This is a genomic window from Pantoea cypripedii, assembly GCF_011395035.1.
Taxonomy (GTDB): Bacteria; Pseudomonadota; Gammaproteobacteria; order Enterobacterales; family Enterobacteriaceae; genus Pantoea; species Pantoea cypripedii_A.
Map to the genome: position 1 here is coordinate 748,047 of NZ_CP024770.1, position 55,523 is coordinate 803,569.

The 55,523-nt window shown below is 51.1% G+C and carries 53 protein-coding genes and 2 pseudogenes (1 of these 55 only partly in view); 19 read left to right on the forward strand and 36 right to left on the reverse strand.

Annotation, left to right across the window (positions count from 1 at the left end; all coding sequences use genetic code 11):
- The 13 genes from CUN67_RS26860 to CUN67_RS26920 all read right to left on the reverse strand — a co-directional run.
- On the reverse strand, positions 1-298 hold the start of the coding sequence (locus tag CUN67_RS26860; protein WP_208718509.1) for an ABC transporter permease. Its footprint begins 548 nt before the window's first position; the window shows 298 of its 846 coding nt (coding positions 1-298); its start codon is at positions 296-298; its stop codon lies off the left edge, out of view.
- Entirely contained in the window at positions 295-1,290 is a 996-nt protein-coding gene (locus CUN67_RS26865; RefSeq protein ID WP_254711497.1) for an ABC transporter permease, read from the reverse strand. The genes CUN67_RS26860 and CUN67_RS26865 overlap by 4 nt, the downstream gene beginning before the upstream one ends.
- Complete coding sequence (locus CUN67_RS26870; RefSeq protein ID WP_208718510.1) at positions 1,287-2,450, reverse strand: LLM class flavin-dependent oxidoreductase; 1,164 nt, start codon at positions 2,448-2,450, stop codon at positions 1,287-1,289. Before CUN67_RS26870 ends, CUN67_RS26865 begins: the two co-directional genes overlap by 4 nt.
- Positions 2,451-2,681: 231 nt before the next feature.
- Positions 2,682-3,545: a LysR substrate-binding domain-containing protein gene (locus tag CUN67_RS26875; protein WP_208718511.1), complete on the reverse strand. Its 864-nt coding sequence runs from the start codon at positions 3,543-3,545 to the stop codon at positions 2,682-2,684.
- 582 nt (positions 3,546-4,127) lie between these two features.
- Complete coding sequence (locus tag CUN67_RS26880) at positions 4,128-4,472, reverse strand: helix-turn-helix domain-containing protein (RefSeq protein ID WP_208718512.1); 345 nt, start codon at positions 4,470-4,472, stop codon at positions 4,128-4,130.
- Positions 4,462-4,854, reverse strand: a complete 393-nt coding sequence (locus CUN67_RS26885) for a type II toxin-antitoxin system RelE/ParE family toxin (RefSeq protein ID WP_208718513.1) — start codon at positions 4,852-4,854, stop codon at positions 4,462-4,464. Before CUN67_RS26885 ends, CUN67_RS26880 begins: the two co-directional genes overlap by 11 nt.
- A gap of 165 nt (positions 4,855-5,019) precedes the next feature.
- Positions 5,020-6,312 (reverse strand): NtaA/DmoA family FMN-dependent monooxygenase, encoded by a 1,293-nt coding sequence (locus CUN67_RS26890; RefSeq protein ID WP_208718514.1) that lies wholly within the window; start codon positions 6,310-6,312, stop codon positions 5,020-5,022.
- A gap of 139 nt (positions 6,313-6,451) precedes the next feature.
- On the reverse strand, positions 6,452-7,789 hold the full coding sequence (locus tag CUN67_RS26895) for an LLM class flavin-dependent oxidoreductase (RefSeq protein ID WP_208718515.1): 1,338 nt from the start codon (positions 7,787-7,789) through the stop codon (positions 6,452-6,454).
- A 50-nt stretch (positions 7,790-7,839) separates the two neighbouring features.
- Positions 7,840-9,456: a dipeptide ABC transporter ATP-binding protein gene (locus tag CUN67_RS26900; RefSeq protein ID WP_208718516.1), complete on the reverse strand. Its 1,617-nt coding sequence runs from the start codon at positions 9,454-9,456 to the stop codon at positions 7,840-7,842.
- Complete coding sequence (locus tag CUN67_RS26905) at positions 9,453-10,286, reverse strand: ABC transporter permease (RefSeq protein WP_208718517.1); 834 nt, start codon at positions 10,284-10,286, stop codon at positions 9,453-9,455. Before CUN67_RS26905 ends, CUN67_RS26900 begins: the two co-directional genes overlap by 4 nt.
- The gene (locus CUN67_RS26910; RefSeq protein ID WP_208718518.1) at positions 10,286-11,275 is read right to left on the reverse strand and encodes an ABC transporter permease; all 990 of its coding nucleotides are present in this window, start codon (positions 11,273-11,275) and stop codon (positions 10,286-10,288) included. Before CUN67_RS26910 ends, CUN67_RS26905 begins: the two co-directional genes overlap by 1 nt.
- A gap of 14 nt (positions 11,276-11,289) precedes the next feature.
- Positions 11,290-12,906 carry an ABC transporter substrate-binding protein gene (locus CUN67_RS26915; protein WP_208718519.1) on the reverse strand — a complete coding sequence of 539 codons (1,617 nt, stop codon included), beginning with the start codon at positions 12,904-12,906 and terminating at the stop codon, positions 11,290-11,292.
- A 30-nt stretch (positions 12,907-12,936) separates the two neighbouring features.
- Complete coding sequence (locus tag CUN67_RS26920; protein ID WP_208718520.1) at positions 12,937-13,482, reverse strand: GNAT family N-acetyltransferase; 546 nt, start codon at positions 13,480-13,482, stop codon at positions 12,937-12,939.
- Between the two features lie 245 nt (positions 13,483-13,727).
- Here CUN67_RS26920 and CUN67_RS26925 point away from each other — a divergent pair, with 245 nt between their 5' ends.
- Both CUN67_RS26925 and CUN67_RS26930 read left to right on the forward strand, forming a co-directional pair.
- Positions 13,728-14,132 carry a nuclear transport factor 2 family protein gene (locus tag CUN67_RS26925; protein WP_208718521.1) on the forward strand — a complete coding sequence of 135 codons (405 nt, stop codon included), beginning with the start codon at positions 13,728-13,730 and terminating at the stop codon, positions 14,130-14,132.
- 37 nt (positions 14,133-14,169) lie between these two features.
- Positions 14,170-14,898 (forward strand): metallophosphoesterase, encoded by a 729-nt coding sequence (locus CUN67_RS26930; RefSeq protein ID WP_208718522.1) that lies wholly within the window; start codon positions 14,170-14,172, stop codon positions 14,896-14,898.
- A gap of 72 nt (positions 14,899-14,970) precedes the next feature.
- Here CUN67_RS26930 and CUN67_RS26935 read toward each other — a convergent pair whose 3' ends face one another.
- The 5 genes and pseudogenes from CUN67_RS26935 to CUN67_RS26955 form a co-directional block, all read right to left on the reverse strand.
- Positions 14,971-15,258 carry a hypothetical protein gene (locus tag CUN67_RS26935; RefSeq protein WP_208718523.1) on the reverse strand — a complete coding sequence of 96 codons (288 nt, stop codon included), beginning with the start codon at positions 15,256-15,258 and terminating at the stop codon, positions 14,971-14,973.
- Complete coding sequence (locus CUN67_RS26940) at positions 15,224-15,493, reverse strand: tlde1 domain-containing protein (protein ID WP_208718524.1); 270 nt, start codon at positions 15,491-15,493, stop codon at positions 15,224-15,226. The genes CUN67_RS26935 and CUN67_RS26940 overlap by 35 nt, the downstream gene beginning before the upstream one ends.
- A 95-nt stretch (positions 15,494-15,588) precedes the next feature.
- Positions 15,589-15,891: a DUF1493 family protein gene (locus CUN67_RS26945; RefSeq protein ID WP_208718525.1), complete on the reverse strand. Its 303-nt coding sequence runs from the start codon at positions 15,889-15,891 to the stop codon at positions 15,589-15,591.
- Positions 15,885-16,342 (reverse strand): annotated as a pseudogene (locus tag CUN67_RS26950) (STM2901 family protein). The gene CUN67_RS26945 and the pseudogene CUN67_RS26950 overlap by 7 nt, the downstream one beginning before the upstream one ends.
- 157 nt (positions 16,343-16,499) lie before the next feature.
- Complete coding sequence (locus tag CUN67_RS26955) at positions 16,500-16,895, reverse strand: VOC family protein (protein WP_208718526.1); 396 nt, start codon at positions 16,893-16,895, stop codon at positions 16,500-16,502.
- A 181-nt stretch (positions 16,896-17,076) separates the two neighbouring features.
- Between CUN67_RS26955 and CUN67_RS26960 the strand changes: the two genes are divergently transcribed.
- Entirely contained in the window at positions 17,077-17,862 is a 786-nt protein-coding gene (locus tag CUN67_RS26960; protein WP_439332302.1) for a transporter substrate-binding domain-containing protein, read from the forward strand.
- A gap of 5 nt (positions 17,863-17,867) precedes the next feature.
- Here CUN67_RS26960 and CUN67_RS26965 read toward each other — a convergent pair whose 3' ends face one another.
- Positions 17,868-19,262, reverse strand: a complete 1,395-nt coding sequence (locus tag CUN67_RS26965) for an MmgE/PrpD family protein (protein ID WP_208718528.1) — start codon at positions 19,260-19,262, stop codon at positions 17,868-17,870.
- A gap of 140 nt (positions 19,263-19,402) precedes the next feature.
- Between CUN67_RS26965 and CUN67_RS26970 the strand changes: the two genes are divergently transcribed.
- The 7 genes from CUN67_RS26970 (at position 19,403) to CUN67_RS27000 (ending at position 29,019) form a co-directional block, all read left to right on the forward strand.
- Complete coding sequence (locus tag CUN67_RS26970) at positions 19,403-20,074, forward strand: amino acid ABC transporter permease (protein ID WP_208718529.1); 672 nt, start codon at positions 19,403-19,405, stop codon at positions 20,072-20,074.
- Positions 20,075-20,086: 12 nt separating this feature from the next.
- Positions 20,087-20,752: an amino acid ABC transporter permease gene (locus CUN67_RS26975; RefSeq protein WP_208718530.1), complete on the forward strand. Its 666-nt coding sequence runs from the start codon at positions 20,087-20,089 to the stop codon at positions 20,750-20,752.
- A 13-nt stretch (positions 20,753-20,765) separates the two neighbouring features.
- Positions 20,766-21,545, forward strand: a complete 780-nt coding sequence (locus tag CUN67_RS26980; protein WP_302882498.1) for an amino acid ABC transporter ATP-binding protein — start codon at positions 20,766-20,768, stop codon at positions 21,543-21,545.
- Between the two features lie 15 nt (positions 21,546-21,560).
- Positions 21,561-22,469, forward strand: a complete 909-nt coding sequence (locus tag CUN67_RS26985) for an aminotransferase class IV (protein WP_208718531.1) — start codon at positions 21,561-21,563, stop codon at positions 22,467-22,469.
- Between the two features lie 1,960 nt (positions 22,470-24,429).
- The gene (locus CUN67_RS26990; RefSeq protein WP_208718532.1) at positions 24,430-25,449 is read left to right on the forward strand and encodes a RepB family plasmid replication initiator protein; all 1,020 of its coding nucleotides are present in this window, start codon (positions 24,430-24,432) and stop codon (positions 25,447-25,449) included.
- 1,387 nt (positions 25,450-26,836) lie between these two features.
- Positions 26,837-28,045, forward strand: coding sequence for an AAA family ATPase (locus CUN67_RS26995; RefSeq protein WP_208718533.1), 1,209 nt, complete (start codon positions 26,837-26,839; stop codon positions 28,043-28,045).
- Positions 28,042-29,019, forward strand: a complete 978-nt coding sequence (locus CUN67_RS27000; RefSeq protein WP_208718534.1) for a ParB/RepB/Spo0J family partition protein — start codon at positions 28,042-28,044, stop codon at positions 29,017-29,019. The genes CUN67_RS26995 and CUN67_RS27000 overlap by 4 nt, the downstream gene beginning before the upstream one ends.
- Before the next feature lie 190 nt (positions 29,020-29,209).
- Here CUN67_RS27000 and CUN67_RS27005 read toward each other — a convergent pair whose 3' ends face one another.
- Together CUN67_RS27005 and CUN67_RS27010 are read right to left on the reverse strand one after the other, a co-directional pair.
- Complete coding sequence (locus CUN67_RS27005) at positions 29,210-29,980, reverse strand: transporter substrate-binding domain-containing protein (RefSeq protein WP_208718535.1); 771 nt, start codon at positions 29,978-29,980, stop codon at positions 29,210-29,212.
- 33 nt (positions 29,981-30,013) lie between these two features.
- Positions 30,014-30,817 carry a phytanoyl-CoA dioxygenase family protein gene (locus CUN67_RS27010; protein ID WP_208718536.1) on the reverse strand — a complete coding sequence of 268 codons (804 nt, stop codon included), beginning with the start codon at positions 30,815-30,817 and terminating at the stop codon, positions 30,014-30,016.
- A gap of 270 nt (positions 30,818-31,087) precedes the next feature.
- Here CUN67_RS27010 and CUN67_RS27015 point away from each other — a divergent pair, with 270 nt between their 5' ends.
- Complete coding sequence (locus tag CUN67_RS27015; RefSeq protein ID WP_208718537.1) at positions 31,088-32,230, forward strand: amidohydrolase; 1,143 nt, start codon at positions 31,088-31,090, stop codon at positions 32,228-32,230.
- Between the two features lie 158 nt (positions 32,231-32,388).
- Here the strand turns inward: CUN67_RS27015 and CUN67_RS27020 are convergent, their stop codons facing one another.
- Positions 32,389-33,129 (reverse strand): carbonic anhydrase, encoded by a 741-nt coding sequence (locus tag CUN67_RS27020; RefSeq protein ID WP_208719541.1) that lies wholly within the window; start codon positions 33,127-33,129, stop codon positions 32,389-32,391.
- A 409-nt stretch (positions 33,130-33,538) separates the two neighbouring features.
- Here CUN67_RS27020 and CUN67_RS27025 point away from each other — a divergent pair, with 409 nt between their 5' ends.
- Positions 33,539-34,873, forward strand: coding sequence for a Fic family protein (locus tag CUN67_RS27025; protein WP_208718538.1), 1,335 nt, complete (start codon positions 33,539-33,541; stop codon positions 34,871-34,873).
- Between the two features lie 81 nt (positions 34,874-34,954).
- On the opposite strand, the gene CUN67_RS27030 is transcribed toward CUN67_RS27025, so the two are convergent.
- The 6 genes from CUN67_RS27030 to CUN67_RS27055 all read right to left on the reverse strand — a co-directional run bounded on the left by CUN67_RS27030 (position 34,955) and on the right by CUN67_RS27055 (position 39,780).
- Positions 34,955-35,392 (reverse strand): 6,7-dimethyl-8-ribityllumazine synthase, encoded by a 438-nt coding sequence (locus CUN67_RS27030; protein WP_208718539.1) that lies wholly within the window; start codon positions 35,390-35,392, stop codon positions 34,955-34,957.
- A 161-nt stretch (positions 35,393-35,553) separates the two neighbouring features.
- Complete coding sequence (locus CUN67_RS27035) at positions 35,554-36,144, reverse strand: TetR/AcrR family transcriptional regulator (RefSeq protein WP_208718540.1); 591 nt, start codon at positions 36,142-36,144, stop codon at positions 35,554-35,556.
- Between the two features lie 233 nt (positions 36,145-36,377).
- A complete protein-coding gene (locus CUN67_RS27040; protein WP_208718541.1) occupies positions 36,378-36,566 on the reverse strand; it encodes a YegP family protein in 189 nt (62 codons plus the stop codon).
- 404 nt (positions 36,567-36,970) lie between these two features.
- On the reverse strand, positions 36,971-37,960 hold the full coding sequence (locus CUN67_RS27045; RefSeq protein ID WP_208718542.1) for a sugar phosphate isomerase/epimerase family protein: 990 nt from the start codon (positions 37,958-37,960) through the stop codon (positions 36,971-36,973).
- 55 nt (positions 37,961-38,015) lie between these two features.
- Positions 38,016-38,957, reverse strand: coding sequence for a transketolase family protein (locus tag CUN67_RS27050; protein WP_208718543.1), 942 nt, complete (start codon positions 38,955-38,957; stop codon positions 38,016-38,018).
- The gene (locus tag CUN67_RS27055; RefSeq protein WP_208718544.1) at positions 38,950-39,780 is read right to left on the reverse strand and encodes a transketolase; all 831 of its coding nucleotides are present in this window, start codon (positions 39,778-39,780) and stop codon (positions 38,950-38,952) included. Before CUN67_RS27055 ends, CUN67_RS27050 begins: the two co-directional genes overlap by 8 nt.
- Before the next feature lie 342 nt (positions 39,781-40,122).
- On the opposite strand from CUN67_RS27055, the gene CUN67_RS27060 reads away from it, so the two are divergent.
- Positions 40,123-41,010 carry a sugar-binding transcriptional regulator gene (locus tag CUN67_RS27060; RefSeq protein ID WP_439332303.1) on the forward strand — a complete coding sequence of 296 codons (888 nt, stop codon included), beginning with the start codon at positions 40,123-40,125 and terminating at the stop codon, positions 41,008-41,010.
- On the opposite strand, the gene CUN67_RS27065 is transcribed toward CUN67_RS27060, so the two are convergent.
- Together CUN67_RS27065 and CUN67_RS27070 are read right to left on the reverse strand one after the other, a co-directional pair.
- Complete coding sequence (locus CUN67_RS27065) at positions 41,007-42,500, reverse strand: DUF5605 domain-containing protein (protein WP_208718545.1); 1,494 nt, start codon at positions 42,498-42,500, stop codon at positions 41,007-41,009. The genes CUN67_RS27060 and CUN67_RS27065 overlap by 4 nt on opposite strands.
- 1 nt (position 42,501) lies before the next feature.
- Complete coding sequence (locus CUN67_RS27070) at positions 42,502-43,878, reverse strand: glycoside-pentoside-hexuronide (GPH):cation symporter (RefSeq protein ID WP_208718546.1); 1,377 nt, start codon at positions 43,876-43,878, stop codon at positions 42,502-42,504.
- Positions 43,879-44,465: 587 nt separating this feature from the next.
- Here CUN67_RS27070 and CUN67_RS27075 point away from each other — a divergent pair.
- Together CUN67_RS27075 and CUN67_RS27080 are read left to right on the forward strand one after the other, a co-directional pair.
- The gene (locus CUN67_RS27075; protein WP_208718547.1) at positions 44,466-45,719 is read left to right on the forward strand and encodes an MFS transporter; all 1,254 of its coding nucleotides are present in this window, start codon (positions 44,466-44,468) and stop codon (positions 45,717-45,719) included.
- A 2-nt stretch (positions 45,720-45,721) separates the two neighbouring features.
- Positions 45,722-47,608, forward strand: coding sequence for a hypothetical protein (locus CUN67_RS27080; protein WP_208718548.1), 1,887 nt, complete (start codon positions 45,722-45,724; stop codon positions 47,606-47,608).
- Here CUN67_RS27080 and CUN67_RS27085 read toward each other — a convergent pair.
- The 4 genes and pseudogenes from CUN67_RS27085 to CUN67_RS27100 form a co-directional block, all read right to left on the reverse strand.
- Positions 47,605-48,651 (reverse strand): bifunctional transcriptional activator/DNA repair enzyme AdaA, encoded by a 1,047-nt coding sequence (locus tag CUN67_RS27085; protein ID WP_208719545.1) that lies wholly within the window; start codon positions 48,649-48,651, stop codon positions 47,605-47,607. The two genes, CUN67_RS27080 and CUN67_RS27085, sit on opposite strands and share 4 nt — an antisense overlap.
- Positions 48,635-49,411: an isocitrate lyase/PEP mutase family protein gene (locus CUN67_RS27090; RefSeq protein WP_208718549.1), complete on the reverse strand. Its 777-nt coding sequence runs from the start codon at positions 49,409-49,411 to the stop codon at positions 48,635-48,637. The genes CUN67_RS27085 and CUN67_RS27090 overlap by 17 nt, the downstream gene beginning before the upstream one ends.
- Positions 49,412-49,661: 250 nt before the next feature.
- A complete protein-coding gene (locus CUN67_RS27095) occupies positions 49,662-50,096 on the reverse strand; it encodes a bifunctional diaminohydroxyphosphoribosylaminopyrimidine deaminase/5-amino-6-(5-phosphoribosylamino)uracil reductase RibD (protein ID WP_208718550.1) in 435 nt (144 codons plus the stop codon).
- A gap of 82 nt (positions 50,097-50,178) precedes the next feature.
- Positions 50,179-50,401: pseudogene (locus CUN67_RS27100) on the reverse strand (YggS family pyridoxal phosphate-dependent enzyme); the annotation flags it as partial.
- 71 nt (positions 50,402-50,472) lie between these two features.
- On the opposite strand from CUN67_RS27100, the gene ptsJ reads away from it, so the two are divergent.
- Together ptsJ and CUN67_RS27110 are read left to right on the forward strand one after the other, a co-directional pair.
- Positions 50,473-51,801: a transcriptional regulator PtsJ gene (gene ptsJ, locus CUN67_RS27105; RefSeq protein WP_208718551.1), complete on the forward strand. Its 1,329-nt coding sequence runs from the start codon at positions 50,473-50,475 to the stop codon at positions 51,799-51,801.
- Positions 51,802-51,827: 26 nt separating this feature from the next.
- A complete protein-coding gene (locus CUN67_RS27110) occupies positions 51,828-52,547 on the forward strand; it encodes a type 1 glutamine amidotransferase (RefSeq protein ID WP_208718552.1) in 720 nt (239 codons plus the stop codon).
- Between the two features lie 280 nt (positions 52,548-52,827).
- Here the strand turns inward: CUN67_RS27110 and CUN67_RS27115 are convergent, their stop codons facing one another.
- Positions 52,828-53,295 carry a helix-turn-helix domain-containing protein gene (locus CUN67_RS27115; protein WP_208718553.1) on the reverse strand — a complete coding sequence of 156 codons (468 nt, stop codon included), beginning with the start codon at positions 53,293-53,295 and terminating at the stop codon, positions 52,828-52,830.
- 308 nt (positions 53,296-53,603) lie between these two features.
- A complete protein-coding gene (locus CUN67_RS27120) occupies positions 53,604-54,095 on the reverse strand; it encodes a DUF2938 domain-containing protein (RefSeq protein WP_302882499.1) in 492 nt (163 codons plus the stop codon).
- A 66-nt stretch (positions 54,096-54,161) separates the two neighbouring features.
- Here CUN67_RS27120 and CUN67_RS27125 point away from each other — a divergent pair, with 66 nt between their 5' ends.
- Positions 54,162-54,560 carry a helix-turn-helix domain-containing protein gene (locus CUN67_RS27125; protein ID WP_208718554.1) on the forward strand — a complete coding sequence of 133 codons (399 nt, stop codon included), beginning with the start codon at positions 54,162-54,164 and terminating at the stop codon, positions 54,558-54,560.
- A gap of 170 nt (positions 54,561-54,730) precedes the next feature.
- Positions 54,731-55,351: a LysE family translocator gene (locus CUN67_RS27130; protein WP_208718555.1), complete on the forward strand. Its 621-nt coding sequence runs from the start codon at positions 54,731-54,733 to the stop codon at positions 55,349-55,351.
- The last annotated feature ends 172 nt before the right edge of the window (positions 55,352-55,523 follow it).

The window sequence follows — 55,523 nt, forward strand, 5'->3', positions numbered from 1 at the left end:
CAATCACTAATCCCAGCACGGCTGTCAGTAATCCGGCAGCCAGTCCAATCGAGAGAGAGAGGCGTGCGCCCCAGGCAATGCCGCTCCAGATATCACGACCAAGGGTATCGGTGCCAAGCAAATGAGCCACATTCTGACCCGGTGCCAGATAGGGTCGGGCAATCATCGCCGTGGGATCGCTGCCGGTTATCCAGGGCGCAAGCAAAGCGATGGCAATCACCAGCAGCAGACCAAACGCACCACACCAGCCCGCCAGATGCGCGATAGCTTTGGGTTTTAGCAGACTGAGCGTGCTCATAAATGGCCCCCACTGCGGCTGCGTGGATCGATCGCGGCATGCACCAGCTCGGTCAGCAGATTCACCACCACCACAAACAGCGAGGTGACAAATAAGATCCCCAGCAACAGATTCACATCGCGCGTTGACACCGCCGAGAGCGCCAGCTGGCCCAGCCCCGGCCAGGCGAACACCGTTTCAATGGTGACGGATCCGCTTAACATCGCGCCAAATTGCAGGCCGGTCAGCGTCACCACCGGTAACAATGCGTTGGGGATGATATGCCGCCAGATCAGACGGAAGCGGCTGCAGCCCTTGGCGCGCGCGGTGCGGATGAAGTCCTGCAACGCCACACCACGGACGGACTCCTGCATCAGGCGGATATACAGCGCGAGATAACTGAAGGCGAGACAACCTGCGGGCATCAGCAGATGGCGTGTCACATCCCAGACACTTGCCAACCCGGTAAAATCGGCCCCCATGGTGCTGTCACCACTGGAAGGCAGCCAACCCAGCTTGACGGTAAACACCACCACTACCATCAGACCAAGCCAGAACACTGGCATGGCAAATCCCAGGGTGGCGATCAGACCAATCAGGCGCTCAATGGCTGGCTTCCTGGTCACGGCAGCAATCACCCCCAGTAGCGTACCGAGCGTCACCGCGATCAGTAATGCGACCCCCATCAACAGCAGTGTGGAGGAAAGCCGCTCGGCGATAAGCTGGGTAACAGATTCGCTGTAGCGGAATGACCAGCCGAGATCGCCGCTGAGAATGTTTTTCAGATAGGAGAAGAACTGCACCATCAACGGCTGATCGCTGCCAAACTGCGCGCGCAGCTGCGCCATAAATTCGGGTGTCGCCGCTCCGGCTTCTCCGGCAATCACATCAGCCAGATCGCCCGGTACACTTTTCAGCAGGAAAAAGTTGAGGATCACCACCATAAGTGCCACCGGCAGCGCCTGTATGACGCGCGCCAGCAGCGGATGCAACCTGAAGCGAGAGATTTTCACAGGCGCAGCCCCGCTTGTTTCATCAGGGGCAGTACGGCTTCACCGAAGTAAGCAAGGTCTGGTGCATAGTCGTAAAACGTCAGCTGTACGCCATCGCACCCCGCCTGTTGCAGGCGCAGCAGATACTGCACGATTTGTTCTGGCGAGCCGACCAGCTGAATATTGCCACCGACAATTTTCTGATCGCGCTGATGTCCGAGAAACGCCTGGCTGTCGCGTTTTTGTGCCGAGGCAAAAAAGTTGTCCACGGCAACCGGATCCTGTGCTTCGACAATGGCATGGTAATAATCCCAGGCTTCCTGCTCTGTGGGCCGGCAGATGATCATCGGATTGATTAAGGTGCGCAGCGTACGCTGTTGTAACGCCGCCGCTGCCCGGATACGCGCCGTGTGCGCAGGCAACGCCTGTAGCGCCGCCTCAATCTCCGCCCCTGCGGGACTGGTAATAAACACCAGATCGGAATGACGCGCGGCATAATCAATCCCGGCCTGCGAACCCGTGGCATTCACCAGCAGGGGGCGGCCATAGCGGGGTTTTGCTGCCACCCAACCCGCTTCACTCGACCAGAATTCTCCCTGGAAATTGATCTGCTCCTCATCGAGCCAGTAACGTTTCAACAGCGCGACAAACTCTTCCGCCATTCGGTAGCGCGTGTCATGTTCAATCTGTGGCGCACCGAACATTCGGGCGTAACTGTCCTGATTGCCGGTAACCATATTCAGCCCCCAGCGTCCGCCTGAGATCAGATCCAGCGATGCACCAAAGCGCGCGAGATGCAGCGGGTGCCAGGGTCCATACAGAATATGGAGCGTGGAGATCAGCAAAATGCGTGACGTCACTGCGCTTAATGCCGCAGTCGTCATAAAGGGGTCGATGCTGTGCTCGCGATAGCGAATCTGCCCACCATAGCCCCCTTTCGGGTTCCACTCCGCCAGACCGAACACCAGATCGAAGCCCAGGGCTTCCGCCGTGAGCGTCAGCTGTTTGTTGTAATCAAAGTGCCAGTCGGTGGTACGTGCCAGCTGTGAAGGACTCCAGCCGCCACTCTGAATCGGCAGAAACAGCCCCAGCAAAAAAGGCTGCTGAAGCACGGCATGCAGCGGACTGCCCGCAATATCTGCCGGAGATGTATCGGGAATGCCTGGTGAACGCGAAGTCATTGTCGGCCCGGTTATCGTTGAGATGATGGGCCGATACTAGTGAGCCGTTAATTCAGGAAGAAATGAGAATTGGGTATTTGTTTATGCTTTTCCAGGGAATAGGGAAATTCGCTGACACGCTTTTAATTTTATCCATATGAAAATAATCAATTAATTTTTTAATCGCGTGGCTATTCTCAACAGCAAAGTATCCTGAACCCTAATAGGTTTTTCACTCTCTCTAATACAAGTTCAGGTGTTTCTGAAGCCACTCGCCACTAACTCAAACGCCTGCTTAACCAGCGTCTGACTGGTGCCGGGGCGGATCCACAGATAAAACTGTGTATCCGGCAGGCGTGGTAAGCCATCGCTTTCACCCAGCACACGCATATCGCTGTCGAGCAATTCAATACTGCGCGCCGTCACCCCCAGCCGGGCTTTCACTGCGGCCTTGATACCCAGCAAATTGGAGGTGGTGTAAGCCGGAGACCAGCGCACCTGCGCCGCATCCAGCGCTTCAATCGCTACCCGGCGAAAGATGCTGGGATAATCGGCAAGGATCAGCGGCAGAGGGGAATGCGGGCGATGCTGATACTGCGCGGAACAGATCCACACGGTAGGAGAGGTTCGCAGCAACACACCTTCCAGCTGTGGGTCGAAACGGGTTGATATGGTCATATCCACTTCTCCCCGGTGCAGCGCTTCCATCAGGAAGGGGCTGCGGCCAACGTCCAGCTCAATATTCAGTGACGGTGCCCAGCGGGCGATCTGGCTGAGGAGTGGCGGCAGCAGGGTATCTGCGACATCATGAGGTGAACCAATTCTGAGCACGCCGGAGAAACGGCTGTCTTTCAGCGAACGCAATGCATCGTCGTTCAACAACAACAGATCGCGTGCATAGCTCAGCAGTTGCTGACCATGCTGCGTCAGTCGTTTGGTCCGGCCTTCTTTTTCGAACAACGCCGTTCCCACCAGGGTTTCGAGTCGTTGCATCTGCTGACTCACCGCGCCCTGGGTACGGCCTAAACGGATCCCTGCTTTGCTGAAAGTATGTGAGTCGGCCACCGCGATAAAAGTGCGCAACAGCTCGATATCAAGATTTTCTGCGTCCGACATAACGTCCCTTATGGTTGCCAATTGCGGCCTGATATTTAGTCAGCCTCATGGTATACCGTGCTGAAATTAGATGCGCCGTTGATTAATGCAACAGTGGCCTCCAGCAGGGAATTTAGTCGATATCTGTGAAATGGTGCCAGGGCATGACGAAAGACATTCTGACATACCCGACGGGCAGGCATAGAGGTGATCTCACTAAATTGATTGCACAATCAGTAGATCACAAAACGCTATGCCTGTTTTTTATTACCCGCCCATTGCCAGAGATCCCTCAGCGCTTGGGCAGATTTGTGATTATTCGCAGAATTTAGCGCGAGCTTTTAGCTCTGATATCGGCGCTCCGTTGTGATGGCGTTGATTGCCACACATCCAACAAGAACACAGACAAGGCGTGTGATACGTCAAACCGTGACCGCCAATTGCATTGTTATAGCGGTTACGTTTTACTTTTAAGCGCCGCTCATGATGCTTGCGGAAAGCGCGATTTCGTTGATTCATTACAGAACACCCTATTTAACGAGGCGGCGTGATGCCGCCTGCTTATGTGTTCCGAGTAGACGTTAACTCTCAAAGCGGCTCTGATTAATGCTTAGAAGCGAACAGTTCAGGCCCGTTATCGCGCAAGAGCTGCAACATGCGCAATACTGGCTTGCTCGGCTTGATCTCACCACGTTCCCATTTAGAAACGCTGTCTACAGTCATTCCGAACGAGTAAGCAACAAGCGACTGAGACATTCCCCAGCGCGTGCGAGCCTCTTTGATTTCTTCTGCTGTCATCTGCTTAACAGCTTCAATGCGATCACGCATTTCACGGGCTCTTGCCCGTGTTTCTGCTGCTGCTAATTCCTGGTCAGTTGCAAGCCCTAACGCATGTAGCTCTTTCATATCTTCGAGCATTTCACTGAGTGAAGCTGGTTTAGTTTTCATTGCATGTCACCTCTCTTACTATTCCGGCATCAACCAACTTTTTGATAGCTGTTGCATCTGAGCGGAGATAAATTTTAGCCTGTTCATGAAAGCCTTCTAACTGGTCGTCTTCGATTTCCTTTACGCCCTTCTTAGTGCCATCCTTTGCCCATCCATCGAAATAAAACAGGTTTGAACCTTGTTTGAAAAAGATGATTGAACGAGCGCCACCGCTTTTACCTTCGTTCAAAGCTAAGCGCTTTTTAATGACGCCACCGCCTAAATCCCCCTCAAACACACCGTTCATCACTTCACTTGCTGCAATACAAAGTTGCGCATCGTTAAGGCTGGTTTTCTTGAATGCCTTATCAAAGCGCTTATGAACATAAAGATTAAAGCTCATAAATCGCCCTTTCCATAGTCGTGATTATTATAGTAATGGTTACTATGTCTTGCAAGCATCAAGGAAGGCAGTCTGTATCAGCGAGTTCTGCTGTTTTTCTAAAGCAACTACCCGGCTTAATAAGGGAACCGAACGTCCGATGCGGGTCAACGTCAGTGATGCGCACTACCGCAACGGGGCCAGCTCCAGACTGCTGCGGAAATCGCTGCCCTGATAATCCGTATCCAGCAACCGGCGTCGTCGCAGTTCCGGCAGCAGGCCATTCAGCAACAAATCCTGCTGATCAGGTTGTCCCAGCCCATGGAGTGAGATCACATCCAGCACGCCAGCCTGATAACGTTGTTCAATAGCATCCGCCAGAGTTTCGGGGGTGCCAGCAACAAACCAGTGACCGGTTTCTTCAGCTTTAATGATCAGCTCGCGCAGCGTCAGCCCTTCCAGCGCATACTGGCGGAAAATGGCCGCGCGCCCCTGCCGACGGTGGACCTGCGTCACTTCCGGGATCAGCGCCACAGGGAGCGGGCGATCCAGCGGCAAATCGCGCAGGTCCACCTCGCCCCCCAGCATATCCGCCACTCGCAGGCGACCCTGCTGGTAGTTGATGCGTTCATGCTTATCACGCAGGCGGCGCGCCACATCCGCCTCGCTGTCGCCAATAATGGCGTGGAATGAATTCATGATCAGCGGTGGATTGTGTTCCCGACCAAAGCGCCGTGCACGCTGCTGCACATCCGCCACAAACGCCTGGGCGGCGTCAAAGGTCGGTTGAGAAGTGTAAATCACCTCGGCATAACGTGCGCCCAGCGTCACCCCGGCTTCTGATTGTCCGGCCTGAAACTGCACCGGACGGCGCTGCGGTGAAGGCGGTACGTTAAGTGGCCCGGCGACCTGAAAATAGTCGCCACGATAATGAATCGGATGCAGCCTGGCGGGATCGATACGTATCCCTCCGCTGGCGGTGCGCTGCACCGCCTCACGTTCGTTCGCATCATACAACGCATTCATCACTTCGATAAATTCGGTGGCGCGCGCATAGCGCTCCTGCGGCAGCGGCAGCTGGCTTTCACCAAAGTTCTCCTCACCCACCGATGACGTCACCGCATTCCAGCCGGCACGTCCGCCACTGACATGATCGAGCGTACCGACCTGGCGTGCCAGATTATAGGGATGCAGCCAGCTGGTGCTGACCGTGGCAATCAAACCAATCTGCGATGTCGTCTGACTCAGCGCCGCCAGCGCAATCAGCGGGTCCTGGCTGCCGGTATTACCTGCCAGCCCGGCAGGATCGGCCTGTAAAAGATCGGCAGTGAACAGACCGGTGATTTTTTCGCGTTCCGCGAGTTTCGCCAGTTCGATGGCTCGGGCAATGCCGATCCCCGGCTGGCTGTCATTGCCCGCCGAAATCACGCTGGTGGCCCCCACCAGCGTTTTCAGTTTTCTGCGATAAGGTTGTGGCACGGTTTTCTCCTCAGGGGCGTGCGAAATCGGCTTTCACTTTTTGTAAGGCATCGGCATCGGTTAGCAAGCGCAGTCCGGTACGCGTCACCGTGAACCCCTCGCCTCCAGCGCCTGTTGTTGTGCGGTGATATTCGTCATCTCAGGCCACCTGCTGACGACGGCGTTGTGAAAACTGGTTTTCCGGCACCGCCAGCCCGAGGTTTTCGCGCAGCGTCTCGCCCTCATATTCGCTGCGATAAAGTCCGCGTTGTTGCAGCAGCGGGATCACCTGATCGACAAAATCATCAAATGCGCCAGGGGTACCGCCACGAACGATAAAACCATCCGCTGCGCCCGCGAGGAACCACTGGGCTAAGCCGTCTGCCACCTGCTGCGCGGTACCGAGGAAACCGGGCCGGGGCGTGGCTTCTTCCAGCGCGACCTGGCGCAAGGTCAACCCACGGTCGCGAGCATGGCGTTTAATGGACTCCGTGGTACTGCGGAAGCTGTTTGCGCCAAGGTCGCCGATGTCCGGGAAAGGCGCATCCAGCGGATATTGGCTGAAATCGTGATGCTCGAAGTAACGGCCAAGATATTCCAGCGCTTTATCAATGCTCACCAATTCTGCGGTCTGCTGATAGCGGCGCTCCGCCTCCTCTTCGGTATCCCCGACAATCACGCTGATACCCTGAAAAACCCGAATATCATCAGCATTGCGTCCCTGGGCCACCAGGCGACGACGCACATCCTCACGAAATTCACGCGCCTGTTCCAGTGTATCCTGACGCGTATAGATGGCGTCAGCCGCTTCTGCGGCAAAGGTTTTACCTGCTTCCGAAGCGCCCGCCTGAAACACCACCGGCCGCCCCTGCGGTGAGCGACCCACGTTGAGGGGGCCCTGCACTGAGAAATACTTGCCCTGGTGATTGAGGGTATGCAGTTTGTCAGGATCGAAAAACTGCCCGCTGTCTTTGTCACGCACAAAGGCATCTTCTTCCCACGAATCCCACAACCCCTTCACTACCTGCAAATACTCGCTGGCAACGCGATAACGTTCGTCATGCTCAGGATGGGTGGCGCGGGAGAAGTTCTTCGCCGATCCTTCCAGCGGCGACGTCACCACGTTCCAGCCAACGCGCCCGCCACTCAGATGGTCAAGGCTGGCGAACTGGCGCGCCACGGTAAAAGGTTCGCTGTAGGAGGTGGAGAGTGTCGCCACCAGGCCAATGTGTTTTGTTACCAGCGCTAGCGCCGATAGCAGGGTGATGGGTTCGAAACGGTTGAGAAAATGCGGGATCGACTGAGGCGTGATGTACAGGCCATCGGCGACGAACAGAAAATCAATTTTCGCCTGCTCAGCCTTTCGCGCCAGCTCCAGCACGTAGTCCACGTTGATGCTGGCATCAGCCACCGCATCCGGATGACGCCATGCCGACATGTTGCCGGAAGCCCCCTGAATAATGGCACCCAGCCGCAGCTGGCGTTGTGTCTGACTCATGTCCTTCTCCTGAATGTGGCATTTTAAAACCCGCGCGATACAGCGCGCCGCTACAGCATCACTGTCGTGGGCTGCCAGTCGGGAAGCACCGGCAGCGCCTGTAAAAGTTTTTGTGTCCAGGGATGTTGGGGCGCGGTGAAGACCTGCCGCAATTCCCCGCTCTCCACCACCTGGCCGTTCTGCATCACCAGTACACGGTCGGCCAGATGCTGGATCACCCCAAGATCGTGAGAAATAAACAGCAGCGCCGTGCCGTGTTCGGCCTGCATATCGGCCAGCAGATCCAGCACCTGTGCCTGCACGGAGACGTCAAGCGCGCTGACCGGCTCATCCGCCACCAGCAGCGCCGGGTTCGGGGCAAAAGCGCGGGCAATCGCCACACGCTGGCGTTGACCACCAGAGAGTTGCTGCGGATAACGTTGCAGAAAACGATCGCCCAGTTGCACTTCGTCCAGCAACTGGCGCACCCGTTGACGGCGCGCATCACCAAAGATGCCCACGCTGTCGAGGCTTTCGCCGATAATTTTTTCCACGGTGTAACGCGGGTCGAAAGAGCTGAAGGGATCCTGCGCAATCAGCTGCAGGCGGGCGCGTCGGGCGCGGCGTGCTTTCTCATTAAGGCCCTGCCAGCGACTGCCTTCCAGCAGCAGCGTGCCGCTGTCGGGTTCGGTCAGGCCCATCACCACCTTCACCAGCGAGGTTTTGCCGGAACCGGACTCCCCCACCACGCCAAGGGTTTCCCCGGCGTGCAGGCTGAAATTGATGTTATGCAGCACCTGACGCTCGCCGTAGGCCTTATTCAGGCCAATAGCCTCCAGCAGCGGTACAGCACCGGGTGCCGGACGCGGCGGCAGCGGTGTCGGCTCGGCTGCACTGAGGCGTAAGCCGCGCGTGGCGGGTGTCGGCACCGCACGCAGCAAACGCTGTGTCCAGGCATGCCGGGGGCGCTGGAGTAACGCTCCGCTGTGGCCCTGCTCCACCACCTTACCATCGCGCATCACCAGCACCCGGTCCGCCAGTTCAGCAACCACCGCCAGATCGTGGCTGATCAGCAACAGGCCATGCCCCTCGCGCCGCCGTTGTGCCAGCAATTGCAGGATTTGCCGCTGCACCGTCATGTCCAGCGCCGTGGTGGGTTCATCCGCAATCAGCAGCGCCGGGCTACCCGCCAGGGCGGTGGCAATCAGGGCGCGCTGACGCTGCCCACCGGAGAGCTGGTGGGGATAGCGTACGAGTCGGCTTTCCGCGTCCGCTATCCCTGCCGCGCACAGCAGCTCAAGGCTTTTTTCCTGCAGGCTGGCATCACCGCGATAGCCCGATGCACGCAGTGCATCCGCCAGCTGCTGACCGATGCGCCGCAGCGGATCGAGTGAAACCAGCGCATCCTGCAACACGTAACCGATACGGCGTCCGCGTAGCGCGCGCCAGTCGCGACGGCTGGCGTTGCGCATGTCGCGTCCATCGATAACAAAACGATCGGCACTGACAACCGCATCATCCGGAAGTAATCCCAGCAGGCTGCGGGCGGTCAGGGTTTTGCCTGAGCCGGATTCCCCCACCAGCGCCACCGATTCGCCCGGCCAAACCTGTAAATTCAGATTCCTGACTACCCGCTGATCACCAAAGCGTATCGAGAGGTTCTGGATATCAATCACCGGCTGCGTCATAACGTTCTCCCTTCAAAACGCGCCTGCCAGTAGCGCCCTACCGTATTCACCGCAATCACCGTCAGGGTGATAAAGACCCCCGGCCAGACGGCAATCCACCAGGCGTTGCGCAGATAGTTACGCCCTTCTGCCAGCATCAATCCCCATTCAGCCGTCGGCGGCTGTGGCCCCATGCCCAGGAAGCTCAGTCCCGCAGTGCCAATGATCGCTGTGCCAAGACCCAGCGTCGCCAGCGCAGGCACCTGCGCCATCGCATGCGGCAGAATATGACGCCCGATCAGCGTAAAGCGCGACAGGCCAAAGGTGCGGGCCTGTTCCACGTAGCCGGAGGTCATGACAGTGTAAGTCTGGGCGCGTACCACGCGGGCAAAACGCGGTACCGAAGCCACGCCGAGAGCGATGATCAGGTTATTGGTGCCTGGACCGGTGAAAGCGATCAGCATCAACGCCAGCAGCAGATCGGGAAATGCCGAGATAACGTCAACCGCGCGGCTCAGCAGCTCATCCACCACCCCGCGTGCCAGTGCTGCGGTCAGGCCAAGTAAGGTGCCGAAGATCACCGCTACCGCCATCGCCGCGACGCTGATCAACAGCGAATAACGGCTGCCGTAAATCACCCGGGTCAGCAGATCACGCCCCAGCTGATCGGTGCCAAGCCAGTGCTGCGCCGATGGCGCCAGCTGTGCGTTAACCGGATCGGCCAGCAGCGGATCGCTGTGCGTCAGCCAGTGCGGAGCCACCACCGCCAGCGCGACCAGCAGCAGAAAGAACAATGCGCTCCACACCGATACGGGCAGCGCAAGAGAAAATCGTTGCAGGATGGCTTGCATTATTTGCCCTCCCCACGCAGGCGCGGATCGATCCACAACGCCAGAATGTCCACCAGCGTGCTCATCACCACGTAAATCAGCGCCGAAAGGACGGCAACCGCCAGCACCACTGGCAGATCTTTCGCCAGCACCGCATCCACCGTCAGCTTACCGAGGCCGGGACGACCAAAAACCTGTTCGGTGATCACCGCCCCGCTGAGTAATCCGCCCACCAGCCAGCCGGTTAACGTCACCGCAGGCAGTGCGGCGTGGCGTAACGCATGACGCAGACGAATGGTGGTTTCCCCCACGCCCCATGCCCTTAGCGTCAGGGTAAAGGGGGATTCCAGTGCACGTTCCAGTTCACGCCGCAGAACCTGGGCAATCACCGCCCCCTGGGCCAGTCCGAGGGATAAGGCCGGCAGCACCAGCGAAGAAAGATGGCGATCCCCCGCCACCGGGAACCAGCGCAGCGTAAAACTGAAGATGAACAACAACACAATGCCCATCCAGAATGACGGCGTGGAAGCCAGCAGCAACTCCAGGCCATTCGCGATCCGGCGGCCCCAGCGGCGTTGTGCCGTCGCTACCGCCATCACCACGGCAAACACAACACTGACCAGCAACGCCGCCAGGGTGAGTTTCAGGGTGGGCCACAGCTGGGTGGCCAGCAGCCGACTCACCTCGGTGTTGAGAATGTAGGAACGTCCGAAGTCGCCGTGCAGCACGCGCCACAGATAGTGCAGGTACTGCCACCACAGCGGGTGGTTCAGCCCCCACTCGGCGCGAATTGCCGCCTCTATCGCCGCAGTGCGCTCCTGCTCCCCAATCAGCAGGCTGACGATATCGCCAGGCGCCAGATGCACACCGAGGAACGCCAGGGTGACGGCGGCCCATAACACCAGCACGCCACCCAGCAGGCGTCCGGTGATACGACGCGCCAGTTCGCTACGCCATACCGATGGCCGCGGCGCTCGCGGGTGACGGGTTACGATGCTCTCCAGACTCATCCTCGCCTCCGAAATTAGTGTTCGCTCAGCCACACGTCATAGACGTTTTCAGGCATTTGCTTAAAACTGCGGAAACCGACACCGTGCACATAGCTTGCCGCCGCAATCTGGTCTTCCGGTTCGTACAGAGGCACCGCCAGCGCCTGCTGTGGCAGAGCAAACTGTTGCAACTGGCTGTAGAATTTACGCCGCTGATTAAGATCCAGCGTGGCGGCCGCCTGATCGAGCCAGCCGTTGATGTCCGGGCTGTTGACGCGGCTGTAGTTGATCGGGCCACCTGCCTTCACCGGGCGATAGTGGTTTTCGATATCAATGCCATCAGTTTCGGTATTGGAGTTAGCGATCGAGCCAAATTTGCCGGTGTTGCGCACATCAACGTAGGTACCGGAATCGACATAACGCAGCTTCAGATCCACACCAAGCCGCTGACGCGCCTGGGCCTGAATCGCCTGTAGCAGTACATCGCGCTGGTCACGTACCGTCGCCTGCGCCTGAATCACCTCAATGCTCAGGCGCTGACCCGCTTTGGTACGAAAGCCATCAGCATCACGCGTCTGCCAGCCCGCCTCATCCAGCAACTTGTTTGCGGCAGCCGGGTTATTGCCATACTTCCCTTCCAGATCGTTGTTGTAGAGCGGATCGATAGGTGACGTGATGCCCCAGGCACGGGTACGCTCGCCGCGATAGACCGATTTGAGGATCGGGTCGATGTCCAGCCCCTGCAACAACGCCTGTCGCACCTTCACATCCTGGGTCGGGCCGTATTCCACGTTAAGGAATAGCGAATAGGGTGTGCCGGTATTCAGCGCATGCTGGTAGGTAAAGTCGCTGTTGTCTTTGAACTCTCCCGCGTCATTACCGGAGATACCTTCAATCACATCCACCTGCCCTGACAACAACGCGCCGGTCCGCACCGAAGATTCCGGCAAAAAGCGATAGGTGACACGATCAAGATACGCCGGTCCCTGATGATGCGCCGTGGCGGGTGCCCAGTGGTAATGGGGGTTTTTCACGAAGGTCACCTGCTGCCCTTTTTCGTAACTTTCGAGAATAAAGGGGCCGGTACCGGCAATGTCTTTGCCGCCAGACTTGAGCTGCGAAGAGTGCCAGCTGGCCGGGGCGAGGATCTGCAATTTGGCGGCGAAGGCCAGGAACGGTGAGTAGCCTTGTTTCAGGGTGATCGCCACCGTATGGTCGTCCGGCGTGGTGATACTTTCGATGCGGGCACCCACTGCACACAGGCTACTGCCCGCGCAATAGGCTGCATCCTGCAGATGGCGGAAATTCTCTGCGACCGCATTGGCATCCAGCTTTTCACCATTGGAGAAAGTGACGTCACGACGCAGGCTGAAGCGATAGTTTTTCCCGTCCGGGCTGGCTTCATAGCTTTCCGCCAGCCAGGGGACAAAGCTGCCATCATTGCGACGCGCCAGCAGCGATTCCCAGACGTTACGCAGCACCACTTCCGCTTTTGACTGGCCATTAAGCTGCGGGTTAAACGGAACGGGTTCCGTTTCGACGCCCCAGGTCAGGCTGCCGCCGCTGCGCGGTTGTTCGGCGGCAAAGGTATGGCATGCGCTTCCCAGCAGGCAGGTCAGACCCAGCGCGAGAGTCAGTGAATTCGCTTTCATATTATCCTTGATGGTTGCAGGTGTTATTTTTTAATGGCCTGAATCAGGCAGTGCGTACTCTTTTTTGGGGGCGGTTGTTGCATTGGCGGTCAATTCCTTTTTCAGAAAAACCAACGCTTCCCCTAATTGATTGGTGCGATGATAAAAAGGGTGATAGCCACGACGCAGATACAGATCGCTCAGCCAGGGGTGTTTCGTTGCAGTAGCCAGATAAACACCCGGCGCTTTCAGGGTGTCTTTCAGCAGGGTTTCTTCTGCCCAGCTGATAATTTCCCGCCCATATCCCTGACCTTTAAAATCCGGGTCAACGGCAAACCAGTGAATAAAAGGTAAGGATGAGGGTGCGTTGTCATCCTGCTGCCAGGGAAAACGCACCGTTACCGTCGCCACAGCGCGTTTCCATTTGCGCAGCACCAGCACGGTTTCCTGCTCGATGGTACGCCGTACCTGCTCAACCGAGCCTCGTGAAATGGTAAAATGCACATCCAAAGCGACCAGCGAAGCATAAGCGCGCTGGAGTAAAGCAAAGATTTCTTCTGCATCATCGGGCTTTGCTACCTGGATGGACTGGCTCATTATTTCCGCTCTCTGTATAAATCACCGGGAAATTATTAAAACCCGCCCATTCAAAGTAAAATGAGATTAATAGCAATCGTTTTGTTAAATACAGGAATCAATCTCACAGGCCTGTCCATTACAAACATAATGAATAAGATAATGCAGCCGGAGAATAACAAACCGCTGGTGGAAATAATTGACTGAGGCCATTGGTTCAGACTAGAAATAGGTATATTTTTTTACCACAGAAAAGGATGTGCCTGATGTCATCTCAACAACCTGCTGATGTTATTAATGAATTTTTCCACCGCACTGCGTCTGCTGCGGATGTCGCTGCTATCGCAGAACTGGTCAGCGAAGACGTTGACTGGTTTGTGGCGGGCGATATCGCCACCGTTCCCTGGATTGGACGTAAACATGGCAAAGCGGGGGCAGCTGAATTTTCACGTCAGATTCGTGAGCAAATCACTTCTGAACACTTTGAAATCAGTGAGATACTGGCTCAGGGCAACAGAGTTCTGGTACCAGGAAAACTGGCTTCCCGTGTGAACAAAACCGGCAAACTGATCGAGACGGAGTTTGTGTTTGATTTTGTGGTAAATGACGGCTTGATCACCCGTTTCCGTCTGTTTGAAGACAGTTTTGCAGTGTCCGAGGCTTGCCGCTAAGGTGTAGGTTTGCAGCCTGAATCATGATGAGGCAGACATGCTGATAGCGCAGGTTTCGGACATCCACGCTTCTCCTGATAATGACAACCTATCCCGATTTGATCGTGCGCTGGCCTGGCTGGCACATCTCAACCCGGACATTCTGGTGCTGACCGGTGACCTGATTGATGAACAGTGGTATGAAGGTTATCGGTTGATTGCCGACCGTCTGCAGCAGCAAACGTATCCCTCATTACTGCTGCCCGGCAACGCCGACGACCGCCAACAGATGCGTGCAGTCTGGGGAAAACATCGCTGGGCGGAGGATGCGTCAGGCGATGCTCTGCACTTTGCGCACCAGTTCGGTGAACTTTGCCTTATTGGGCTGGATTCAACCCTGGAGAACGAAACATCAGGCGATGTATCCAGACATCTTGCCTGGCTGGAGAAACAATTCAGCGATGCTCCATCACTGTTATTCCTGCATCATCACGTCTTTGCATCCGGTATCCCCACGCTGGATAAGACGATGTGCCAGGGCGCACGGAAGTTGGAAGAGCTGGTCAGGCGCGTTCCTCACCACCTGCTGGCGATTTCCAGCGGGCATGTCCACCGCCCCATAGCAGGGATGTTTGCGGGCATACCGGCCTATATCTGTGGGTCAGTGTGCCCGGCTAATCCGGTCTGGTTTGGGAAAGAAAATATCCCCCCAGCTGACGATCCACCGGCATTGATGGTCCACCGGTTTACCGGCAATGCCGTTACCAGTTATCATGTTTCTGTTTGAGCGCAATTACCGGGTGGCATAGCTATTCATGAAAAACAAAACCCGCGAAAGCGGGTCTTGTATGTTCGGATATTAGTGCTGGCTCATCCGTTCAGGTATTCGCTTAATGAACTTACGAAACAACCTAATCAGCACATTATAAGCCACCACGCTGGACAGTAACGAAAGCATTACATCAGTAAAGAACCAAAGGTCATCGTAGTTTTCCTGGTTAGCACTACCATGAAACCAGGTTGAAAATTTATTTGCTGTATCAAGACTGATAAACTGTGAAGCATCGATCAATCGAGCAAACAGGCAGAACAGTGCCATGAATAAAACTGTTTTAACGCTTCGTCGGACAAGTTTCACCATATCCATATTCTTTTACCTCAATAAACCCACGTGCTTTCAGGTTCCTTGTACAGGGTACATCAGTCAGCGGTGTGTGGAGCAGTCGATTGCGAATCATTGCAAAATCTGAATTACGTTCCAGAGTAATGCAACCCTGCGAAATCATGCCCGGATGCAGGCGAAAATTTCCTCGTTGAATGCCATTGATCCACCGGCTTATCGACATTAGCCTATTAGATATCACGCTTCGTTTAAGCAGCATGATGTTTTATTGCTTCGGTTTAGTTATCGTGGGTCACAATCGCTACTCATCTTTTTGAGTTTAGAAAATATGCCCCGAAGGAATATCGCTCGCCTTTACTTTTTACCCAGCCAACGTCCAGCCTTTGCTGAATCTATCAATAACTGAATAGTCAGTCGGTCATGTTTTTCACTAAAGTCTTCGGGAAAGTATTGGCTGAAGTCAATTTCTGAAGCTTCGATGTTGAACCGCTCAACATACTTCTCAAGTAATTCATAAGCATCTAGCGGGTCCATGCGGAAATCTTCGTTCAGGTCAGTATCGTGTTTAAGCGGATAACGTTTTAAGGTAAATAGCCTCCGCCCGTTGTATTCTTCTACCAAATCAAACACTGCTTTTTCAATATCCTGCGTCACCATATTAGATCATCCTTGCCAACGATTCGGTTATAACGCACCATTGCCTCATAGCTGATTTGGGCAATATCCACAGCCAGCACCGCCCAGCCGACCACCGGGATAGTCCGTCCCACAAATGTAGCAAGTCTGGATGTCATAACTCGTTTTACTTCAAAAGGACTTGCTGGGTTTTGTATCCATGTTGGTAGCCGGAAAGGCAACATAATATCCTTCAGAAGTTTGCGGGAGTACTTTGAAGCATAACTTGTACCTGGAGTAGCATTACCAAGCTTTCCTCGAACCGAAATTGTGTTCTGTCCACTGTAGATAGCGGCAGCAGCTAAAACATCCTTAGTACCGGTGAAGTGCTCAGCGGTCACATCAACCATAATCCAAAAAAAAGCTCCCCCGCATTAAGATTAGAGAGTCCACCGTAAAAATACGTCCCGTTCAGTTGCTCTGTAGTATCCATCACAATTTCCCTTTGCCATATTCTCGAATTGCCCCTCAACGCACAGGCATCGGTGTGTTGCATGCTCAACAGCGTGTACCTGGGTCCGCTGCCCTGCTGAGAATTACCGGGTTTTGCTAATACTGTCATTGTGCATAAAAAATATCGATGAACAGGTTCACACTTCCCCCCACTTCATATTCTGGATAACTACTCTGTATCCATCATGGTCTTCGAAAGTCACTCCCCTTCTCTCCCAGTAGGGGTTAAACGATTCGACCCTGATAAATCCCGCACTCTCCATTTCCGAACAGGCGCTTTCCCAGTCCTCCTTTTCCGGTACATACAGAACCAGCAGGTCTTCAGGTGAGGAAGACGGATTAACCGGATGATGGTGGCACTGCGTGAACTCAAGGTGCCTGGGTAAATCCTCCCGGCCTAACATGCATCCACTGAAGCCGTCATGATCGGTAAATTCGCCGATTTTGTTCAGCCCAAGCCCCTCGCAGTACATTTCGCTACTCCGGCTGAGATCGCTTACCGGCCTGGCAATTCGCATATGCTGAAAGTTCATGACCACCTCTCTGTGTTCACCCTTAATAACTATATGGAATTAGATAATATAAATAACACTATTACAGTTATATAAAACTTCGCTATTTTGACGCCTGAATTGTATTTCACTTTTCCTTCTTTTCTTATCAGGGACCATCAACATGACATTCAAGCTGCATAAAATCATTCTTCCGTTACTTATGGCTGCGACACCTTTTTTTACCCACGCAGAAGAATCAACCTGGGACCATATCAAACAAACGGGTGAACTGCGCATCGGCGTCGCACAGGGCGAACCCTGGTATTTTAAAGATCCAGCAACAGGTCAGTGGAATGGTATTGGCTATAACGTTGGCAAAGTGCTGGCGAAAGATTTAGGGGTAAAGCTGGTACCGGTTGAAACCACCTGGGGCAATGCCGTTGCGGCGTTGCAGGCGGGTCAGATTGATACCATGCTGGTGCTTGACCCTACCGATGAACGCCGTAAAGCCGCAGACTTCTCCGATCAGCCGTTCCTGTGGTATGCCCAGGGGGTACTGATCCGCGATGGCATACCAGCGGCAAACTGGGACGACCTTAATCGCCCCGACATCAAAATTGGTGTAACCCTGGGCAGCAGCCCAGACCTGATCCTGACGAAAAAATTGCCAAAGGCACAGCTGGTACGCTTTACCAATATGGATGAAGGCGTTGCGGCATTTTATGCAGGCCGGGTTGATGCGCTTTCTTACGTCCATCCGGCACTGGCATTGCAGCAGGCCAAAGTGCACAAAGGCAACCTGATCCTGCCGAAGCCTATCATCGCCATCAGTACCGGCGGTGCTTTACGCAAAGAAAGCGACCCGCGTTTCCGTAATTTCCTCAATGAAGAGTTCGTCAAAATTTATAAATCCGGCCAGAGCAAGCAATTCTATGAGGAAGCGCTCAAATTGCGTGGTGTTGATGTCAGTAAGGTTCCGTCCGTGATTAAGGAAGAGTGGAAATAATCGCGTCAATCCAGTATCGGGGCGAGAAGCGCCCCGATATCCTCACATCGTTCCAGGTCGAGTAACCGATCAGCTATCCCTTCCGCTTTCTCTGTCGGCATCCGTAATGACAAGTTGGCGATAAACTTATCAATGATGTTGTTTTCAGAAAGTGGATTCTCCTGCGTACCCGCAGGGTAATCAATGGTGTCACCCACCATCACAACATTTCCTGAGACCACTTCGACACGCGCCGATGGACGTCGATATTGCTGCATCAACTGATCGAAATGCGCTTCGGCCAGCACCTCCACCTTATCGGCCAAGGCCAGCAACGTGGCAGAGGTTCGCACCTCTTCACTGCTCCATTGATGGCGTGGAATATTGAATGCCAGACAGGCAATCGCCAGAGGCAGGCTGAATTGCGCGTCTGTGCCACTCTCAGGCCGGGTATCCGTAAAAAAGTCAGCCAGCAGCTTACTGCCATATACCCGCACCTGCTGGATTTGTTCAGGAGAAGCGATATCTTTCAGCACACCCTCAAACGATTCCAGCGTGGTATGCATCCAGCGGCACGTCGGGTAAGCCTTAAAGCTGGCATGTTGGAGCTGCCAGTCTGCCCCCAGGTTATCCGTGAGGATTTCGGGTTTGAATCGATCTGAACCCATCATGCGCCAGAACCCCTGCTCCCCTGCCAGCACATCACGTGGCCCAATAATGCCAGCCAGATGCATTTCAACGGCACGCACCCCCGCTTCTGCGGCTGGCGCGTTATAGTCTTTAAAAGAAATAAGAGGACGTTGCTGCCAGTTATATTTGTGCAACGACGGAAGCGGGGTGAGCGAAGCTGCCAGGCCCAGACAGTTTTCCAGTGCCCATGCATCACAGCCACGCAACAGACCGAATGCGATAGCTGCCCCGAGTGATTGATGCTGACAAACACCGTACACCTCGCGGAAGCGTTCCGGAGTAGGTTGCTGCGAAAGAATCACCCGCCCATTAATCTCCCAGGCTGCAACCAGTGCCGTCAGCAATGCCTTACCCCGGATGGGTTCTGCACCTATCGCTGCCAGCGCCCCGGCGACCAGTGTCGCCCCTGGATGCCCCATCCCCCGCCCCGCCACTTCGAAACCATCATCGTAATCCAGCGCATTGATCGCGGCAGCATTGAGGAATGCCGCACCACTTGAAGAGAGCGGACTGCCACCATCCAGCGTAATACTTTTACCCGGCGCATATTGCGATCGTGCCAGTTTAGCGCTCATCTGCAATACCTGGTCGTTACGTGCTGCCACCCCACACCCCAGGCTATCCATGAAATGCAGGATGATTTTCCGTTTCCAACGGTCAGGGATGGCGTCTGGCGTCAGCTGACAGGCAAAGCGGGCCAGTTCGAGTGTCAGAGAGTTAGGGTGGGTCATAGTTGTCCTGATCAAATTTATATATCAAAAAGAGATAATAGCGTCATTTTATATTATTTATTTATCACATTTTCGTACTGATAAGATTATGCCGTTCTAACGCACTGAAATTGAATTGAGTATTTTAGGGGTTCTGTCGTATGTCATATCAGTGGGATTTTGCCGCCATCTGGCCATACCGGATGTTATTGCTTGAGGGGCTTTGGGGGACAATTCAGATCGGTGTGACCAGCATCGTTTTTGGGATGCTCGCGGGGATGGTGCTGGCGATAATGAAAAATTCACCGCTTCGCCTGGCACGTATTCCGGCCATCATGATCATCGGTTTTTATCGTAATACCCCTGCCATCGTCCATTTTTTCTGGATCTACTACGCATTACCGGTGGTATCTCCGCTCACCCTCTCCCCTTTTGCTGCGGCAGTGCTGGCACTGTCAGCCCAGTCGGCAGCGTTTTATGCCGAAGTCTACCGCGGCGGTATCCAGTCCATTAGCGCGGGGCAATGGGAAGGGGCTAAAGCACTTGGAATGCCACGGGCCACGGCGTTACGTCGCATCATTTTGCCGCAGGCATTGCGCCGGATGATCCCGCCGTTCCTTGAACGTTCTTTCGAATTACTGAAATCCACAGCGCTGGCTTCTTCGCTGGCTTACAGCGAATTGCTGTATCAGGCGATGCAGGTTAACAGCCAGACCTATCGCCCACTGGAAGTTTATACCCTGATTGCCGTGATGTACTTCACCCTGCTGCTGATCATCAGCCAATGCAGCCAGGTGATTGAAAAACGTCTCGCAGTTTCTGATGCGCGCTGATGAGGTAATAAGATGAACTATCAATGGGACTTTTCGTTAATCGTCCAGAACTTCCCGGTGTTACTGAAAGGATTAGGGGTGACACTGGAACTTTGGCTTCTGGCAGGCATCAGCGGCACCGTTATCGGTCTGCTGCTGGGGATTGCCCGTACCAGTCAGCAACGCTGGGTTACAGCCCTCACTCGGGGTTTCGTGGAAGTCTTTCGTAATACTCCGGTACTGATTCAACTTATCTGGTTTTACTACGCCTTCCCGGTGCTGGTGGGCATTCAGTTCTCAACCTTCGGCGCTGCACTTCTCGCCCTGACGTTATATACCGCCGCCTATAGTACGGAGATTTTTCGTGCGGGATTGCAGTCCATGGAGCGTGGGCAGTGGGAGGGTGCAAAGGCGCTGGGCATGTCCCAGGCAAAAGCGTTGAGACGCATCATCCTGCCACAGGTCTTTCGTCGTATGTTACCTGCCCTGACCAACCGCATGATTGAACTCGCGAAAGTAACGTCGCTGGCATCAATTCTGACAGTCAACGAACTGATGTATCAGGGACGACTGTTGAGCAGCACCTATTACCGTCCGGTGGAAATTTTAACTGTGGTTGCCCTGCTCTACTTTGTCCTGATATGGCCCGGCAGTTACCTGGCCTCACGCCTTGAACGCCGCTATCGCCCCCTGCCTTAAGGAAAGAAAATTCATGTCCGATAAACAACCCGTGATGCGCATCCGTGGACTAAAAAAGCAGTTCGGTGACCAGGTCGTTTTAAAAGGAATTGATTTAGATATTCACCCGGGAGAGAAAATCGCCATTATCGGTGGCAGCGGTTCCGGTAAAAGCACCCTGCTGCGCTGCCTCAATTTTATGGAGACGCCCAGCGCTGGCACAATCGAACTTGATGGTGTGGTGCTGGGTTCTACCGGGAAGAACAATCAGCGTATCTACAGCGAAAAACAGCTGTGCGATGTGCGTGAGCGCATCGGCATGGTGTTCCAGCAGTTCAACCTTTTCCCGCATCTGACCGTGCTGGACAACGTCTGTGAAGCATTAGTTTCGGTAAAAAAAATGCGCCGGGTGGAAGCCACAAAGATCGCCCAGCAGCAGCTGGAAAAGGTCGGCCTTAGTCATAAGCAGCAGGCCTGGCCTGGCAGTCTTTCTGGTGGTCAGCAGCAGCGCGTTGCCATCGCCAGAGCGTTAGCCATGAAACCGGAAATTATGCTGTTTGATGAACCCACCTCATCCCTCGATCCTGAACTGGTGGGTGAAGTGCTGCATACCATTCGTGAACTGGCTGATGAAGGCCGCACCCTGTTGCTGGTGACACATGAACTTGGCTTTGCCTGGCACTTTGCAGACCGGGTGATTTTTATTGAGAACGGCGTGATTCATGAAATGGGTACGCCGGATGAGGTTCTGAAACATCCACGTCAACCACGTACCCGTGAATTTCTCTCCCGCTTTACCGAACGGGCATTTTAAGCAAAAGGAAGCGATATGAACGCCAATAAAAGCAGCCAGGCATATTTGTATGATCCCCGGAACGATAATGTTCAGGTTTATGTAAATGGTGATTTTGTTCATCGGGACAATGCCACTGTATCTGTCTTTGATTCTGGATACGTTTGTGGCGATGGTATCTGGGAAGGTTTGCGTCTGGTAAACGGCAAACTGATTGCTCTCCAGCGTCATCTTGACCGCCTCTTTACCGGAGCCGCCGCCATTCAGCTAGACATCGGCCATACCCGTGAGGAAATCGCGGCGATCATGAACAAAACGCTGGAGGTTAATGATATGACAGACGGCGCGCATCTGCGTCTGATGATCACCCGAGGCAGAAAGCGAACTCCCAATCAGGATCCCCGTTTTATTATCGGTGGGTCCACCGTGGTTTGTGTGGCTGAATATAAAGTCGTGGATGATGATGCTAAAAGGCGTGGTCTGACGTTGTTCACTTCCAGCTATCGTACCAGCACACCCGATGTTTTTGACCTTCGACTGAATTCTCACAGCCGTCTGAACCTGATTCAGGCGTTACTCCAGGCACTTGACGCCGGTGCTGATGAAGCATTAATGCTTGACCCTCACGGCTTTGTCGCCAGTTGCAATTCCACCAATTTTTTTATTGTGCGTAACCGGGAGGTGTGGACGTCAAATGGCCTGTACTGCTTCAACGGCATTACCCGCCAGACGCTTCTTGAACTGGCCCGGCAAAACGGACTGGCTGTTTATGAAAAACCTTTCACGCTGGCAGAGGCGCTAACCGCAGATGAGGTATTTGTTACTGGCACACTGGCAGGAATCACTCCGGTAAGAAAACTTGATGGCCGGACGTTTGATATCAGCCTTAACCCGGTTACTACAAAGCTTGCGCAGTGGTATCAAAACTATCTCAACAGCATCTAATCAATTTATAGCAGCGTTCCTGCGTTATCTGGTTGGCAATCAGTGGATATACGCAGGGTTGCTGCCTTTTTACCAGTGATTGGTGGGGATTGACTGTCAAAAGATGGTGGCATCAATAGCGCATTCGTCGAATGCCTCGTATGAAGGGAAGGGAGGTTAACTGATGTGCAGGCTTTAAATGCTTCTAATCATGGAGGAGATGGAAGACTTTGGATAGCATTCTCTCAAATCACCCCGGGAATTTCATATTGAAATAATTTAAAAAAGTCGTTATTAAACAATGCATTGAACTATTTTTCTTGCCGGGTTTCATCGGTGGTTTTTGTGAAATCCCTTCCTCCATTTCATCATCCCGCGAATCCCATATCCGCCTCAACAATCAAGCTTAACTGAGTATGGGCATTTTTGTGCATTTATCCCTCAATTTCAGGCCGCTTGCTTATACACCTGCAAAAACCTGGCTCAGGCCCCTTCCTCATATGTAATTAAAATGAGAGAGGGTGAATCTGATTCGATACGTTGGCTAACTCGCGATTATGAATCGTGTCAAGGATACCAGTAAAAATAGCGTTTTTCGAAAATCCATCTCATGGACGTTTTTATCGTCAATTGGAGACTGGCTTTTCATTTAAACAGGTGATTTTCATTAGCAGCTGGGTTTATCAAATTTTCTGCGTAACTCAATGGTAATTTAATTTATACTATTCAATAAGTTACGTTAATTACCAGAAAATTGTAAATATGATGACGCTTCTACAGCAATTCTGGCGAATTAACAGGGGTAATCCTCGTTAATTTTCACGTAGCGACGGCTGAATTTCGGCTTGTTGTTACGCAGTTACTGAACCGTTGCCAGAAATATTCTCTACAGGTTACCTGTAAATCAAATCTGGCCATCTCTACAGATAGCAGACAGGATGTTTTGAGCATGGCTCTTTTTTATGAAATCTGAAAATTCCGGTCCAGTAATTATGAACTGGCTGTCAGATTAGATTATTACGATGATTGTAATTCAGGAGCTAAAGAAGGTGAAACGGGAGTGAAGTGCTCATATTGATCAGAGTTGAAACTTCTCCCCGGTTTTATGATGGGGTAGGGAGGTACTTAAATATTGATGGCATCAAAGTCTGTCAACATAACAGAATCATACGTAGAGCTTATCGTGAAATCATTTTCTAAAAAAATTCAGGTTTCGTGAAGCAATGGATTTTGAATTTATGGATATGTCTACTAAATCCCCGAATAGGGAGAAAATGTTCAATTATGATGGTGTTACGATTGAAAAATATACTTTTCGTTTGGGTATTTCAACCTGAAATATCTACAACAAATTAAATATAATCAATATGTTATAATGATTTTAAGGATGGGGAACTTTCTCTTTCCTGACATTCTAATCCCCGATATACCAAACCTTGAATTTGTGCACCTATATGAAAGGGATCATGGAGTGAAAGGATGGAGAGACCATTAGTATTCTTACTGATGTCTTGCCATTCCGTTTGGGCCTGAAAGCTTTCGACTCATTTTCACTGGAAGTGAAATCCTTAGCCAGGCAGAGTGGGTTGCTCAAAGAACCCTGCTACGACATTTTCACATGTGTGAATCCTCCCAATAGCCTGTATGCACTATGCAAGCACCCGCTTAGTTGCTTTATCCTGCTCAGGAACTTATCCACATTATTCACAGGCTGGATCCAATAAAGTGATCTTAATACGATCTTATATCGATCCTATAAAAGCCAAAACGATCCCGGATCGCTGCAGGCCTTGATATGACTGGCTCCAGGATAGTTTAAGGTTATCAGTTATATGCAAAAGGTTTCCAGTCAGATGCAGAAAGTTTCTGTTTATATGCAAAGGGTTATCTGTCGTGTGCTCTTTGATTTCCACTCATATGCTGGTAAGGTTATCGGTCATATGCGGCGGCAAATTTAACTGTTGATAAGCGGATCTTGTTTATGGCTAAGAAAGTCAATGACTTAGACAGTATGACCGACGAGGTGAATAAAAAAACGGGTGAAGTTGTCCACTTAAACCCCTCGTCAACAGCAACGGTGCAGCCTGTCGCACTGATGCGACTGGGACTGTTTGTACCCAATACCGATCATGCAAAAGCTAAAGGCTCCGTCAACACCGTTAAGTCTACTGTTGATGCGACGGAAGATCTTTACCATTTAGAAGTGGTGAAGAGGGAAGGGTACAAAGATATCTCCATCCGCTCAGAGCGACTCGATATGGCAACGGATTTCAGGGTCTGGCTGGGCATCATCCGTTCCATTTACGACAACGGCACGTTTGCAGGTAAGTTAAAGCTGCCATTCACTAAATTCCTGCAGAACTGTGGCTTTGACTCAAAGCGCTCAAACAAGGACATGAAGAAGCGCATTGATGATTCGCTGATGCGCCTGCGTGGTGTCACCATCCAGTTCCGTAATGATACCGGATCTCTCACCACCGGCCTTGTAAACAGCGCCCATTACAATATGGCGAAGAACGAAGTTGAGATCGAGGGTGATCATCGCCTGGCTGACCTCTATCAGATGGATTACAAAGTTTACCTGCGACTCAAAGCTATTGACCATTTGCCCCGTAAAGAGTCCGCACAGGCTCTCTACACGTTTATTGAAAGTCTTCCCAGAAATCCCGCCCCGGTCTCTATGAAACGTCTCAGAGAGCGACTGAGGCTCAAATCGCGTATCGCCTACCAGAACCACATCGTGCGTAAGGCGCTGGAAGAGCTGAAAGAAATTAACTACCTCGAATACACCGAAACCAAGCGAGGCAGGTCAGTTTATTTCAACATCACTAAGCGAAATCCAAACCTGATCCCGGATAAGTCATTGAAGCTCGAAAGATCGAGTAATGATGAGCCGCAGATTGTGGATGAAGCGATGATCTCAAAAATCAGCAAGTTAAAGGATTCCGGCTTCACCGAGGAAGAGATAGCGAAGATCCTCATCAGCCTCGATTCAAACTAATGAGTACTTCACACCACGGGTAATCTCACCTGCATACGACAGGAAACCTTTCTATATTTCCCTGCTCATTCAGTAAGTTATGAATGAGCAGTTTCCTGTTGAACATCCTCCGTTCCCTCTTATCAGGCACGCCAGTCTGGATTTACCGCTCACGGGCACGCATCTCAGCATACGACCGATAACCTTTTACCTTGTTGCACATCTGAAAGCATACGACTGATAACTTTTGAAGATTAATATAGTCTTCAACAGCATACCTGCATACGGCCGATAACCTTTGGTTTATGACGAACGACGGGCGACCGATTTTCTATACTAACTATATGATAAAGTTGTGTTTTTATGTCTATGGGACAACAAGCATAGTCATTCTCAGTCGTACCTCTTTCGGGGATATTGGGCATATGGCAGATAACCTTCATGCATACGACTGCAAACCTTTCCTGATCTTTATTCCTTAAAACAGCAGATTACCTCTCTCAGGGGATATCCGGTATTGAGCATACGACCGGAAACCATTGCATACGACCGATAACCTTTTCGCTTGAGTGAAAACCTTCTCTGCTCGCGGAGTGCTCATTCGTCTGACGATCAACGGATCCTGAGCATGTTCTGGCATATGACGGATAACCTTTTGCATACGACTGATAACCTAATCAGATCACAATTTGTTCGTTGTGTGAATTTCCAGCGCCCGTATTTACTGGCCATGTGGGCATACGACAGATAACTTTTGGCATATGACTGGAAACCTTAGAAGTTAGAAAATTATTACGCTATTGATAAATAACAGAAAGATAACCAGCATACGACCGATAACTTTTTTCGGAGGAGATGGCTTGCTGGCTGCCTGTCAGGCTTTTCGGGAGAGTGGGGGAGTTTGGCTTGCCATAAAAGTGTTCCGGGGTGAGGAGGCAGCATACGACGGCAAACCTTTTATCCATCTTCTTGTTTTGAAGAGCCAAAACAGTGGCAGGATCCTTAATGTGATCCTGTCACGTCACAATACAAGCATATGAGCGATAACTTTTTCAGGTTAACAATAATGTTTGTAAGTGCTCACATTTAATTTATGTATATGAATATTATGTAGTTATAAAGTGGAAAGAGAAAGAACAGTTGATGACCGCAACGTTTATTCTGAATAACGCTCGCATACGACAGGTAACCTTTGCAGCAAAAAACGACAATCCTGTGTCGTGATCACAGCTGGGTCATTTAACCCATGCGGTTCTTTGAATGCACCGCGCTGATTGCCGTAAGATATTTGTCCAGGATGTGTTCAGGTTGCTTGTGCGCGTACAACTTTTCTCTGAAAAACGAAAAATCTTGCACGTAGCAAAATGCCATGTACACTTAGGGAAAATTTTGCCAATGGAGTAAGGGTATGAAAAGTAACTACGGTGGCGTGGACGAAACTGCCCGCAGAGCAAATGCAATGCTGCGCAGTATGAGTGACGACATAGTTGATAAGCGTCATGAGTTCGGCCTCGATCGTTACTATCAGACCTTTACCCGCAACTCCGTGGCGAACATGCCGAAGCTCAGCCGCCGCGCTGTAGAGCAGGCGATTGATGAGATGGAAGCGGCTGGCCACGAGTTTGGCAAAAAGGATGCCGGTAACGCTAAACATTACGCGCTGACTGTTCAGGATGTTGTTGATATCTATGCACATCGTAAGGTGCCTAAATATCGCGATATTCATGAGGGGAAAGGCCCTTTTGTGATTTTCGTGGTGAACCTGAAGGGTGGGGTGTCGAAGACCGTCAGTACGGTAACCCTGGCCCATGGGCTGCGCGTACACCCGGATCTGTTGCAGTATGATCTGCGTAACCTTGTCATCGATCTCGACCCGCAGGCTTCCAGTACTATGTTCCTGAACCATACCAACAGTATCGGTTCCATCATGGAAACGGCTGCTCAGGCCATGCTGAACGATCTTGATGCCGAGCAGCTGCATCGTGACATCATTCAGCCGACCATCATTCCCGGTGTCGATATCATCCCTGCCTCCATCGACGATGGCTTTGTCGCCAGCCAGTGGAATGACTTAGTGCGTGAACACTTACCTGGTGTTCTGCCTTCAGAGGTGCTGCGCCGCAATATCATTGACCGTGTGGGTAATGATTACGACTTTATCTTCGTTGATACCGGGCCGCATTTAGATGCTTTCATGCTTAACGCTATCGCGGCGAGTGATCTGCTTTTAACGCCAACGCCGCCTGCGCAGGTGGATTTCCATTCAACACTCAAATACCTGACCCGTCTCCCTGAAATGCTTGAGCAGCTGGAAGAGGAGGGGATCAATCCGCGCATTAAGGGCAACATTGGTTTCATGTCAAAAATGACCACCAAGCGTGATCATGAAATGACTCACGGCCTCGCCCGGGATGTGTTTACCTCTTACATACTTGATGCAGCATTACCGCGTCTTGACGGTTTCGAGCGTTGTGGCGAGACCTTTGACACGATAGTAAGTGCTGACCCACAATCTTATCCGGGCAGTGCCGAAGCACTTAAGAATGCCAAGCGAGAGGCGGAGAGATTTACCCAGGCGGTGTTTAAAAGGATCGAATTTGTGAGGGGAATTAAATGACCAAAGTCATGAAGAAAATGGGCCGTACATTAGGGAACTCAAACTTCTCTAAGATGCTGAGTGAAAACGAAGGTGCTCGTGTATTCGTACTCAAGTCTGGAAAAGAAGCCCGGTTTGTACTCACAAAAGTGCTGCACGATGACATTGAGACGCAGACTTATATCGATTCTTCGGTTAACGGACGCGATCAGTCACTGCTGACTGAGGAGTCGGTGGCTGATATCTCCCGAACGATTACGTTGCAACAATTCTTCCCTGCAATCGGCAGGGAAGTGGATGACCGTATCGAAATCCTGGATGGCTCGCGCCGTCGTGCGGCCTGTATCTATAACGGCACCCCCTTTGAAGTGCTGGTGACCAAAGATGAGCTGGATCTCGCCGATGCCCGTCAGCTGGCAGTTGATATCCAGACCGCAAAAGAACATACCTTACGTGAGCTGGGCAAGCGTCTGGAACTGATGTATCCCAGTGATATGAGCCAGACGGAGATTGCGAAAGCAGAAGCCCTGTCACCCGCGAAAATCACGCGTGCACTTCAGGCGGCATCTGTGCCTGATGAGATGATCAGCGTTTTTCCTTCTCTCAGTGAGCTTGCCATCGTCGATTATCAGTTCCTGCTCGATGTCGCCGACAAAGCGAAAGCCAAAAAAATTGATATCAGCGATATCGTTGCGGGTGTGCGTGAGCGTATCGAAAAGCATGATGATATTGATATCGATGACCCTGTCACAAAAGCCAAAATCATTGGGTTCTTCCGGGCGGAAAGCAACAGACTCAAAACGCCAAAACCGGGCAAAAAACCTGTAGCAGAACATCTGGTGGTTTTTAAGGACAAAAAACAATTTGCCCGTAAAAAGATTGATACCGAAAAACGCCTGGTCACCTATGAGTTCTCCCGTATCTCCTCTGAGGTGCAGGCAGAAATCGACGCAGCGGTCAGAGCTGTGATGAAAAGAATCGCCGCAGAAGAGTAAACCGGGAAAATCGCGTCCTGACTTCTCTTTACCGCCTGAGGCAATGCAGGTGCCGTCAGGCGGGATGCCAGCGGACATAAATGTGGATTTCATCACGCAATATGCTGTTAAGCACCGCGGGAATAGATACTAAATAAGCCAGAGTTTACTCTGGCTTTATAATTTAAGTGTGCAGATTTTAGCCTTTCGATTAGTTTACAGCAAAGCTAAAGTATTTTTTGGAGAGGTTAGCAATCTCACCACTTTTCTTCATTTCAGTAATCGCAGTGTTAAACATTTCAGTATGCGCGTCATCTCCTTTACGAAATGCAATGCCAACTCCTTTGCCAAAATACTGCGTGTCGTTAACGGTTGGCTGTGATATCGCAAATCCTTTTCCCTGCGGGAGTTTCAAGAAGCCTTCAGATGCTGTTGCCGCGTTAGTTAAGGTCCCATCCAGTCTGCCATTACTGAGATCCTGATAAACATGATCCTGGCTCTCATAGGAAATAACATTGACCCCCTTAGGTTGCATGACTTTACGTGCATATGACTCTTGTGTCGTACCTTGTGTTACACCGATATTGGTGCCAGAAGGCAATGATCCTAAAGCGAGATGGCTTCCGGATTTGACGACCAATGCAGTAGGCACATCATAGACAGGAACTGTAAAATCAACCTGTTTGCTGCGCTCTTCAGTAATGGACATCGCCGACAGGATAGCGTCAATTTTACGTGCTCTTAGGGCGGCAATAGAACTGTCAAAATCGACTTCTTTCCAGACGCAGTTAAGTTTAAGTTTTTGGCATAAGGCATTGCCTAACGCATAATCGAAACCGGCATAACTTCCATCAGCGTTCTTATATTCAAAAGGTGTATATGTCGGATCGAAACCAATGACTAACTCATCTTTCGCCATTGCACTTGCCATCACTCCGCACGAAAGTAATGCAGAAAATACTTTTACAATAAATTTATTCATATGCTTACATTCACCCGCTGGTAATATTTGTATTTAAAGAATGGGAAAAATTTCATGATTCATTGGTGAACCCGCTGGGATGGTGTCTTTTATAGCCGGAAACTCTGGTGAAGTTCTCCATGGACGAGGTGCATGAGTAATATCATCCCCCATAAAACGCAGTGAAAATGCTCTGCGGCGTGATTTTCCGGATACTCCACCGGCAGCATGCAGTGTCAGCATATGGAAAAACAAAGCATCACCGGGTTCCAGTTCCCAGCCTAAGATTGGCCATTTTGAGCGATCGGCTTCGATATCAGGGAGATCTGCAAGACTCCCTTCGGGAAACCAGCTGGCATGATTATCTTTGAAGGTTCTGGGCATTAACCAGGGACCTTTATGGGAACCAGCGATAAATTCCAGCGTTGATTCCCGCGGTACCGGATCGACCGGTAACCACATGCTACAGTTCATTGCACCTTCAATATTGTAATACGGCTGGTCCTGATGCCATGGGGTCTTTTGTACTGTACCCGGTTCCTTTACCAGCAGATGGTCATGATAAAGCCTGACCTCATTCCCGCCCATAAGTTGAGCAGCAACCTTCCCTACGCGGGTAGAAAAAATAAAATCCCGGTATTGCTGAATTGAATTCCAGTTACAGAAATCTTCGAAGAACCAGCCTGGATCGTTCTCATTGCTGGCAACTTTGGCTCTCTCACTGGGGTTTCTGAGATTTTCTTCTATTCCCGCTTCCAGCAGTGCTAACTCTTCTTTAGAGAAGAGATTGCGAATGCAGACGGCACCATTTTCCTGGAAAAATTGAATGTCCTCTTGAGAAACCACCTTGTGTTCCATTTTTGTCCCCGTAAAATTTCATTAACGCATCGTGTTTGTACATGTATATACAATTGCATGAATCATGCCATCTTTTTAACACGGCCAATCCCACGTATATATGGACTCTTTGAACTTAGCATTGCGCAAATGCACGATATTTGTGCAGCCAGAGTTTCATGGAAAAGCAACTGGCGCCAGGAAGATCCATAACCATTTCATATCATGGGTTTACTGAGTGATTAAATTAAAGTGTTTATTCTGCATTGAATTTAATATTCGGCTAAAGAGATGAGTAACAACTTGAACCTTCAGGAAATAATTAACATTCGCCGTGAACTTCATGCTAATCCTGAGCTGGGGTACCATGAATATAATACTGCAAAGTTGATAGCCAGTTATCTTACGGGTTGGGGCATCGCAGTTGAGACAGGGATTGCAGAAACCGGCGTGGTTGGCATCCTCAGTAGGGGAACATCTGACCGTATGATTGGACTCAGAGCCGATATAGATGCGCTTCCCATGCAGGATAAAGGTACTCAGCCGTGGAAAAGTAAGAATCCAGGGGTTGCGCATGCCTGTGGTCATGATGGGCACACTGCCATTCTGCTGGGAGTGGCAAGAGAACTTGCTAAAAATGTCGATTTTGATGGCAAGGTCTGCTTTATTTTTCAGCCCGCTGAAGAGGGACTTGCCGGCGCAAAAAGAATGATTAATGAAGGTTTGTTTCAGCGCTATCCTTGTGATGCCGTCTATGCATTACATAACTGGCCTGAATTAAATTCTGGTAGTTTAATGACATGTCCCGGTCCCATCATGGCAGCAGGTGATATATTTGAAATTGAGCTTTATGGTGATGGTGGCCATGCGGCCCAGCCTCATCTGACCCAGGATGTCACTCTGGCGATGAGCGAAATGGTTATCATGTTGAACACCATAACTTCCCGCGCACTTCATCCTTGTGAGCCAGCGGTGATTACGGTAACGAAAGTCGAATGTGGAACCTCCCATAATATGATTCCGTCTCACGCTAAAATCACCGGGACTGCCCGCATGTTCTCCCGGTCAGCACAGGATCTCATTGAAGAAAAGATACATCGTCATATTATGAACATCGCCGAAGTGCATGGCATAAAGGCATCGTTTAATTACATTCGCTGTTATCCGGCAACCATCAATCATCTCAGGGAAGCAAAATTAGCACTACAGGCAGCAGAAAGTGCGGATTTATCTTCCTCTGAATGCAGCTATCCTGCTCTGACATCTGAGGATTTTTGTTATATGTTAGAATCGAAACCAGGGGCCTATGTCTGGCTGGGTTCCGCTCCTTCTTTTCCATTACATAATCCCGCTTTCGACTTTAATGATGATGTGATCGGGCATGGGATTAACTGGTTTTTGAATGTGGTGTCTCATGAATTTTCAGCGATGTAGATATTTATTTTTATATAGACAAAATACAACCTGTTTATTATCGTGTAAATAAATGGCATTGGAAATGAGAGGCGATAAAATATCGCCTCATTCTTAATATGAAAAAGAGCATCATCTTTGAATGGATCTTATAAGTGTATTTCATGTTCTCTTGTTTTTTATGCTTCGAAAAAATCAACCTTCCCGCCGACGAGATTATACATACTTCCAACAATTTTTATTTTCTTCTCATCCTCCAGTTGTTTTAATACAGGACTATTTTTCCGGATGTTATCTATGGTCATTTCGACATTCTTCCTGGCCACTGCATCAACAAAGTCATAATTGCTGCCTTTGCGTTCGCCACTGTATTCTGTTTTTCCAATCGCAGGTTTAATTTCATCCAGCAGTCCCGTCAGGTTGCCTAATTCAGCATTATCAATGGCCCCCCGCACTGCTCCACATCGAGTGTGCCCCATAACCAAAACCACTTTTGCGCCAGCAACAGCGCAGGCAAACTCCATGCTACCCAGCATGTCACGGTTACTGATATTCCCTGCTACGCGGGAATTAAATGTTTCACCGATCCCTGCATCCAGTACAATTTCCGCCGGTGCTCGCGAGTCAATACAGCTCAGGATCACTGCGGCTGGATATTGCCCCGAAATACTGCTTCGCTTTTGTGCAAGATAATCATGTTTTAACGGTCGATTTTCCCGGAAGCGCAGATTACCCTGTTTAAAATGTTCAATCACGGCCTCTGGCGTCATACTATCACGTTGTTCTTTGCTCAGTGATGCAGCAAAAGAAATAGATGGTACTAATAAGGTTGTCAGCCCTGTTACAGAAAGCGCTGAAATAGCCAATGTTTGTTTGAGAATGGTGCGGCGAGAAGGTAATGTTGGTTGATGTTGTTTCATCATACTCTCCTGTCTGAAGGAAAAGCTGAAATGATGCGGTAATATTCAGGTATAAGTTAATGAAACAAAAAATTCCAATAAATTATATTTTTTAAATCGAAGAAATTCCCGTTCCTCGGGTTACCCATAAATCGAAGTCCGCAATGCGGTGGTGAATCTCTGGGGTGAGTGGAAAAGGACCTTTCACAACGGAAGCGTCATTATTCTGCAAATGCATCAGCGCCGTGTTCAACCCATTGAACAAGACGGGTTGTAAATTTCCTGGCATGGGCCGTAAAAAGTGTATTTGGGCCGAAAACCTTCTTTTCGGTCCGTAAAATGCATGCGTGGACCGTAAATCTCGTCTAAAATGGGCCGTAAACTACCCTGTCAGGAAAACAAGGCATAAACTGCACCCTTTGGAGAGGTAATGGATCTGAAAGATGAAATTGTGGCAATAGTCGCCAGCAGTAAAATCCCGCTCAGTTCAGGTGAACTTGCTCAGTCACTTCATATTGGCAAATCAACCATTAAGCGGCATCTCGAACCGTTGCTTCATGAAGGTACGTTGTTAAGGGTCGGAAATGGCAGAGGGACCCGATATATCGCGGGTGTCCACTCCTCATCAGTAAACTTGCGAGATCATGAGGATACAGGGCTGTCTCCGCTCTTAGAAGCGCGTGCACTGCTTAATTACCTTCAGGCACCACTGGCAGTGAGGGATATTACGGGCTACAAGAGATCGTTTGTTGATAACTATATTCCAAACCGCAGCGCTTTACTTCCGGCAACTCTTGCGGAAAATCTGAGGCTGGAAGGGCAGATGGCAGGTCAGCAGCCTGCTGGCACCTATGCCCGCAAAGTACTGGAACAATTATTGATCGACTTATCATGGTCCTCATCAAAACTGGAAGGAAATAAATATTCATTACTGGCTACAGAGGAACTCTTCAGAAGTGGGACTGAAGCTGGCGACTTCGATACAGTGATGTTGTTGAACCATAAGCAAGCGATTGAGTTTCTCGTTGATGCTGTTCCCGAGTATGGACTGACTGGACCGGTTATCGGTAACTTACATTCGATTCTGATGCAGGACCTTTTGCCGGATCCTGAAGTATTGGGCACGATCAGAAGCAAAATTGTTAATATCAGTGGTACAACTTACACTCCGCTGCAAACACCATTTTTACTTCAGGAGATGTTTGAATGTATTGTTACTAAAGCACGGGAAATTAAAAATCCGGTAGAGTCCGCATTCTTTCTTTGGGTGAACCTGGCTTATCTTCAACCCTTTGAAGACGGAAATAAAAGAACAAGCCGACTGGCAGCGAATATTCCTTTGATGATTTACAATAGCGCGCCTTTGTCTTTTCTTGATGCTGATGCGAGTGATTATTCCTACGCCATGATGGGTATTTATGAAAAATGCAATGTTGCTCTGGCTGTTGATTTATTTGAACATTTATACCGCCGTTCGATTAGTAGATATAAAGTCACTTTAGACGCGATGGGTGTTCCTGATCCATTCAGACTTCTTCAACGGGAAAATTTAAATATCGCAATTCGCTATATCGTTGTTGAAAGACAAGACATTGAAGAGATTATTGCATCCATCGGAATAGATTCTGCAGATAAAGCGCAGTTCAGAATGCTATTGCTTAATGAACTACGTGTGTTGCAGGTACACAATTGCGCACGTTATCGCCTGACTCTGCGGCAGGTTGATAACTGGATTAAAGATGGTCGTCCTGTCCGGGGGCAATAATTTATCGCGCAGGCGTTAAACTGCCTTGAACTGGCTGATAACAGCGTGATAAATCACGCTGTTATCACGAGAAGCCTGATATTACTCAATAGACAAATTGGCAATCGCCAGCACCGCGCGCGCAGCTTCTGCGCCTTTTTTAATGAAGTGTTTTTCATAAAACTGAATAAACTCTTCAGCAGGCTGGAAATTATGCGGTGTCAGTGAGACGGAAAATACCGGGACATCGGTGCTTAACTGCACGTGCATCAGCCCATCGACTACGGCCTGCGCGACAAAATCATGGCGATAAATGCCACCATCCACCACCAGCGCAGCGCAGACGATAGCGTCATATTTGCCCGTCACCGCCAGCCGTTTAGCGAGTAACGGCATTTCAAAGGCACCTGGCACATCCAGCACTTTGATCTCAGCATCGATATTCTGCTGAGTTAATTCCTGACGGAAACCTTCTAATGCCTGGCCGACAATCTCTTTGTGCCAGCTGGCTTTGATAAAGGCGATGTTCAATTTTTTCATTATCTCTCCAGAGCTCCACATCAGGCCCATCAGTTATTTGTTACTGACGGATAACCTGTGTGGCGGGGTACGTTGGTTTTTGCTCTGTATAACATGCAGAAATAGCAAAATCCAGCCAGTCACCCGGCGATCTCATCAGAATGATTGAGGTGAGGAGACAGCTACTTTGCGGTTTTATACGTCAGGCCACCATACAGAAATTTGCCACGCTCGTGGCTGATAGCTTCAAGCTCGCTGACGTCAGGCTCCTCCAGTAGCGTCTGGATCAATATGCCGAGATAGCATCCGGCCAGCACATCCACCGAGATTTCCTGACTGAAAAAACCACGCTGTTGTTCCAGATGCATGTTGCGCACAATCCATTTGTGCAGCTTGTTGCGAGTTGCATCACTCTGCGGCGGTTGAAACATGCTGATTTTTGTCAGGTGATGGTGATGGGTGAAGAAGTCGAGATATTTCCTGAAGCTGGCAGTGATGTTCTTCTGCACGTCCTCCTTAGGCAGGGAGGCATCAATCAGCATCGAAACGACCAGTTCCTCAAGTTCCTCATCAAATTTGTCCAGCAGCAGCTGATAGATCTCGTCTTTCGTCTTGAAATAACTATAAAAACTGGGCTGTGTGACACCCGCAGCACTCACGATGTCACTCACACGGGTGCCGTGATAACTGTGCTCAGCAAAAAGCGCAGCGGAAACCTCCAGCAGCCGTTGGCGTGTTTTCTCACCTTTAGTGACATTACGTACTTTCTTCATTTTCATACATATCAGAGAGTTACTTGCTTTCAGGATATCACTGGCACCCCCTGCGAACAAAGTTGTTATTTCCAGATTGCGGGCTTGATCAGATAACTGCAGGGACGAAATGTGCTAACACAAGGTACTTAATAGCAAGTCATTGTGGAATTTGCGATTGCTGCCCGGCTTTAGGGGAGGGTGACTCCATGACAAAAAAGGGCTGATATCAGCCCTTAAATTAGGTTGCTGCGTTAAGTCTCATCGCGCACGTCATCGGTGCTGCCATTCTGTTGCACTGATCTGATTCCAGTCTGCGCTGCCTGTCTGGTTGAGTACATTTCACTGGTGGCGATGGTCTCACCATTGCTCGCCTTTAATACGAAATAATACTTCTGACTCTGCACGGTTTTTGTGCTTTTCTTGAGGATGTAATAACCCATGAGATATCTCCTTATCAAATCCCGGCGCGTCTTGCGCCGGTGACTCAAATATTCACTATGGCTAAATATTGATCAATTAATTCTTCTCATCATTTTAAGAAGTCGGAGACTGATCACTTTTCCTTTGATGTTTCCAGACTTCAAGCACAAGGGATGACAAAAGCTCCACGAGAAAGGTGACACAAGTGGCGTGCAGGCAAAAGACATAGAACGCATCAAGCTGCGGCTACGGGTTTGCGACGAAGCGTTTTAGTTTTTTTAGCCAAAGCGCTCCGGTAAGCCACCATCACTTATCTTTGGGCGCTTTTCGTGCTTCTGAATGGCTTTTCAGATTTGTGCAAACAATTTTTATTACTTTCCAGTAATAAATGGCCTTCTGCGTTTTGCAGAAGGCCATTGCCTGATTACTCGATTGAACTCAGCAGCGCGTTCTGAATAATCTTCTGCGCCCGGAGTGGGTTCTGCTCGGCCTGGGCTGCCTGTAAGGCTGCGATATCCAGCTTGTCCAGCGCGCGATAGATATGCTTGAGGAAGCGAATGGAGAGGTTGGCGGCTTCTACGTTGTCTTCGCGGAACGGGAACTGATCCAGCTGCCAGACACCCTGCCAGTTATTGATCTTCAGCACATAGAAGAATTCGAAGATTTCCGTCATGTGCACCGTACCCACCACCAGGTCATCATCCCAGCCACGCAGGTTATCATTGACGTCCATACCAAACAGGCGGCCACGATCGATGATCAACTGGGCTGAATCGGCAGGAGATTCACCGGCAAACAGCGCATGACCAAAGTCCAGCAGAATGCCGACATTATCCAGCCCGATATCATCGATACCCAGCAAGGTACGGGCGGCGGAATCCCAGGTCATTTTTACCCGTGGCTCGCGCGGCTTATATTCAATGGCGAATTTCACATCGGGATTGGCGCTGGCGAGTTCGCGCATGCCATCCACCGCCAGCTTCCACAGATTCTTATGGTCTACCTGGAAGGGATAGTCCCAGCCATCCTGTCCGGGCCAGACTTTCACATAATTAGCCCCCAGCTCACGCACCACTTTGGCCGCTTCATGCATCAGTTCGAATGCCTGCTGACGAATGGCCGGGTCCGGGTTGGTAAAGGCACCGCGTGAGAAGCGGCGCAGGTAGATTTCAGGGGTGACGCCGATGGCTTTCAGTCCGGCGTTTGCCAGCGCTTCTTTCACGTCACTGACGCTGACACCTTCCGTGAAGGGATAAGGCACATCGACATACGATAAGTCGTCAACGGTCCCGGCGATACGTATCTGTTCCAGCGTACTCAGCGCCGGGCCGTAGCCATCAACTGCATAACGATCGACATAGTTGGCAAAGTGCCACAAACCGGCACCAAATTTCGGGTAGGTATAGGTATTCATTTCAGACATTCTCCTTAACAGACTGTAATTTTTATGTGAGGTACGGGGATGATGATTATCGCTGCAACAGCGCCAGAGCACTGCGTCTGACGCTGTCAGCATCGATGCCAAGACGTTCCCGCGTGGTCTGGCGATCGCCAGCAATCGCGTATTGTCCATCCGCCACCCCTAAGCGTTGCAGGCGGGCAGGGGAGCCATTTTCTGCCAGCACTTCAGCGACGATACTGCCTGCGCCACCATTGACGTTGTGCTCTTCCACCGAAATAACCCAGGGAAGATGAGCAATTGCCGCCGCCAGGGCTGATTTATTGCAGGGACGAATGGATGACAGAGAAATAACTGTGGCCGAGATGCCGAGATCGCTTAATTGCGCAGCTGCAGCGACAATCTCGTGGACTGCCGACCCCAGTCCCACCAGGGCGAGATCCTTGCCTTCACGCAGCACGTCAATGTTGCCTGGTGCGAACTGGTAATTGTCGTCGTGTAAGACCGGCAGTTTTTTACCGTCCAGGCGAACATAAACCGGACCGACATGCCGCAACGCGTAATCGATAATCTGGCGGCATTCCTGTGGGCAGGAGGGGGCGTAAATTTCGATGTTGCCAAAGCCGCGCATCACCGCAACATCATCGGTGCTGTGATGGGTGCTCGCCAGCGGGCCATAACTGGCGCCGGCGTTAAGGCCAAACAGTTTGACGTTGGTGTTGTTATAACAGACGTCCACTTTGATCTGTTCATTGGCGCGTGAAATCAGAAAAGGTGCAGCGTTGCAGGTGGCGGCAACCTTTCCGCCCAGCGCCAGGCCAGCCGCAGTGCCCACCAGCGACTGTTCCGCAATCCCTACGTTGACGAGCCGGTCGGGAAACGCCTGGATAAAGGGGCTGATTTTGGCGGTGGACGTGGAATCTGCTACCACGGGCACCAGGTCGATTCCTGCGTTTACGGCATCAATAAAGGCTTCAACCATGACGGTTGCCAGATGTTTTTTCTCACTCATCTTTCAGCTCCTCCAGTGCCAGTTTGATCTCATCGCCTTTCGGGACCCGGTGATGCCACTCCGGTTTGCCCTGAATAAAAGAAACACCGAAGCCTTTTTCCGTGTTGGCGATAACCACATTGGGTTTGCCATTGGCTGGCAGGGATTCCAGTGTGGAGATAACACTGTGCATATCATTCCCCTGGCATTCCGTGACGTTCAGGCCAAACGCCAGCCACTTGGCAGCGAGTGGGTCGGTATTCATGATGTCCCGGGTGGCTCCAGCCAGCTGGAGTTTGTTTTTGTCATTGATGATGATGAGGTTATCCAGCCCGTAGTGCGCGGCGGCCAGGGCGGCTTCCCAGTTGCTCCCTTCGGCCAGTTCACCATCCCCGGTCACGACGAAAACTTTGCGTGGGTTGTTGTCCTTCTTTGCTGCGAGGGCGATACCAACGGCCACGGGCAGACCGTGCCCGAGTGCGCCGGTATTCAGCTCAATGCCGGGCGTTTTATGGCGCACCGGGTGGCCGGGCAGGTGGGAATCGGCATGCTGGTAAGTGGATAACCATGCTGGCGGGATAAACCCGGCTTCTGCCAGTACGCAGTAGTAGCCGCCGACAGCATGTCCCTTCGACTGGATATAAATGTCGCGCATCGGGTCGTTGAGCCGATCGGGGGCGCAATTAAGGATACGAAAATACAGGGCGGTCAGAATTTCGACCTGTGACAGATCGGCCCCGGTGTGGCCGCCCGCCGGGCTATTGGCGTTCAGCTCAATGATCCGACGGCGTATCGCACGTGCTTTTTTTTGCAGGTCACTGACCTCAAATGCGAACGGATTCATGGCATGCTCCTGAATACAAATTCTTTATTGAATATTTATTCTGAAAGGTGAAAATAAGTCACCAGGCGTCCTCAGACGTCAGGTGACGTTGCACTTAATCGATATTGAATATATATTCTTATTCGATTTAATATTCATAATTGTGATGGTTTTCTGTTCTGCCAGCTATGTATGCCGTGCGAAAATGCGATTCGAATCACGTTTATTTCTCAAGGTGATTAAATATTCAGGTACCTGCGGGATAGTAGCGAGGGGAACAACGCTGATGCGGAAAAACGAATCTTGAAACAAAACGATCTCAGGCTGGTGGTGAAGATTGCCACCTTATATTACGGCGAAGGGATGAAGCAGACCGACATCGCGCGCGCGCTCAATCTTTCGCAGTCCTTTGTTTCACGGGCATTAAATCGCAGTATTAAAGACGGCATCGTGAAAATCAGCGTGATGCAGCCGCCCAATATCTTTTCTGAGCTGGAGCGTGGCATTGAACGCCGTTATGGGTTGCAGCAGGCCATCGTGGTGGATGCCACGGAAGATGAAGAGGATGCCTTTATTCGTCAGGCGATAGGCACCGCTGCCGCGCATTATCTGGAAACGCGCCTGCGTCCGGGGGAATGGGTGGGGATTTCCTCCTGGAGCAGTACCATCAAGGCCATGGTGAGCGAACTGCATACGCTGACCACCGAAGCCGCGGGGGTGATTCAGCTGCTGGGTGGGGTGGGCGTCAACGGCAATGTGCAGGCCACGATTCTGACGCAGAGCCTCGCGGATATGCTTAGCTGTAAGTCGTGGCTGCTGCCGGCGCAATCAATAGAAGGCTCTGTTGATAGCCGTATCGCGCTTGCCGCCAATAAAGATGTGCGCGAAGTACTGGATAAATTCGATAAGGTCACGCTTGCGCTGGTGGGAATTGGCGATATGGAGCCGTCGCAGCTGTTGCGCTACTCCGGCAACTATTATGACAAGAATATGCTGACACGCCTTGCTGCCCAGGGTGCCGTCGGTGATATCTGCCTGCATTATTACAATGCACAGGGGCAGCCGGTGCTGGATGAATCTGAGGATCCGGCGATGGGTATGCGCCTGGAGCAGCTTAAACGCTGCCCGCAGGTGGTGGGACTGGCAGGTGGGCGGAAAAAACTGGCCGCCATTCAGGGGGCGCTGAAGGGGGGTTATCTGAATGTGCTGATAACCGATTTCCAGACAGCGCGCCTGCTGGTGAGTGATTAACGGGCAGCGGTTATACGCAAGGCCATACCTGGTTTACCCGGCAATGGCAGACGATCGCCTGAGCGCCAGGTCTGCGGCAGCCGCCGGGTTTCCATCTGCCATGCGTCAATGATATCGACGTGATATTCCTTACCTTGCGGCAGCATCGTCAGTAATTTGAAACCTGGCTGGCTCTCACCAAACCAGATCAGCCAGTAATCATCACCCATATGGCCAATCGCGGCATCCCAGTGGGAGTCTGTTTTCCTTGACCAGGGCGACAGGCGTTTTGGTTCACCTTCTTCCAGCAATTGCAGCAGATAACCGATACGCGGGCTGCTTTCCCCTTTCAGTTTCCCGCCATGTGACCACCAGATAATGTCGTCGTCGCTGAGGTAACTTTCACCATGGGTGACATAGCCACCACGGCAGACGCCCTGCCAGGTGAGGTCGAGCATTTTACGCGCGGTAATATTGCCCCATCCCAGATCGACATCGCCCTCATAGCGGCATTCATCAATCACCACCGGTTTACGGAAGGCTTCGCGCCAGCCGGGTACAAACCACAAATCGTGATGCTGGATGCTGGCATGGCTGACCCACGGCTGCTTCTGATCATACCAATGTGCATTGCTGGTGTAGTGCAGGGGAGGGTTGTGCCAGTTATGGATTGAAACCAGGTGCTGATACGGGTCTTCTGCGGTAATTTGCTGAAAAACATTGTCCCAGAACGACATCGGCTTTTTCAGCAGCAGGTCGAATTCATTGGCCAGTGACCACCAGACATTGCTGAAACTCGCCAGACGCGCCACCAGATAGCTGACATAGCGTTGATCCACCTCATCATCCATTTCCGAGAAGCCCCAGCGGTCGTAGGGGTGAAAGATAATCAGATCAGCCTCAATGCCGCGTGCTTGCAGGGCATCGATCTGATTTTCCAGCTGACGGAAAAACTGGCAGTCAAAGCGGGTGAAATCGAAGCCAGAGGTGATGTCGCCGGGAAAAGGAAAACGTTCCGGTTCCCGGAAGTTATAGGTGTAATGTTTCGGGAAAACACACATCCTGATTTTATTGAATGGCGAGTGTGAAAGTGACGCCAGCGTCTGCTCCTGTACCTCTTCCGACTGGTAATTCCAGACATACGCCGTGGTGCCAAAAGGATAATAGGGTTGCCCGTTGGCATAGCTGAAATGCCATGTCTCAGCCGATCTTACCGGCCCGGTCGCATCCTCGTCTGCTGCTACGCAAATCACTTCGCCCTGCTGGTTATGCAGGGCCGGATGGTTACTGGCGGTGGTGAAAGTCCAGCTGCCTTCACGCTCAGGCATAAAGCGAATCAGGAAACGCCCGTCATCGTCATAAAATCCCCGTACCGTTTTCTCTTCCTGCTGGTGGCGAAAGATGGCCGTGATCCAGGTATCGGTAAAGTGACTGGCATCGGCATTGACCAGAAAAACAAATTCAGCGCGTCCCCACTGAGGAACATGCAGCTTTTGTGGTGAAACTAACATATCAGGGTTCCTTAATCTGATGAGCAACGGAAGGTTGTGCGGGTGGAATGATTCGGGCCGCGGCACTGTTGTCTTCAAGGGATAAGAACATGATCAACAGCAGGCTGATGCCGTGGAAAATCGCGGGTACCCCGGCAATAAGGAAAATAATGGCGCTCATGGTCTGCGGCGAAACGGCTGCCCCGGCGTGATAACCGCTCAGGCTGAGCACCAGACCGACGAGCCCCCCCGCCAGTGCCAGTCCCACTTTCATTGAAAACAATGTCCCGGCGGCGATAAATCCGGACATTTTGATCCCGGTTTTGCGCTCGCAGTAGTCAGCACAATCGGAAGGCAGTGCCCATGCCATGATCGATCCCATTTCAGCAAACAGAACTGAAACCACCAGTAAGCCAACAGCCAGCCATAGCTGTTCCGGGCTGACAAAGAACAATGCCAGCGCCGCCAGGCCGCCGCCCATTTGGGCAAATTTCAGTGAACCCAGCGCGGACAGTTTTTTGCGCTTGATAAGCTGCAACGCGATCATCGGCGCGATGATGCCCGCGATAGCGGTGGCGGAGAGCAAGCCCGAGACAAAACTATCGCCCCGGTTCAGAAAATATTTGACGAAATAGATGGTGACGCTGCCTTTGATTACGAAGGCAATCGAGCTGGTTATTTTGAAAATGTAGAAAATCACCACCGGGCGGGCGCTGAGTGCGGCCTTTGCCTGCTTCATAAATGAGGTGGTGTTGGCCTGTTTTATCGGGCTGACACGTTCTCTGGTACCAAAAAAGCAGCTCAGCATAAACAGGGTCGCCAGCAGGGCAATCATGCTCATGGCTACCCTGTAGGCCGCAGCTTCATTCTCCTTACCGTACCAGGCCACGAAAAGCGGTACGGTCAGGGAGCAGATGAGAAAAGACATTTTTGCCAGCGGGAAGCGCCAGGCATTGGCGCTGAGACGCTCCTGCGGATCCGCGGTCAGCGAGGCCAGCAACGCCACGTAAGGCACTACGGTCGAGGCGTACATCAGGATCAGGAAAAGGTAAGTGGCATAGGCATAGATCAACTTGCCACTGGGGGAGAAATCGGGGGCGATGAACACCAGCAGGCAGGAGAGGCCATAAGGCACGGCCAGCCATAATAACCAGGGGCGGTAATGGCCGTGGCGTGTCGGGGTGCGGTCAGCAACGCTGCCAATAATCGGGTCGTATACCGCATCAACCAGTCGCGCGACCACAAACAGCAGCCCCATTGCTCCCGCGGAGATACCAAGGACGTCGGTATAAAAGTAGGGCAGGAACATCATGGTCATGCCCAGGAAGATGTTGGCTGAGGAATCCCCGAGACCAAAACAAATCTTCTCTCTGATAGTCAGTTTATGTACCTGTTGCATACGACCTCTGAATATATATTCAATGTAGGGTATTTATTCTATTGTGCAAGGTACGGGTAACATCCTGCCAGTATGACGGTGTAAATCTGCCAGAGGAATCACAAAAAAAGACGATTTTCTACTCAAAAGCAAGATTTAAGTGAATGCGTCAATTGGCTGAATTTATGGATATATCGATGATGGGTTTTAATTTTTATTGTTTGAAATCAGTTAATTTTGGGGGTGTGATGACAATGATGGGATAGGTCTCGTGATTAATTGTACTCATCAGTAACTTTTGTTCTGAGCTAAAAAAAACTCCTCACTTCCATCCTATTCCCCTCGCAGAGTGAATATTTGTTCAGAGGAAATTGTCTTATTGAACATATGAGCATAGTTAATTCATCTGTGTGTGAGTGTTTCGTGCTTTTTACTGTTTTTAAGGTGATCGGGATCCCGTATTTAGCGATATTCCCTAACATTCGATTTACCTTGTCTTATACATTTGTTCCATCAATGAGTAAATGTTCAATGGGTCTGATGCCAGAGATTCCCGCTATCAGACCAATGACGTTAAAACAATTAAAACTCACTACGGGATGGATTTTATGGAATTACAGATACTTAAGAAGACATCTTTAACTGAACGGTCCTACACCATTTATTTGATTTTCATCGCCTGTATTGGCTGGTCGCTGGCATCTTATGACGTTAATTTGCTGGTGCTGGCGTTACCGGAGATGTCCAGAGAGTTGCAGATATCCGAACAGATGCTCGGTATTTTGGGCTTTTTTGTCTATGGCGCTCAGTTTCTGATTACCCTGGTCGTGGGTTACAGCATGGACAAAGTGGGCCGCAAGCTACTCTGGATGATTTGTTTATGCGGCACGGCGTTATTTACCGGGGCAACCTACTTTGTTGATAGTTTCTGGCAGCTGGTGCTGGTCCGTGCGCTGGCGTCGGGGCTGGCTTATTCCGAACTGGCGGTGTCGATCACGCTGGTGAATGAACAGCTGCCATCGAAAAATCGGGGATTACTGTATTCCATTGTCCAGGGCGGCTGGCCGTTAGGGGTTTTCTTTGCCTCGGCGGTGTATATGGCGTTTGGCCATCTGGGCTGGAGAACGGTGTTTTTATTGGGCACCATCCCGATTGCGGTGGTTATTCTGGGACGTGTTTTTATTAAAGAATCAGAACGTTTTGAGCAGGAAAAATTAACCGGTGGCGCGAAAAATAACCCCGTCAAAGAGATTCTGTACTCCCCGGTTCTCAGAAAGCGTATTGCTACCATGTCGGTCTGCTGGATTTCTTATGGTATCAGCTATGTTGCCAGTAATTTTTATATCACCTGGTGGCTGACGCAACGTAAGGGATTTAGCGGCAGCCAGGCCAGCGAACTGATGTTGTATTGCGGTTTCATTGGCTTCTTCTTCTACATTATCGGTGGCTGGCTGGGGGAGCACTTTGGTCGCAAAAAGGTCATTACCTTTGCGGCGTTGTCAGTGGCCCCACTGAGCCTGATTTTGCTGTTCAGCGAGAGTTTCTGGTTGGTGGTGGCGGTTTACTTCCTCATCTTCCAGGTGACGAACGGCATCTGGGCATCAGCAGGTTACGTTTATCAAAGCGAAAGTTTCCCGACACGGGTGCGTGGCACCGCCATCGGTTTTCTCTCGTCTATGATGGTGCTGGGTTTTGTTCTGGGCAGCCTGCTGTGGACGCTGGCCAGTTCTCTGCACAATGCGTCAGCCACCTGGGTGATCGTGGCAGTGATAGGCTCCATTGGCATGTGGGCAACTCTCTTCCTGAAAGAGATTAAAACTGGCCAGGATATCGATGCTGAATTTGATGGTCAGATGGGGTGAATATGAACCAGCTGATTGAATGTTACGGCACGGATCAACCCCTGGTGATCCCGGAGATGATTGCATATGGCGCATGGCAACTGGAGTTAATTGCCGGAGACATCCGGCATATTCGTTACCGGGGCAGCGAGGTGATTCGCTCGGTGGGGTATATCCTGCGCGATGACAACTGGGGTACCTGCCCCATGGTGCTTCAGCAACTGAATATCGAGAGGATGGATGAGGGTATTCAGGTGGTCACGATTAACCAATGTCAGATATCCGCTCAGAACAGGGCAACGCTGAAACGCGTGTTACGCATCACCAACGACAATATTCATGTCCAGGCTGAATTGCAGGCTGAGGAGAATTTCTCAACGGCACGCTGTGGTTTTACCGTGCTGTATCCCCTGGTGGGTGTGGTGGGATCACCGGTGGACGTGTTGCACAGCAATGGTGAAACTGAGCAGGGACGTTTTCCGGTAAATATTGAACCCTGGCAACCGTTTAAAACTATTCAGCGCCTGGTTTATCAGCATGGTGATGGCATTGAGGTTGCGACCGATTATCAGGGCGATATTTTTGAAATGGAGGACCAGCGGGCATGGATGGATGCATCGTACAAAGTCTATTCCCGTCCGCTGGAATATCCCTGGCCCTATATCGTTGATGCCAGCCAGCCGCAGCGACAATCCATTCGCCTGACGGCACGACGGGCGACAACGCCAGTGATGCCCGCTGCAGATGTGTCCACAACAGCGGAGATGACCATGCCCGTAACGGGCATTCTTATCACGGCTGAGATGTTGCAGGATGTCGATGCGTTGGTGGGGTTGTTGCGGGAAATGAATCCCGGTTATGTGCTTTTTCACTGCCATCCGGCACAAGAGGGCTACCAGCCTCTGGCAACCTTGTCAGGTGTCCTGAGGCAACTTGCTGGCATCGCGCTGCATCTTGAGTATGTGTTGCCCATCGCGCGGCACGATGATTTCCGGCGTCATTTTGCTGAACTGGCAACGGTGTCAGAGACACAGCGCATCAGCCCTGCCTGCATCATTATTTCTCCTGCCACCGATCTGAAATCCACGCCACCTGGCAGCGAGTGGCCGTGGTGTCCGGCACTGGACGATATTTTTAGCGCCGCCCGCGCTATTTTCAGGGATGTGAAGCTGGGAGGTGGGATGATCAGCTACTTCACGGAGCTGAACCGTAAGCGGCCGCCGCTTGAGTTAATAGATTTTGTGACACATGCGACCTGCCCGATTGTGCATGACGCGGCGGATCGTGCCGTGATGCAGACGCTGGAATCGTTACCCTATATCACCCAATCGACGCGCGACATCATTGGCAGCCGCCTGCCATATCATCTTGGTCCTGCCATGATTAGCATGCGTGACAACCCTTATGGTGCAGCGGTTTACCCTAATCCTGACAATATCAGGGTGACGATGACCAGCAGCGACCCGCGACAAAAAGGGCGCTTCTTCGCCAGCTGGCTGGTGGGTTATGTCGCGCAGCTAAGCGGCGCGGATATCAGTCACTGGTGCCCAGCCGGGATACTGGGTGATATCGGGCTGGGACAGATCAACGCATCGGGTTTCTCGGCTTATCCGGCATGGCAGGTGGTTAAGTTTCTGGCCTCTCAGGCAGGAAGTTACGTTCGTGTGCTGCCAAACGATCATCCCGATGTGGTGGTGCTGACATTCTCTGGTCAGCAGACCGCCTGGCTGGTGGCCAGCCTTAGCCCCACACATCAGAAGTGGGTGCTTGAATGTGGTTCTGCGCAGCTGTTATTCGGATTAGGGGGTGAGGTTCGCCAGCGTCAGGAACAGACAGATATCGAACTGGCGGCGTTTGGTGTGGTTTGCTGTCATTCTGAGCAGCCAGTCTTACCGCATCGACTCATTTAACGGTGATTCCTTTCATGCTCGATAAGCCACTCTTTGCGTGAGATACCACCACCATACCCGCTGATGCCGCCATCTTTACCCATAATTCTGTGGCACGGAATGACAATCGCAATACGGTTTGCTGCATTCGCTGCGGCAACTGCGCGTGCAGCATCGGGTTTATTCAGGCGCAGCGAAATATCCTGATGGCGTGAGGTCTGTCCATAAGGAACAGCCCGTAGCGCCTGCCAGACGGATCGTTGAAAATCACTGCCCGGGGTATCGAGTATGAGATCAAACTGCTGACGTGTTCCGGCAAAATATTCGCTGATTTCTTTAACTGTCTGCCGTGTATGACTGTTTTCTCCGGTGACAATTTTGGCGTTCAGTAAACGCTGGATGTCGCGAAACTCAGTTTCTAATAACCGGCGATCGGTAAACTCCAGCAGGCAGACTCCCTTATCCGTGGCGCAGACGAACATCGGACCCAGCGCAGTAGTAAACCGGTGAATGACAATGACCTGCGTGGTCTGAGTCGGAGCGGCGCCAGTGAGCCGCTTGTAGGTGTAACCAAACCCGCTTAAGGATTCGTAGCCATTGTCCAGAGCGACATCCGTTGCCGCACGTCCACTTTTCAGCTCCTGAAGGGCGATATTTACCCGCTGCATTCGCTGAAAGGCCTGAAAAGTGATGCCGTGATGTTGCAGGAACCAGCGTCGCACCCGCTCCGGGCTGATCCCATGTCTACGAAGATCCGCGTCGGCTATGCGGGATTTGATATCGCGCCTGACAAGCGCAAGCGCCTGCTCGACAAATAATGGCGCGCTGTGCGCATTTTCAGCTGGTCGACAGACTTTACAGGGACGAAAGCCAGCTGCCAGGGCAGATTTAGCATCTTTATAAAATTCAACGTTTTCACGTTTGGGCTTTCGCGCCCGGCATACCGAGATGCAAAAGACGCCTGTCGTTTTGACGCCAACAAAAAACACACCCGTATATTCTGCAGCGCGTTCAAGTAATGCCTGATACCAGACATCACACAGATCATTATTGACAACTTTCATCGATAAAAAGTCCTTCAAACGTCTGATGCGACCGGATCGCATACATCAAATCAGTCAGCTTTGACTGAAGGGCCGAATGAACAAAATTACCCATAGAAATGCGGCTTACCCCTGCCAGTTTCAGCCTGCCGAACGACGGAAGGTCTGGCATACACATGACATTCAGGTGCAGATCAATGGCTTCAGCAATGAGGCTCATGTCTATCTCTGACGTCAGGCAGGGAACAAAAAGGCCGTCAGCACCTGCGGCTTTATATAGCTGACCGCGTAATAACGTCTCCTGTAACGCTCTTTCATGCCCGAGCAGGTATGTATCAGTACGGACGTTCATAAACAGGCCATACCCCTCACTTTTGAGCGCGTTGCATACCGATTTTAGCCTGGCGGAGAATGCAGATGCATCATCAAGCTGACGAACCTGATTGATGACTCTGCTGTCTTCAAGGTTGACTCCGGATACGCCTGTCTGGGCAAGGCGTTTGAGATTGGCTGTTATCTCCTCAGCTGAATCACCATATCCTGCTTCCATATCTACGCTCAATGGCAGGTTACTGACCGCCCGGATGCGGATAACCCTATAAAGTAATTCATCAAACGGCATGCTCTGACCGTCTTCATATCCTAATGTGGCAGCTATTGCTGCGCTGGAGGTTCCCAGCGCCTGATAACCGGCTTTTTGCGCTGCGACAGCACTGGCGGCATCCCATACGTTAGCGATAAGTAAAGGTTCATTTTGGTTGTGGAGTTCTGCAAAGTTCATATCGACGTCCTCTTAATCAGGTCGGAAATGAATCTAAGCATTCAGTAAAAACGGCACAACCGAAATTCAGACGACCATTTTTTAGCAAGGTTGGATCAGGTCAGTTTGGTCTGCGGGGTTGACCTGGTCATAATTTTTCAAGGTCTGCTTCTGGCACGAGGCAGTCAGGGGAATGACATCCTCGTTGGCTTAGAGTGAATGGCGTGCCTAACCTTTCCGGCGCGGAACAGCTTTGAAATTTGCAGGCGGCCTAATATGACCTCAGCAAATAAGGTGACAGAAAATCCTCTACTTCTTCTTTGCCGATACCGAGCGTATAGCTGATACCTGCATTCTTTAAAATATTGAGTCCTGCCCCCCTGTTTCCTGGGTGCGGATCTTCTATAGCAACATAGATATGTTGTGGCTTCAGCTCAGTGAGGGTTAAAGCACAGGAGGGGGTTCTGCCTTCAAAGGAGCAGGGTTCTAGCGTAACAAATATTTCACATTCACCAATCGGAAAGGTGAGTCTTGAAATGGCGTCTATCTCAGCGTGATGGTGTCCTGGAGATTGTGTGAAACCTTTGGAAACCACATGACCTTCATGGACAATCACGCATCCTACAGGTGGATTTGGTCTGCATACGGGTAATGCCTGACGGGAGTATTCGAGTGCCAGCAACATGAATTCCAGATTTTTGCTCATACACTTTTTCTGCCTCAGTATCTAAGTCATAGACTTATGATTTTTAAGCTATCATGCATGAAAGCAGGCTCTGACGCGATCGGCGTCTGTCCAGTATTTCTGCCGTGTTAAGTGAGTCCAGAGCCTGGAACTCACTGGCAAATCGGGCAACCAGTTTGGCTTTATTCGACTGAAGATGCCCGATGACAGACCGATTTCAGATCGGCCAGGTCTGACATGGCCTGTGATTTCCCCCAGGCTTCCTGCACTTTATTTTCGCCCAGCAGGTTGCAGCCCACCTGGTGAGCCAGTCGGATGTGTTTTTCATGGCGTATAGACAAGAGCTCGACCCTCAATTAACATTGTCCTAGGCTAAAACTTTATTTGAACCAGATCAATGAAGATAAGTGGCAAAACAGCAGGTGAAGTATTCGATCAGATCCGTGCAATGATTCAGGCTGGCGAACTTGCTCCCGGAGCGATGCTTCCTACGCTGCGCGAGTTGGCGGCTGAACTTGGCATTAATCGTAATACGGTGGCCCTCGCATATAAGCGCCTGATGGACGCAGGTTTTGTCATATCAAGAGGCAGAAACGGCACCATTGTGCGCGAGTCCATCACGGCCATTGATATCGAAGGTAGCGTACCGGACCTGGTACTCCGTGATCTTGCCAGCGGTAATCCCTCAGCTTCGGTTCTGCCCTCAGTCAGCCAGCTTGCCGCGTATATCCGAAATACACCGGGGCTGTATGGCGACCCCGTGATCCGCCCGGAGCTTGAAACAGCGGGTCTTGAATGGCTTCAGCCTGATCTCAACACGCCTTTTGATTTAAATCTGACTAACGGTGCTGTTGATGCCGTCGAAAGGGTACTTACCAGCTATCTGATAGCAGGCGATCGCGTGGCAGTTGAAGACCCCTGTTTCCTGAGCAGCATCAGCACCCTGAGACACAGCCGCCTTCAGGCCGCGCCTGTGGCAATGGATGAGGAAGGAATGCAGATTGAGGCGCTTTCACGCCAGCTTTCTGCTGGCGTACAGGCAGTGATCATCACGCCCCGGGCCCACAATCCAACCGGCTTTGGCCTCAGCGCCGGTCGGGCAGAAGGCATTCGTACATTGCTGGCAAGCTATCCTCAGGTTCTGGTGATAGTAGATGACCACTTCTCGCTGCTTTCAACACAGGATTATCACCACGTTGTTCCGGTAAATACCCGTAACTGGGTGCTTATCCGCTCAATGTCCAAGTTTCTGGGGCCAGATTTGCGTATGGCCTTTGTCGCGAGCGATGCGGAAACTTCACAGCGTCTACGCCAGCGCCTGAATGCCGGGACTAACTGGGTAAGCCACATTCTGCAGGATATGGCAGCGGGTTATATGCGTTCACCTGGCTTTCAGCAATCAATTCTTGCTGCACGCGATCGTTATCTCGGGCAGCGGGAACTCCTGGTCAGCACGTTAAAACAGCACGGTGTCACGGTGTCAGGTCATCACGATGGCTTAAACGTGTGGGTTCCGCTTGCCCGGAACAGCTCGACAACGGTTATGCAAATGGCCCAACGGGGCTGGCTGGTTCGGGGCGGAGAAGGTTTCATCCTGGACAATGCTTGTTCTGGGGTGCGGATCACCATCTCTGACCTTGATGCACCGGAAACTGAATTAATCGCAAAATCCCTGGCCGGGATTCTGGCACAGCAGCGTCAGATTCAAGCCACAAACATCGCCTGAACAGGTCACTAATGGAGTTCTCTGCAATGCGCGTACATTTCATCGTACATGAAGATTTTGAAGCACCTGGCGCCTACGAAACCTGGGCCAGACATCACGGCCATGATGTGACTTACTCACGCGTTTACGCAGGTGATAAGCTGCCAGCGGACGCTGAAGGTATCGATTTCCTGATTGTGATGGGTGGCCCGCAGGACCCTGTCACCACACTGGAAGAGTGCCCGCACTTCGATGCTAAAGGTGAGCAGGCACTGATTGCTTCAGCTGTTAAAACCGGTAAAGCCGTGATCGGTATTTGCCTGGGTTCACAGCTGATCGGCGAAGCGCTGGGCGCGCCGTTCGCGCACAGCCCTGAAAAAGAGATTGGTAAATTCCCGATTACGCTGACTGAAGACGGCAGCAAGAATGAGATGTTCTCTCACTTTGCCAGGACGCTGGAAGTAGGTCACTGGCACAACGACATGCCGGGCCTGACCCCGGAAGCAAAAATTATTGCTTATAGTGAAGGTTGCCCACGTCAAATCGTTTCATATTCTGATCGCGTATTTGGCTTCCAATGTCATATGGAACTGACGCTGGATGTTGTTGAGCTGTTGATCGCCCATTCAGAGAAAGACCTGAGTCGTGCCGCAGAATATCGCTTCGTTAACACCCCTGATGAACTTCGTGCGCACGATTACAGCGAAATGAATCAGGTGCTCTTTGGGTTCCTGGATAAGCTGGAAGCACGTTATAAATCAGTGTAAGCATTAATTAATGCCCGGTATTGTTTGTCTTCGGGCATTATTAATTAAATCTTAAAGCACGCACTGTATTATGCCTCCTCAGGTACTACCTGCAATTAGCACCGTCCTCAATCACGCATAATATTTCACCCAAGATGCAGCAAATTAATTGCATTGTGCTTCCAATGTTTGATGTTTTTTTATGTTCCAACTTTCGCTTATGGCACGAAGCTGCCCCGAAGATCTCCTGGGGGAGTTTGAGTATCGGGCCAGCAGACCAGTATTCCACGGGGTCGTTGTATTACTTGCGCAGCAGGTATTGCAGTCTCTTTTTCTGCCATTTGCTGATCAGTTCTCTGAACAAAAAGATTCTCACGCCCCGCACCGCAATTAACGAAAACCAGATAGCAGCCACCCATAACGACCAGTGGCTGGCAGGGGATGTGAAATGATTCAGCATGAAAAGCAGCAAGCAGACGACAATCGCCGTAATGATGGAGCGGTAAAACCGGGTCTCTTCTGCAATCCTGTTTCTCGTTGCGCTAATTCTCTCATCCAGCGCGTTTTCCCCGACATTTTCATGAGCGGAAAGCGCCGAAACGGTCACTCCGAACACGGCCGCTAAGGCGCTCAGCGTCTCCAGACCTGGCCGCTCGCCATTCTCTATCCGCTGCACAGTACGTGTGCTCAGGCCTGACAATTCGGCAAGCTGTTCCTGCGACCAGGCCCGTTCAAGGCGAAGCGCTCTGAATTTATTTATGTCACTCATAGTCCATCTCCGAATAATGGTTGATCAGTGGATATTGTTACCGGAGCCTGCCCACATCACCACGATCGGAACCCGACAGCAACCTGACACCGGCATGACACGCACGTGGCAGGCTTCAGCTTAGCGCCCATATCAGGACTGCACATAAAAAATTCGGTTCATCATATTTATGCCTGGGTCCGTTTTTAGCACGAGATTGGTGGGGTAATCTATTAATAACCCCCTGTTCATCCGGCATATCAAAATTGCGCCAGGGTTAGTTCAGGCAATAAGCGCGGGCGTTCTGAAACCTGAACTGCTCAATGACGCTATGATAATGACGCTATAACAGCGGCAACGCCATACAACCCTATGCCATACGCAAGGTGCGTAATCAGGCTCAAAAGACGCGCCAGCCATGGACGAAGTGTACGGGAAGCAGCGATACCAAAGCCAAACGCGGGTTGCAAAACTAAGAACGGAGCAATCAAAGTTAACAAACCTGTCAACACGCCCATGAAGAGAGAAGGTTCATGGAGCCAGCCTTTTCCGTAAAGTAAAAGCGGGATAACCGCAAATAGTATCCCGGTCAGATAATGGAATACCCAGCCAGTAAGATTCTCCCCACGTATCTGTAACGTTGAAAGAATGGTGTGATGCCTGAATTTTCCTTTTGGAAGCCATAAAATCCAGCGACCTACCAGCGCATAATTCAACGGTGGAATTTTTAAAATGAGCTTTTGGCATAACGACCACGAATCCATCACCAGCGTTGCGCCAATGCCCGTTATGACAGTTTTGAGAAAAATAATGATATCCAACGCGTACTCCTTCTTTTCAATGGCATAATAATCAGTATGCAACTTAAAGTGAGGTTTAAGTCAACAATGAAAGAACTGGATATCAGGGAAATCGCTGACCTTACCGGACTTACCCCGTCAGCGTTGCGATATTACGAAAAGAAACAACTAATCAAACCTGTTGGCCGTAATGGTCTGAGAAGGCAGTACAATGAGAAAGTGATCAATAAACTGCAATTAATCGCGCTTGGTCAGGCTGCAGGGTTTTCTCTTGATGAAATAGCTACAATGTTTAATCCAGAGAACAAACTGGCATTAGACCGCGTTCAGCTTCTTCAAAGAGCAAAGGAGATAGACGGCACTATCCGCAAACTCCAGTTGTTAAGCCGGGGACTGAAACATATTGCATGTTGTACGAAGACTGAGCATTCCGAATGTGAAGCATTCAAAAAAATTGTCTCAATAGGCCTGCGGCTCGTCAGGTAAATAATTTTAACGCACTGTGCCATGAACTATGTCTGCTTTTGGCACTTAGCGGCCAGAATCATGAGAGGCTGGGGCCGCTTTGAGCGAGAAGCGGACCTTTAAAAAGTAGTATTTATTGGATTGATTGCGCGGAACTAAATGATTAGCATCTGCTCTTTCGGACAAAGAAAATGACTGTTAACGATTCCCTCCTCGCATTCTCTCTCGCAGCACTGTTACTTACCCTGACTCCCGGCCTCGATACGGCACTTATTCTGCGCACCGCTTGTGCTGAGGGCGGCAAAAAGGCTTTTCACGCTGCGCTTGGCATTGATGCTGGCTGTTTTGTATGGGGCGCGCTGGTCGCGTTAGGTCTTGGCGCTCTTCTGGCGGTTTCAGAGATGGCTTACACTGTGCTCAAAGTTTGTGGCGCTGTCTACCTGAGCTGGCTGGGCTTACAANTGCTGATACGTCCCCGATCCTCTTTCAGTGATGGCGATGACAACAACGGTTCTCAGGGGAACTGGTTTATCAGAGGAATGCTGGGGAATGTGCTCAATCCCAAAATGGGCATTTTCTATGTCTCTTTTTTGCCACAGTTCATACCTGCCGGTCACTCTCCTTTAATATGGACTTTTATCCTGGTCAGCATCCACGTAACGATCGGGACTATATGGTCGGTCACACTCATTTTATCCACGCATTTTGCGTCAGCTGTATTGAAGAAAAGTCGCGTTGTCCAGGTGATGGACAGAACAACTGNGGGCTTATTTTTATGCTTCGCGGCTAAACTTGCGATGAGCACGAGATAGNCTTGGGTTGGCTGTAGACGTCCGCTTCTGACACTTAGCGGCCAGAATCATGAGAGGTTGAGGTCGCTTTGAGCGAAAAACAGACCTTATGAAAGGTTCAGAACAGTGATTTCCGGCTGGTCAGGAATGAAGGAAGCTGCTTTCGCAGCTTCCTGATGTTCATCGATGACAG

Excerpts from the sequence above, each read along its gene's own strand:
- CUN67_RS26960 (WP_439332302.1), top strand. The coding sequence starts at position 17,077 with ATGGCTGCGACACCTTTTTTTACCCACGCAGAAGAATCAACCTGGGAC.
- CUN67_RS26980 (WP_302882498.1), top strand. The coding sequence starts at position 20,766 with ATGTCCGATAAACAACCCGTGATGCGCATCCGTGGACTAAAAAAGCAG.
- CUN67_RS26905 (WP_208718517.1), bottom strand. The coding sequence starts at position 10,286 with ATGCAAGCCATCCTGCAACGATTTTCTCTTGCGCTGCCCGTATCGGTG.
- CUN67_RS27090 (WP_208718549.1), bottom strand. The coding sequence starts at position 49,411 with ATGAACTTTGCAGAACTCCACAACCAAAATGAACCTTTACTTATCGCT.
- CUN67_RS27030 (WP_208718539.1), bottom strand. The coding sequence starts at position 35,392 with ATGAAAAAATTGAACATCGCCTTTATCAAAGCCAGCTGGCACAAAGAG.
- CUN67_RS27040 (WP_208718541.1), bottom strand. The coding sequence starts at position 36,566 with ATGGGTTATTACATCCTCAAGAAAAGCACAAAAACCGTGCAGAGTCAG.
- CUN67_RS26970 (WP_208718529.1), top strand. The coding sequence starts at position 19,403 with ATGTCATATCAGTGGGATTTTGCCGCCATCTGGCCATACCGGATGTTA.
- CUN67_RS27080 (WP_208718548.1), top strand. The coding sequence starts at position 45,722 with ATGAACCAGCTGATTGAATGTTACGGCACGGATCAACCCCTGGTGATC.
- CUN67_RS27050 (WP_208718543.1), bottom strand. The coding sequence starts at position 38,957 with ATGAGTGAGAAAAAACATCTGGCAACCGTCATGGTTGAAGCCTTTATT.
- CUN67_RS26965 (WP_208718528.1), bottom strand. The coding sequence starts at position 19,262 with ATGACCCACCCTAACTCTCTGACACTCGAACTGGCCCGCTTTGCCTGT.
- CUN67_RS27055 (WP_208718544.1), bottom strand. The coding sequence starts at position 39,780 with ATGAATCCGTTCGCATTTGAGGTCAGTGACCTGCAAAAAAAAGCACGT.
- CUN67_RS26930 (WP_208718522.1), top strand. The coding sequence starts at position 14,170 with ATGCTGATAGCGCAGGTTTCGGACATCCACGCTTCTCCTGATAATGAC.
- CUN67_RS27005 (WP_208718535.1), bottom strand. The coding sequence starts at position 29,980 with ATGAATAAATTTATTGTAAAAGTATTTTCTGCATTACTTTCGTGCGGA.
- CUN67_RS26940 (WP_208718524.1), bottom strand. The coding sequence starts at position 15,493 with ATGCTGCTTAAACGAAGCGTGATATCTAATAGGCTAATGTCGATAAGC.
- CUN67_RS27035 (WP_208718540.1), bottom strand. The coding sequence starts at position 36,144 with ATGAAGAAAGTACGTAATGTCACTAAAGGTGAGAAAACACGCCAACGG.
- CUN67_RS27095 (WP_208718550.1), bottom strand. The coding sequence starts at position 50,096 with ATGAGCAAAAATCTGGAATTCATGTTGCTGGCACTCGAATACTCCCGT.
- CUN67_RS27110 (WP_208718552.1), top strand. The coding sequence starts at position 51,828 with ATGCGCGTACATTTCATCGTACATGAAGATTTTGAAGCACCTGGCGCC.
- CUN67_RS26900 (WP_208718516.1), bottom strand. The coding sequence starts at position 9,456 with ATGACGCAGCCGGTGATTGATATCCAGAACCTCTCGATACGCTTTGGT.
- CUN67_RS27025 (WP_208718538.1), top strand. The coding sequence starts at position 33,539 with ATGGATCTGAAAGATGAAATTGTGGCAATAGTCGCCAGCAGTAAAATC.
- CUN67_RS27060 (WP_439332303.1), top strand. The coding sequence starts at position 40,123 with ATGAAGCAGACCGACATCGCGCGCGCGCTCAATCTTTCGCAGTCCTTT.
- CUN67_RS26995 (WP_208718533.1), top strand. The coding sequence starts at position 26,837 with ATGAAAAGTAACTACGGTGGCGTGGACGAAACTGCCCGCAGAGCAAAT.
- CUN67_RS26925 (WP_208718521.1), top strand. The coding sequence starts at position 13,728 with ATGTCATCTCAACAACCTGCTGATGTTATTAATGAATTTTTCCACCGC.
- CUN67_RS27065 (WP_208718545.1), bottom strand. The coding sequence starts at position 42,500 with ATGTTAGTTTCACCACAAAAGCTGCATGTTCCTCAGTGGGGACGCGCT.
- CUN67_RS26985 (WP_208718531.1), top strand. The coding sequence starts at position 21,561 with ATGAACGCCAATAAAAGCAGCCAGGCATATTTGTATGATCCCCGGAAC.
- CUN67_RS26915 (WP_208718519.1), bottom strand. The coding sequence starts at position 12,906 with ATGAAAGCGAATTCACTGACTCTCGCGCTGGGTCTGACCTGCCTGCTG.
- CUN67_RS26935 (WP_208718523.1), bottom strand. The coding sequence starts at position 15,258 with ATGGATATGGTGAAACTTGTCCGACGAAGCGTTAAAACAGTTTTATTC.
- CUN67_RS27070 (WP_208718546.1), bottom strand. The coding sequence starts at position 43,878 with ATGCAACAGGTACATAAACTGACTATCAGAGAGAAGATTTGTTTTGGT.
- CUN67_RS26910 (WP_208718518.1), bottom strand. The coding sequence starts at position 11,275 with ATGAGTCTGGAGAGCATCGTAACCCGTCACCCGCGAGCGCCGCGGCCA.
- CUN67_RS27020 (WP_208719541.1), bottom strand. The coding sequence starts at position 33,129 with ATGAAACAACATCAACCAACATTACCTTCTCGCCGCACCATTCTCAAA.
- CUN67_RS26975 (WP_208718530.1), top strand. The coding sequence starts at position 20,087 with ATGAACTATCAATGGGACTTTTCGTTAATCGTCCAGAACTTCCCGGTG.
- CUN67_RS26990 (WP_208718532.1), top strand. The coding sequence starts at position 24,430 with ATGGCTAAGAAAGTCAATGACTTAGACAGTATGACCGACGAGGTGAAT.
- CUN67_RS27125 (WP_208718554.1), top strand. The coding sequence starts at position 54,162 with ATGAAAGAACTGGATATCAGGGAAATCGCTGACCTTACCGGACTTACC.
- CUN67_RS27045 (WP_208718542.1), bottom strand. The coding sequence starts at position 37,960 with ATGAATACCTATACCTACCCGAAATTTGGTGCCGGTTTGTGGCACTTT.
- CUN67_RS26945 (WP_208718525.1), bottom strand. The coding sequence starts at position 15,891 with ATGGTGACGCAGGATATTGAAAAAGCAGTGTTTGATTTGGTAGAAGAA.
- CUN67_RS26920 (WP_208718520.1), bottom strand. The coding sequence starts at position 13,482 with ATGAGCCAGTCCATCCAGGTAGCAAAGCCCGATGATGCAGAAGAAATC.
- CUN67_RS27085 (WP_208719545.1), bottom strand. The coding sequence starts at position 48,651 with ATGAAAGTTGTCAATAATGATCTGTGTGATGTCTGGTATCAGGCATTA.
- CUN67_RS26880 (WP_208718512.1), bottom strand. The coding sequence starts at position 4,472 with ATGAAAACTAAACCAGCTTCACTCAGTGAAATGCTCGAAGATATGAAA.
- CUN67_RS26955 (WP_208718526.1), bottom strand. The coding sequence starts at position 16,895 with ATGAACTTTCAGCATATGCGAATTGCCAGGCCGGTAAGCGATCTCAGC.
- ptsJ (WP_208718551.1), top strand. The coding sequence starts at position 50,473 with ATGAAGATAAGTGGCAAAACAGCAGGTGAAGTATTCGATCAGATCCGT.
- CUN67_RS27010 (WP_208718536.1), bottom strand. The coding sequence starts at position 30,817 with ATGGAACACAAGGTGGTTTCTCAAGAGGACATTCAATTTTTCCAGGAA.
- CUN67_RS26885 (WP_208718513.1), bottom strand. The coding sequence starts at position 4,854 with ATGAGCTTTAATCTTTATGTTCATAAGCGCTTTGATAAGGCATTCAAG.
- CUN67_RS27115 (WP_208718553.1), bottom strand. The coding sequence starts at position 53,295 with ATGAGTGACATAAATAAATTCAGAGCGCTTCGCCTTGAACGGGCCTGG.
- CUN67_RS27000 (WP_208718534.1), top strand. The coding sequence starts at position 28,042 with ATGACCAAAGTCATGAAGAAAATGGGCCGTACATTAGGGAACTCAAAC.
- CUN67_RS26870 (WP_208718510.1), bottom strand. The coding sequence starts at position 2,450 with ATGACTTCGCGTTCACCAGGCATTCCCGATACATCTCCGGCAGATATT.
- CUN67_RS27075 (WP_208718547.1), top strand. The coding sequence starts at position 44,466 with ATGGAATTACAGATACTTAAGAAGACATCTTTAACTGAACGGTCCTAC.
- CUN67_RS26895 (WP_208718515.1), bottom strand. The coding sequence starts at position 7,789 with ATGAGTCAGACACAACGCCAGCTGCGGCTGGGTGCCATTATTCAGGGG.
- CUN67_RS27015 (WP_208718537.1), top strand. The coding sequence starts at position 31,088 with ATGAGTAACAACTTGAACCTTCAGGAAATAATTAACATTCGCCGTGAA.
- CUN67_RS26875 (WP_208718511.1), bottom strand. The coding sequence starts at position 3,545 with ATGTCGGACGCAGAAAATCTTGATATCGAGCTGTTGCGCACTTTTATC.